Here is a 57,177-nt window from a genome sequence, read left to right on the forward strand (position 1 = left end):
GCCGAGCGTGGGGGAGTTGACAACCGACGACAACGCGGCAGATGTGCGTGCCACGCCCCGCGACGCCGGCATGATCCAAACGACAGGCCCTAGACGCGCCGGGCCAGCAACTGCCCCGGCCAGTCGTTCTCGCCGACCGTGAAGGCCTCGGTGCGGGTGAAGCCGTTGGACTCGTAGTAGCGGACGAGCTTGCCGTCGTCCCCGGCGTAGCAGTCGACGCGGAGGAGCGAGACGCCGGCCCGGCGGGTCTCCTCGGCGGCGTGCGTGAGCAGGGCGCTGCCCACGCCGTGGCCCTTGAAGCGGCGGTCGGAGGCGAGCCAGTGGATGTAGCGCTCGGGTTCGCCGGGCTGGGGGAGGTGGGACAGGTAGGCGCCCGCCGAGTCGGTGAGGGTGAGGGTGCCGGCGGGGACGCCGTCGGCGTCGGCCATGAAGACACTGCCCTCCGCCATGTACCGGCGGACCGACTCCACCGTCTTGGGGCTCTGCGACAGGGGCCGCGTCCCCCACTGCCCCGTGCGCCCCTGGGAGACCAGCCACTCCACGCAGCTGTCGAGCATGCCGAGTATCGCGGGAATGTCGTCGGGCCCGCCGTCCCGGATGGTGATCCGCATGGCCTCATGGTGCCAGGCTGGGCCCATGAGACTCTTCGCGGCCGTGCTGCCCCCGGACGAGGTGTGTCGTGAACTCGGCGCCGTGGTCGACGAATTGCGCGGACTGCCCGGCGCCGACGGCATGCGCTGGACCGGCCGTCCCGGCTGGCACTTCACCCTCGCGTTCTACGGAGAGGTCGACGACGGGCTCGTCCCCGAGCTGTCGGAGCGGCTGGAGCGGGCCGCGCGCCGTACCGAGCCGTTTTCGCTCGCCGTGCGGGGTGGGGGCCAGTTCGGGCACGGGAAAGCGTTGTGGGCCGGGGCCGAGGGTGACCTGGCGGCCCTCCGGCTGCTGGCCGAGCGGGCCGAGGCGGCTGCGCGCAAGGCGGGGGTGCCGATGGGGGAGCACCGCCGGTACAAGGCCCATCTGACCGTGGCGCGGAGCCGGGCGGCGGGGGACGTGCGGCCCTTCCTGGACGCCCTCGCGGGGTTCACGGGCCGGACCTGGACCGTGCGGGAGCTCTGCCTGGTGCGCAGCAATCTGCCGACCTCGGGCGTGCCGGGGGAGCAGCCCCGGTACGAGGCGGTCGGTCGCTGGCCGCTCGGGGGAGCCGGTTAGGCTCGGTGTCGTGGACCCGAAAACCCGCAACCGGATCATGGCCGGTGTGCTCGTGCTGATGTTCCTCGTCGTCGCCCTGGCTTCCGTGCTGGGGAGGTAGGGCGACGGGGGACTGCGGACGGCCGTTTCTCCGGCTGCGGGCCGGTGGGGGCTTGTCGCGCAGTTCCCCGCGCCCCTCAAAGGAAGGGCGTCCGCCCTCCAGGTGCTACCAGGCGAAGGCCTCCGGGCTGGGCCCCGGGCCCGGGAAGATCTCGTCCAGGCCGGTCAGGAGCTCTTCGGACAGCTCCAGCTCCGACGCGCGGACCGCGGAGGCGAGCTGCTCGGCGGTGCGCGGGCCGACGATCGGGCCGGTCACGCCGGGGCGGGTGAGCAGCCAGGCCAGGGCGGCCTCGCCGGGCTCGATGCCGTGCTTGTCGAGCAGGTCCTCGTAGGCCTGGATCTGCGCGCGGGTGGCGGGGTCGTTGAGCGCGTCGGCCGCGCGGCCGGAGGCGCGGCGCTTGCCCTCGACCTCCTTCTTGAGCACACCGCCGAGCAGACCGCCGTGCAGCGGCGACCACGGGATGACGCCGAGCCCGTACTCCTGGGCGGCCGGGACGACCTCCATCTCGGCGCGCCGCTCGGCGAGGTTGTAGAGGCACTGTTCGCTGACCAGGCCCATGCGGCCGCGCCGGGCGGCGGTCTCGTTTGCCTGGGCGATCTTGTAGCCGGGGAAGTTGGACGACCCCGCGTAGAGGATCTTGCCCTGCTGGACCAGGACGTCGATCGCCTGCCAGATCTCCTCGAACGGCGTCGACCGGTCGATGTGATGGAACTGGTAGATGTCGATGTAGTCGGTCTGCAGCCGCTTGAGGGAGGCGTCGACGGCCCGTCGGATGTTCACCGCGGAGAGCTTGTCGTGGTTGGGCCAGACGTCCCCGTCGCCCGCCATGTTCCCGTACACCTTGGTGGCGAGGACGACCTTGTCGCGCCGCCCGCCACCCTGGGCGAACCAAGTTCCGATGATCTCCTCGGTGCGGCCCTTGTTCTCACCCCACCCATAGACGTTGGCCGTATCCAGAAAGTTCAGACCCGCGTCGAGAGCGGCGTCCATGATGCCGTGGCTGGTTGATTCGTCGGTCTGCGGACCGAAGTTCATCGTGCCGAGAACGAGCCGGCTGACCTTGAGTCCCGTGCGTCCGAGCTGCGTGTACTCCATGGGGTCCAAGCCAACGTCTTGAAGTGCGCTCCAAGCAAGCACGAATATGGCTGCGCGTGCGCCTTCCCGTTCGTCCGGGGCTACTCCTCGTACGGCCCGGCCAGGTCCCAGCCCTGGTGCATGGCTTCCGCGAAAGCCGCCGCGATCTTGTGCTCGCCGCTCGCGTTGGGGTGGGTGCCGTCGTACGTGTCGGTGGCGACGTCGTACGAGGGCGGGGGTGAGGCCAGGAGGACGGGAGAGCCGGGCTCGTCGAGGTCGGCGGCCGTCTTGGCGAGCAGCTCGTTGAAGCGGGCGACCTCGCCGGCGAAGGCCGTGTCCGACTGGGCGCGCACGTTCGGGGTCACCGGCAGCCACACCATGCCCACGCGCCGGTTCGCCGCCCGTGCCTCGGCCGTGAAGGCCCGGACGTTCTCGGCGGTCTGCTCGGCGTTCGTGTAGAAGCCCAGGTCGATCAGACCCAGGGAGACCAGGAGCACGTCGGCGCGGCACGACCGCACCGCGTCGCCGATCAGCGGCGCCATGTGCTGCCAGCCCTCGCCCCAGCCGGCCAGGTGGGCACGCGGGAAGTCGGGTTCGGCGTACCCGTACGACACCGGGGCCTCGGCCTGCTTGTCGTAGAGCGTCTCGCGGGGGCCGACGAGGGTGAAGGGGCTGCCGTAGGAACGGCACAGGTGCTGCCACAGCCGGTAGCGCCACGTGTGGTCGCCCGTGCTTCCGATCGTCATGGAGTCGCCGACGGGCATGAACCTGAGCATCCGCTCATGATGAACGATCTCGACGGCCGACGGGGTGTGAACCGCTTCACATGCGCCGTCGGGCTGTGATCCGTTACGCCGGTGAACCGCCGGGCCGGATGGCAGGCTTGGGGCATGCGCAGACCCTTCGCCCTGCTCGCCGCGGCCCTCCTCACGGGCGCCCTCGCCGTGCCCGCCTCCGCCGCCGACGGCGACGAGAAGTTCACGATCAAGGACCCGCGCATCACCGAGTCCAGCGGCCTGGCCGCCTCGCGGCAGCACCCCGGCATCTACTGGACGCACAACGACAGCGACGACGGGGCGTACCTCTACGCCGTCGACAGCGCGACGGGCGAGACGGTCGCCACGATCACCATGTCCGGCGTGGGCAGCCCGCGAGACGTCGAGGCCATCTCCATCGGACCGGACGGCCAGATCTACGTCGGCGACATCGGCGACAACCTCGGTGGCACCTGGCCGTACGTCTGGATCTACCGGCTGCCCGAGCCGAAGAACCTGCGCGACCAGACGATCAAGGCCACGCAGTACGTCGTGAAGTACTCCGACGGCGCGCGGGACGCCGAGTCGCTCGTCGTACACCCGAAGACCGGCCGCGTCTACATCGTCGATAAGAACGAGAAGGGCGGGCACCTGTACGAGGGCCCGGCGCGGCTCTCCCCGTCCGGGACGAACCTCTTCCGCCCGATCGCCGCGGTCCCCGACCTCGAGGCCACCGACGCCACGCTCTCCCCGGACGGTGAACACCTCGTCGTACGCAGCTACTTCGGTGCGATCGCCTACGACTGGAACGGCGGGAAGATCAAGAAGAAGGAGCGCCTCGGCGTGCCCTTCCTGGGGCAGGGGGAGTCCGTCACCTACACCGCGGACGGCAAGAAGCTGATGTACGGCGCCGAGGGCGCGGACAGCCCGGTGGAGCCGCAGGACGCGCCGGGCGATGACGGGTCCGACGCGCCTTCCGGGAGCGGGAGTTCGGCCACGTCCGACGGTGGGGGAGGCGGGCTGAGCGGCAACCTGAAGACGGGGGCGATCGTCGCGGGTGCGGTACTGGTGGCGGTGCTGGCCCTGCGGGGGCTGAGGCGCCGGCGCTAGGCCGTCTCCGTGAAAGGCCCTGGGCGGGCGGCGCTTTGAGGTCGCGGCCTGGCTCCTCGACGCTCGTCACCGAGCGTTCCCGGGTGTGAGTGGTTGCGGTGCAGGAAGTGCCGTTGACCTGTTCAACACCAAGTACAGCGGCCCCAGCCAGGGCCTGCGCCCCTTCCGCGACCCCGACGCCAACGAAGACGACGGGGAGGAGGACTGACGTCCGGCGCGCTATGCGACCTTGGGGCCGCAGCGCATCCCGATGTACACGCACCCCGTGCCGTCCAGCAGCTCGGAGAAGATCACGGGCATGTGGCCCTCACTGAACGCCGCGCCCACCCCCGTACCGGCAAAGACCCGTTCCGTCACCGGCACCAGCTCGATCTCCAATGGTTCGGAGAAGTCCTTCATACCGTCGACGAACTCGTACACCATGCGCCCCGCACCGTCCCGCTCGGTCACGGTGATGATCACGCCCTCGCGTCGGTACGTGCCGACGAGCGGCGCGAAGTCGACCACCGGGGGCTCGGCCGGTGGGGTGAAGGCGTCCGGCATCGTCACCCCGGCCAGTTCGGCGAGGAGTTCTCGGTAGAGCTCGGCGTACAGCTCACGCGCGCCGCCGCCGTTGGTGAGCAGGGCAATCGCGACGCCCGCCGAAGGGACGACACGCAGATAGCCGTACTGCCCGATGGAGGCGCCGTCATGGCCGTAGCCCTGGATGCCGTTCCAGTCGTAGAGGGTCCACCCCAGGCCCCAACCATCCGCGCTCACCGACCACTTGTCGGGAGAATCCACGACCCGGCGTTGCATCAGCGCGACGGTCTCCTCGGAGAGTATCCGGGCACCGTCCCGCGCCACTCCGCCCGCGAGGTGCATCCGCGCGAGCCGCGCGAGGTCCCCGGCCGTGGCCATGACCCGGCCGTACGGGCCCGCCGAGCGCGGCATCAGGTCCCAGGACGGCGCCGGGTCCGGGTCCTGGCCCGGCTCGCCCAGGTGACCCATCGCTGCGCGGAACCGCAGAGCCTCCTCGGGCAGCGTCATCGTGTGGTCGAGGCCCAGCGGTGTGAGGAGCAGGTCCTTCAGTGCCTCGTCCCAGACCTTGCCGGTCAGCACCTCGATGATGCGGCCGAGCACGTTGTACCCGATGCTGCTGTACGAGAGCGCCTCGCCGGGCGGGCAGTCGAGTGCCACGCCCTTCGCGGCCTCGACGTACTTGGCGAGGCAGTCGTCGCCGCGCCCGCTGTCATAGGTGAAGTCGCAGGTGAGGCCGCTTGTGTGGCTGAGCAGTTGGCGTGTGGTGATCGCCCTGGTCAACTCGGGGTCGGCGACCGAGAACTCCGGCAGTACGTCCACGACCGGTGCGTCCAGGTCCAGTTGGCCCGAATCGGCGAGCTGCATGATCAGGGTGGCGGTGTAGACCTTGGCGATCGAGCCCATCTGGAAGACCGAGTCGGTCGTCGCCTCCACGCCCGTTCCGCGGTGGAGCACACCGCTGGCCAGCTCGTGCACGGCCCCGTCGATGAGTATCGCCAGCGACGCAGCCGGGACGTGGTGCCTGGCGCGCAGTTCGTCGAGCCGGGCCTGCCAGTGGGCGAGGTCCAGCTTCCGGCCCGTCGATCCCCGGGTCCCCCACTGGCCCGTGGCGTTCCAGTTGCCCTGCTCGTTCCAGCTCACGTTTGTCGACATGCTCGCCCCTGTCCGATGCGTACGGTGTTCTCGCGACGCGAACACTGTACGCATGCTTAAACGCCGTGCGCAAGATGCGTACAGCGTGCGCCGCGGTGGATGAGTAGTCGAGGGCCGAGCAGGGACGAAGGAGGTATGCCGACCTACGGAAAGCCGATCGCATCGGTGTGGACCCGTACGCGCCGTCCGCAGGTAAACAGCTGATCCGCGAGCAGATCGTGGCCGCTGCGACCGAACCGCTGGATCTGGAGGGAACCGCAGCGCTCAGCATGCGCAAGCTCGGCACGCGGCTGAACGCTGCGGCCAACTCCCTCTACCGGCGCGTGGCCAACAAGGACGAACTGATCGAGCTGGTCGTGGACGACGTCAGTTCGAGGCGGCGGGCTTCGCCACGGACGGGAAAGACCGGGCCCGGCCGTCTGCTGTTCGCGTTTCGGCACTTTCTGTGCCGCAACCACTCACACCCGGTTCCCGCGGCCCTCCACCAGCACCTCCAGCCCGTCCAGGATCCGCTGCAGACCGAACTCGAAGTGGTCGAAGTCCGTGCCGAAGGCGTCCTCGGAGAGCGACGCCATGACCGGGTAGCGGCCCGAGGCCATCACCTTCTCCAGGACCGGTACCTGCGCCTGCCAGAACTCGGCGTCCGTCAGGCCCGTCCGCCGCTCCGCCTCCCGCTCGTACAGCTGCGTGCGCGCGGCCCCTACGACATACCCGTCGATCATGATGATCGCGGAGACCAGCTCGGGATCGCTCAGTCCCATCGGACGGATCAGGGTCATCACCTTCTCCATGCCGTCCAGGGCGCTCGGGCCGAGGATCGGGCGGGACTGGTTGACCTGGAGCAGCCAGGGGTGGCGTCGGTAGAGGGCGAGCGTGGCACGGGCCAGTGCCTCCAGGGCGGCCCGCCAGCCGCCGTCGCCGAGGCCGGCCGGGTTCTCGGCGGGGCGCTGCACCCGGTCCAGCATGAGGTCGAGCAGCTCGCCCTTGCCGGGCACGTACCGGTACAGCGACATGGTGCCGGTGCCGAGTTCGGCGGCGACGCGGCGCATGGAGAGGCCCTCCAGCCCCTCGGTGTCCGCCACTTGGATGGCCGCTTCCACGATCCGGTCCAGCGTCAGGGTCGGTTTGGGGCCCCGGCTGGGGCGGCGGCCGGTGTCCCACAGCAGTTCGAGGGTGCGGGCGATGTCGCCGCTGCCGCTGGTTTCCGTACCGCTCGTGCCACTCGTGCCGCTCGTCATGGAGTCCAGCTTAGGTCCCCGCGAAAAAATTGGGTACGGCGTACGCGTAATCAGGTACGCTGTACTCAGTTTGGGCCGACGGGGCGCGAACGCACGGGAGGGGGCGGCATGGACGGATACGCGGTGCGGGCCGAGGCGCTGGAGAAGAGGTACGGCGAGAAACGGGCTCTCGACGGCTTCGACCTGGAGGTGCGCGAGGGAACGGTGCACGGTCTGCTCGGGCCGAACGGAGCGGGCAAGACCACCGCCGTCCGTATCCTGTCCACGCTGATCCGCCTGGACGGGGGCAGCGCGAAGGTCGCCGGGCTGGACGTCGTCCGGCAGTCGCGCGAGGTCCGGGCCCGGATCGGGCTCACCGGCCAGTACGCGGCGGTGGACGAGGTGCTCACCGGCCGGCAGAACCTGGAGATGTTCGGCCGCCTGTTCCACCTGGGCGGCAGGCGGGCCCGGCTCCGGGCGGCCGAGCTGCTGGAGCAGTTCGACCTGACCGATGCCGCCGACAAGGGCGTGGGCAAGTACAGCGGCGGCATGCGGCGCCGCCTCGACCTCGCCGCGTCCATGATCCTCGCCCCGGCCGTCCTCTTCCTCGACGAGCCGACGACCGGTCTCGATCCGCGCAGCCGGGGTGAAGTCTGGGACTCCGTGCGGGCGCTGGTGGCGGGCGGCACGACCGTGCTGCTGACCACGCAGTACCTGGAGGAGGCCGACAGACTGGCCTCCCGCATCACCGTCATCGACCAGGGGCGGTCCATCGCCGACGACACCCCGGACGGACTGAAGAACCTGGTCGGCGGCGACCGTATCGAAGTCGTGGTCGCCGAGCGGTCCGAGATCCAGCGCGTGGTGAAGGTCGTCGCCCGGGTCACGGACGGCGAACCCGAGGCTGACGAGACGGAGTTGCGCGTGCACGCCCCGGTCACCGACCGGGTTACCGCGCTCACCGAGGTCGCACGGACCCTCCAGGACGAGGGCGTCCGCGTCGAGGACATCGGGCTGCGCAGGCCGAGCCTCGACGACGTGTTCCTGCGCCTGACCGGACACCGCACCGAGAAGGAGGCCACGGCGTGAGTGCCACCGACCTGAGCACCCCGAGCACTCGGAGCGGCACGTACTGGCTGCTCGCCGACTGCTGGAACATCGTCCGCCGCGGTCTGACCCACTACCAGCGCCAGCCGGTCAACATCGCCTGGCAGCTGGGCTTCCCGATCCTCTCCGTGCTGCTCTACGGCTATGTCTTCGGCAGCGCGATGACGGTGCCGGGCGGCGGGGACTACAAGGACTTCCTGATGCCGGGCATGTTCGTGATGACCATGGCGTTCGGCTTCATCAACACGGCGACCGTCGTGGTCTACGACTCCACCAAGGGCGTCATCGACCGCTTCCGCTCGATGCCGATGGCCTCGTCGGCCGTGGTGGCCGGGCGGGGGATCACCGATCTGATCATGGCCTGCGCCGAGTTGGCGATCATGATGCTGACGGCCCTCGCGATGGGCTGGCGCCCGGACGGCGGCTTCGGCTTCCTCGCCGCGTTCGGACTCCTGCTCTGGCTGCGGTTCGCGCTGATCTGGATCGGTGTGTGGCTCGGCCTGCTGGTGCCCAACCCGGAGGCGGCGGGCGGCCTGTTCGCGGTCGCCTTCCCGCTGACGATGATCTCCAGCATCTTCGTCGCCCCGCAGCTGATGCCCGACTGGCTGGGCTGGGTGGCGGCCTGGAACCCCATCTCCTCCACGGCGGCGGCGAGCCGGGAGCTGTTCGGGACGCCGGTCGGGGGCGGTGACTCCTGGGTGGAGGAGCACGCCCTGCTGATGGCCGCGGTGTGGCCGGTGATCCTGACGGCGGTCTTCCTGCCCCTGGCCGTACGGCGGTTCAGGAAGCTGAGCCGATAGCGGCCGGAGCGGACGCGCACCTCCCAGAGTCTTGACGTGCTCATGTTCCGTCAGTTCTCTGGGAGGTGCGCGGTGCCATGGGAGCGCTCCCAATCGTTCCGGGTGCCGTGCCTCCCCCTCATCCCGAGGAACCCGAGAGGAAGCAGCCACATGGTCCGCAGTCTGCGCAGAGCGCTGTGTGTTGCCGCGGCGCTCCTGTTACCGCTCGCCGGCGTGCAGTCGGCACGAGCCGATGTCACCGCCGAGGCCGCCGGTGCCGGTTACTGGCACACCAGCGGCCGGCAGATCCTGGACGCGGCCGGGCAGCCGGTCCGTATCGCCGGCATCAACTGGTTCGGCTTCGAGACCGCCAACCGCGTCGCCCACGGCCTGTGGACGCGCGACTACAAGAGCATGATCGACCAGATCAGGTCGCTGGGCTACAACACCCTTCGCGTGCCCTACAGCGACGACATCCTCAAGCCCGGCGCCGTGCCGGAGGGCATCAATCACGACGGCAAGAACGCGGACCTGCGCGGGCTGACCTCGCTCCAGGTCCTGGACAGGATCGTGGGTTACGCGGGCCAGTCCGGCCTCAAGGTCGTCCTGGACCGTCACCGCCCGGACGCGGCGGGGCAGTCGGCCCTCTGGTACACGGCGTCGGTCCCCGAGTCGACGTGGATCACCAACCTCAAGGCCCTCGCGACGCGTTACAAGGGCAACTCCACCGTGGTCGGCATCGACCTGCACAACGAGCCCCACGACCCGGCCTGCTGGGGCTGCGGCGACACCTCCCGGGACTGGCGCCTGGCCGCCCAGCGTGCGGGCAACGCTGTGCTGTCGGTCAACCCCGAGCTGCTGATCATGGTCGAGGGCGTGCAGTCGTTCAACGGCAACAACATCTGGTGGGGCGGCAACCTCATGGGCGTGGCCCAGTACCCGGTCCAGCTGGACGTTTCGAACCGGCTGGTGTACTCGGCGCACGACTACGCGACGTCGGTGGCCCAGCAGTCCTGGTTCACGGACCCGTCCTTCCCCGCCAACATGCCGGGGATCTGGGACAAGTACTGGGGCTACATCTTCAAGCAGAACATCGCCCCGGTGTGGCTCGGTGAGTTCGGTACGACACTGAACCCCTCGGTGGACCAGAAGTGGCTGTCCGAGCTGGTGAAGTACCTGCGCTCGACGTCGACGTACGGCACCGACAGCTTCCACTGGACGTTCTGGTCCTGGAACCCCAACTCCGGTGACACGGGCGGCATCCTGAAGGACGACTGGCAGACCGTGGACACGGTGAAGGACGCGTACCTGGCGCCGATCAAGGCCCCGGGCTTCGGAGGCGGCGGCACGGGACCCGGCCCGGGCGGGCCGGGTGACCCCACGCCCACCTGCACCGCCGCCTACACCGTGAGCAGCGACTGGGGCGGCGGCTTCAACGCCGAGGTGAAGGTGACCAACACGGGCACCGTGCCGCTGAAGTCCTGGCAGGTGACCTGGACTTGGAGCGGCTCCCAGAAAGTCACGAGCATGTGGAACGCGTCGCACACCCAGAGCGGGGTGACCGTCACGGCGGTCAACGCCGCGCACAACGGGAGTGTGCCGGCGGCGGGTTCCGCGAGCTTCGGGCTGGGCGGCGCGCCCGGGGGCGGGAGCGTGCCGAGCCTTCGGTGCACGGCGACGTGATCGCGGCCTGAGGTGGTACGCCCGGTGCTCGCCGGGCGTACCCGGGGCAGCGCGGCCTGTCCGGAATGGTCAGAACTCACCCTTTCAGAGGGGTGTCTGAGAACTGGCTATGACTCGATTCGGTCAAGTCTTGGTCGAATGCGTACGTGTGAGGCGTGCTCTTCCGAAACGATGCGGCACGGCCCGTGTCACTCACGGGCCCGACCCCCCTCACCGTTGCGAGAGAACTCCATGAGAAGAAGCGCAGCCGTACTGTGCGGCGCCACGGTCGTCCTGGCCGGGACACTCACCGCCGTCCCCGCCAACGCCAGCGCGTCACACTCCGCGAACACCGCCCTGACGACCGCCGCCGCGAAGATCACCTGGAAGAAGTGCGGGACGGACGACACCCCGACGCTCCAGTGCGGCTCGGTCAAGGTGCCGCTCGACTACGCGAAGCCGCGGGGGAAGCAGATCACGCTGGCTCTCTCCCGCGTGCCGCACACCGCGTCGAAGTCCCAGGGCCCGCTGCTCGTCAACCCCGGCGGTCCCGGCGGCAGCGGCCTGTCGCTGGCCGAGTTCGTCGCGTCCTCCCTGCCCAAGGCCGTCGCCGCCCAGTACGACGTCATCGGCTTCGACCCGCGCGGAGTCGGCAAGAGCCAGCCCGCCCTGGACTGCAAGCCGGGCTACTTCGACCCGGTCCGCCCGGACTCCGTACCCAGCACCCCGGCGCTCGAGAAGGCCAACCTCGCGCGCGCCAAGTCCTTCGCCCAGGCCTGCGGCACGAAGTACAAGGACGTCCTGCCGTACATCGACACGGTCAGCGCCGTGAAGGACATGGACTCGATCCGCAAGGCCCTCGGCGCATCGAAGATCAACTACTTCGGCTACTCGTACGGCACCTACCTGGGCGCGGTCTACGCCAAGCTGTTCCCCGAGCGGGTGCGGCGCCTGGTGCTGGACTCGATCGTCGACCCGACCGGCGTCTGGTACGACGACAACATCCAGCAGGACTACGCCTTCGACAAGCGTCACAAGGCGCTCATGGCGTGGATAGCCAAGTACGACTCCACGTACAAGCTCGGCACGGACCCGAAGAAGATCGAGGCCAAGTGGTACGCCATGCGGGCGGCCCTGGCCAAGAAGCCCGCGGGCGGCAAGGTGGGCGCCTCCGAGCTGGAGGACATCTTCATACCCGGCGGGTACAACAACGGCTACTGGCCCACGCTCGCCCAGACGTTCGCGGCCTACGTCAACAACCACGACACCGCCGCGCTGGTCGAGGCCTACGACAACATCGCGGCGATCGACGCCTCCGGCGACAACGGCTACAGCGTCTACACCTCCGTGCAGTGCCGTGACGCGTCCTGGCCGCGCGACTGGAAGCAGTGGCGCAAGGACAACTGGGCCGTGTATGAGAAGGCCCCGTTCATGGCCTGGAACAACGCCTGGTACAACGCGCCGTGCGCGTTCTGGCCGACCAAGTCGCTGAAGCCGGTGAACGTCTCCAACAGCAAGCTCCCGCCGGTGCTGCTGTTCCAGGCGACGGACGACGCGGCCACCCCCTACCAGGGCGGTGTCACCATGCACCGGCTGCTGAAGGGCTCCAGCCTGGTGGTGGAGCAGGGCGGCGGCAACCACGGCATCACGCTGAGCGGCAACGCCTGCCTCGACAAGCACCTCGCCACGTACCTGACCAACGGCAAGGTCCCGCACGGCAACGGCGTGGCCGACGCGGTCTGCAAGAAGACCGCCGACCCGAAGCCGCAGCCGGCGGCGCAGAAGTCGCCGAGCACGCTGCGGCCCGCCGTCGCGGCGGTGGGTGAGGGCCTGCGGGGGATTCTGGGGTCCGGGCGCTGAGCGCCTCGCTGACCCAGGCCTGACAGGACGACACAGGGGGCGCCCGGCGATACTCGCCGGGCGCCCCTAAGGTGTCCGGTCATGGGGGAGTGCATGAACAGCGACATGGTGACCGTGCCGGCGGGGTCCGTCACGTTGTCCGACCGGCGGACCGAGCGCAGTTGGTCGGTCGAGGTCGCGTCGTTCCGGATGTCGGCGGTGCCGGTCACACAGGCCTGGTACGCCGAGATCACCGGCGAGCGCCCGAGCGCGGCCCGGGGGGACCGGTTGCCCGTCGAGGGCGTGTCCTGGTGGGACGCCGTACGGTTCTGCAACGCCCTGTCCGTACGCGAGGGCCTGACCCCCGCGTACGAGGTGCGGCCCGGGGGCGGGGAGGCCGGCTGGGACACCGCCGCCGACGGCTACCGGCTGCCGACCGAGGCCGAGTGGGAACACGCCTGTCGCGCCGGCGGCACCGGCCCCCGCTACGGCGAGCTCGACGAGATCGCCTGGTACCGCGGCAACGCGTACGACCGCATCCACCCCGTGGGCGGCAAGCAGCCCAACGCCTGGGGCCTGTACGACATGCTGGGCAACAGCTGGGACTGGTGCTGGGACCTCTACGACGCCGAGGTCTACGGGACCTACCGGGTGCTGCGGGGCGGCGGCTGGTCCGACGAGCACTGGAGCTGCCGCGCCTCGGTGCGCCGCCGGAGCCATCCGACGTTCCGGATCGACGACGTGGGGTTCCGGGTGGCGCACTCGACGCCGGACACCCCGGGCGCACGACCGGCCTGAGCACGAGCGAGGGGCGCCCCGCATGTGCGGGGCGCCCCTCGGTCACGTATGCGAGAAGGTCAGAGCTTCTCGATCACGTAGTCGACGCACTTGGTGAGCGCCTCGATGTCCGCCGGGTCGATAGCCGGGAACATCGCGACACGCAGCTGGTTGCGGCCGAGCTTGCGGTAGGGCTCGGTGTCGACGATGCCGTTGGCGCGCAGCACCTTGGCGACGGCGGCCGCGTCGACCTCGTCCGTGAAGTCGATCGTGCCGATGACCTGCGAGCGCTTGGCCGGGTCGGTGACGAACGGGTTGGCGTACTTGATGTCCTCGGCCCAGCCGTAGAGCGTGCGGGCGGAGGTCGCCGTGCGCCTGACCGACCAGTCCAGGCCGCCCTGGCCGTTGATCCACTCCAGCTGCTGGTTCAGCAGGAAGAGGGTCGCGAGGGCCGGCGTGTTGTACGTCTGGTTCTTGCGGGAGTTGTCGATCGCCGTCGGCAGCGAGAAGAACTCCGGGACGTGACGGCCGGACGCGTGGATGCGCTCGGCGCGCTCGATCGCGGCCGGGGAGAAGACGCCGATCCACAGGCCGCCGTCGGAGGCGAAGGACTTCTGCGGGGCGAAGTAGTAGACGTCCGTCTCGGCGATGTCGACGGGCAGGCCGCCCGCGCCGGAGGTGGCGTCCACCAGGACCAGGGAGCCCTCGTCGGCACCGGCCACGCGCTTGATCGGCATGGCGACACCGGTCGAGGTCTCGTTGTGGGTGAACGCGTAGACGTCCACGCCCGCCTCGGCGACCGCCTCCGGGTGGGTGCCCGGGTCGGCGGAGATGACGTCCGGCTCGGCCAGCCACGGGGCGAGCTTCGCGGCCTTGGCGAACTTGGAGGAGAACTCGCCGAAGCTGAGGTGCTGCGACTTGTTCTCGATCAGGCCGTGGGTCGCCACGTCCCAGAACGCGGTGGAGCCGCCGTTGCCGAGGATCACCTCGTAGCCGTCGGGGAGCTGGAACAGCTCGCTGATGCCCTCGCGCACCTGGCCGACCAGGTTCTTGACGGGGGCCTGACGGTGGGAGGTGCCGAGCAGGGACGTGCCGGTGGCGGCCAGGGCGTCCAGCGCCTCCACCCGCACCTTGGAGGGGCCAGCGCCGAATCGACCGTCGGCGGGCTTGATGTCAGCAGGAATCTGGATCTCAGCCACGAAGGGGAGCGTAGCCGTTTCCAGAAACGTGGGCGAAACGTCGTCCGTCGGGTGAGACGGGATGTGGACAGGTCAGTGCGCCGGCGGGCCGGGCCAGACGGCCGAGGCGTCGTCGCGGTGCGGGTCCGGCAGCCGCAGCGGGTGGACGGCGACGGGGCGGGTCCCGCCCTCGGTGGTGGCCGTCCAGGGAGCGGGGCGGCCGGAGTAGCACAGGGTGGTGAGGACGAAGACGCCGTCGGCGTAGACCTCGACGTACTCACCGACGGTGAGGATGCGCAGCGAGGCGGCGGGTTCCGGCAGGCGGGTCTCGCCGAGCGGGGTGCCGTCGGGGCCGGTGACCCAGAGGTCCTTGCCGTCACAGCCGACCGTGAGCGCGGGCCGGTCCCCGTCGGAGACATGCGTGCGCAGGGTGATCTCTGTGCGGCCGGAGAGGGCGACGTCACCGACCGCGTGCAGCGGGGCGTCGTACGTCTCCTCGCCGAGGCAGGGGTCCAGGCCCGGCCACCACTCCAGGCGGGGTGCCGAATCCGCTGGTACGACAAGGGACTTGGGCTGGGCGAGCATGCCGCGGCAGCGCTCGCCGGTGTCGCTGAGGCCGACGCGGCGCGGGGTGGTGTGCAGCACGACGCGCGAGCCGTCGGGGGCGGCGACGACGCGCGGGGCGTACGCGCCCGTCGGGCCGAGCGGGCCCCGGCGGGTCCAGGGGCCGCGCAGGCGCGGAGCGGTCCACGCCTCGAAGCCCCAGGTGGCGCCGATGGAGCCGAGCAGCAGCCAGCCGCCGTCGTCGAGGCGTTCGAGGACCGGGCACTCGAACTCGTCGACGTCGCCCGGGGAGACCAGCGGCGGGTGGACGGTCCAGTGCTCCAGGTCGTCGGAGGTCGCCCAGGCGACGCACCCGCTGACCTCGACGGGCAGGGAGGCGTCGGCGGCGCAGACCAGCATGACCCAGCCGTCGGACTCGTCGTCCCGTACGACGAAGGGGTCGCGCCAGCCCATGCGTTCGCCGGTGCGGTACCAGCGGCCGTCCGCCTCGACGACCGGCCCCGTGCCGTGGCGGCGCCAGCCGGTGCCGTCGGTGCGCTCGGAGCGGGCGAGGCCGATCGACTGGAGGGGCCAGCCGCCCGGGGTGAGTCCGGAGACGGCGGTGTAGAGCATCGCCATGCCGGGGTCGTGGGGGAAGGCGTGCATGGTCCACACCGCCTGCTGGTCGAAGCGGCCCGGCAGGCCGTTGCCGAAGGCCGTGCCCTGCGGTTCCCAGTGGACCAGGTCGGCGGAGGTGGCCCTGCCGTACGAGGTCTCCATGCGCAGGTGGTCGAACTCGGCCGTCCACGGGCCCTGAAGGTGCAGCACGGTGTAGGTGCCGTCCGCGTGGCGCAGGAGGTCGAAGTCGTTCACGCAGAGACCGGGCGGCGCGTATCGCATGGACAGGTCCTGTCTGCCGGGCAGCGGCACTCAAACGTGTGCGCTGTGATCTTGCTGGGGGGAGTTCCTCTGAGAGTCAGCCGAAGTAAATCTGAACGCAAACGCTTGCGCAACCAGGTGTGCGGGTTTACGGTCTCGTCACTCCCCCTCCCGCCGACGTGCTCCGGACCCCCGGCCACGCGGCGCGCACCCGATCAAGGAGCGTCCCGTGACGGTCAGCATCACCGATGTCGCCGAGGCCACCGGGGTCTCGGCGTCCACCGTGTCCCGCGCCCTGCGCGGCCGTCCGGGAGTGTCGGAGGAGATGCGGGCCCGGATCGTCGAGGCCGCCGCCGAACTGGGCTACACCGCCTCGCGCTCGGCCTCCAGCCTGGCCAGCGGACGCACCTACACCATCGGCGTCGTCGTCCCGTACGTCGGCCGCTGGTTCTTCGGCACGGTGCTGGACGCTGCCGAGAAGGTCTTCAGCGCCGCCGGCTACGACGTCCTGCTGTACAACCTCGGCTCACCGGAGGCACGCAAGCGCTTCTTCACCAAGCTGCCGATCCGCAAGCGGGTCGACGCCGTGCTGTCCCTGCTGATCCCGGACCCGGAGGAGGCCGCCGCCCTGTGCTCCCTCGGTGTGCCGCTGGCGACCACGGTCGGCGGCGCCCGGCCCGGTTTCACGGTGGTCGGCATCGACGACCGGGGCGGCGCGGAGAGCGCCGTACGGCACCTGGTGAACCTGGGCCACCGGCGGATCGGCATGATCTCCGGCGCCAGCGAGCCGCTGCACTGGACCACCCCCCTCGACCGTCGGCAGGGCTACCTGGACGTGCTCGCCGACGCCGGGATCGAGCCCGACACCGCCCTGGAGGCCGACGGCGGTTACACGGTCGAGGGCGGTGAGCGGGCCATGACCGAGCTGCTGGCGCTGCGCCACCCGCCGACCGCCGTGTTCGCCCAGTCCGACGAGATGGCGATGGGCGCGCTGCGCGCCCTGCGCCGGCACCGGCTGAGGGTCCCCGAGGACGTCTCCGTGGTCGGCTTCGACGATCACGAGCTGTCCGAGGTGGTCGGGCTGACCACCGTGGCCCAGCCGGTCGCGGCCCAGGGCCGGGAAGCGGCCCGGCTGCTGCTGGTGCGCCTGGACGGACGCGACGCCGTGTCGCCGCGCCCCGTCGAGATGCCCATCCGCTTCATCCTCCGCGAGACCACCGCCCCGCCGCACGGCAACCGGCGGTAGCCCCACCCGCCCCCTCGAACGTCCGCCCCGGAGGGCCGGTCCCGCCCCCGGCCCCACCGTCCGCGCACCGGCCCCTCCGGTTTCGCACCCACCGAGAACCCACCGCACACCCGCCCTCGGAGGCACCACCATGATCACCGGCCACGGAAAACACCGCCGTACAGGCCTGACGGCCCTCGCCCTGCTGCCCCTGGCCGCACTGGCCGCCTGCGGCGGCGGGGGCGGCGGCAGCGACACCTCCGCCGAGGAGGGCAGCGGCAAGGGCACCATCAGCGTCTGGGCCCACCAGGGCCAGGCGAGCGAGGCGACCGCGCTGCAGAACGCGGTGAAGTCCTTCAACTCCTCGCAGAACGCCGTCAAGGCCGAGCTGAAGCTGATCCCCGAGAACGACTACACCAAGACCATCACCGCCACCGACGCCTCCGAACTGCCGGACGTGCTGGAGTTCGACGGCCCGACGATGGCGAACTTCGTCTACAACAGCAAGCTCGCCCCGGTCGACGGCCACGTCTCCGCCAAGACCCTCGGCAACGCCACCGACGCGATCAAGGCGCAGGGCGAGATCGACGGCAAGCACTACGGCCTGGGCATGTTCGACGCCGGGCTCGGCATGTACGCCAACAAGAAGCTGCTGGACGCGGCCGGCGTGAAGTACCCGACGAGCGTGGACGACGCCTGGACCGCCGAGGAGTTCGGCAAGGCCCTCAAGGCGCTGAAGGGCGAGGACTCCGACGGCAAGGTCCTCGACATATCCGAGCAGTACGGCCTGGCCTCCGAGTGGGGCACCTTCGGCTTCTCCCCGGTCGTCTTCTCGGCCGGCGGCGGGCTGCTGAAGGACGGCAAGGCGGAGGGCGCCCTCGACAGTCCGAAGGTCGTCTCCGCGATGAAGACCTTCCAGTCCTGGAAGACCTACGTCGACCCCAACACCGACGGCAACGCCTTCGCCCAGGGCAAGGTGGCGCTGAGCTGGGTCGGCCACTGGAACTACCCCGCCTACAGCAAGGCCCTCGGTGACGACCTCGTCGTCCTGCCGCTGCCGGACTTCGGCGACGGCCCCAAGACCGGCCAGGGTTCGTGGGCCTGGGGCATCGGCGCCGACAGCAAGAACGGCAAGGCCGCCGGCACCTTCCTGGACTACCTGCTGAACGACGCCAACGTCGGCGCGATGACGAAGGCCAACGGCGCGGTGCCCGCCACCAAGACCGCCCTGGCCAAGAGCGAGCTGTACAAGAAGGGCGGCCCGCTCCAGCTCTTCGCCGACCAGCTGGCCAAGCCCTGCGGCGACAGCGACATCAGCGCCTCCTGCGTCGCCGTCACCCGCCCGGTGACCGCCGGATACCCCACCGTCACCGCCAAGTTCAGCACGGCCCTGAACTCGATCTACGGCGGCGCCGACCCCGGGGAAGCCCTGCGGAAGGCCGCCCGCGCCATCGACCGGGACTTCACCGACAACGCCGGCTACGAGATCCCGTAACCCGCAGGACGTATCGGCCCGGGCGGGCCGCCGTCGACGTGGTGACACAACCATGGACCGACCGCGCCCGCCCCGCCGGGAAGAGGACCCCTGTCGTGAAAACCGTGGAACCCGCGCACGCCGCGGCCCGAGGCCGGGCGCAGGCCGTCTCGTCCGCGTCCCCCGCCAAGCCCCCGCGTCCCGCGCGCGGCAACCGTGACCGGCTGCACGGGCTGCTGATGGCCGCCCCGGCCGTCGGCGGGCTGATCGCCTTCGTCGGCATCCCGTTCGGCTACGCCGTGGTGCTCTCCTTCTACAACGTCCGCCTCGGCTCACCGCTGGAGCCCGCCTTCTTCGGCGTGGAGCACTACCGGCGGCTGTTCACCGACCCCGATCTGTCCGGCCCGTTCCTGCGGGCGCTGCTGAACAACCTGACCTTCGCCGTCGTCGTCGTACCGCTCCAGACGGGCCTCGCGCTGGCGCTGGCGATCCTGCTCAACCGCAAGCTGAAGGCCATCGGCGTGTTCCGGTCCTTCTTCTTCATGCCGGTGGTCTTCCCGATGGCGCTGGTGGCCGTGATCTGGCGGCTGATCCTCGCCCGCAGCGAGCAGGGCATGCTCAACTCCGCGCTGGACGTGGTGACGTTCGGCAACTGGGGTGCCTTCGACTGGCTCGGCGACGGCCTCACCGCGATGGGCTCGATCATCGTGCTGTCGGTGTGGCAGGGCGTCGGCTTCCAGATGGTCATCCTGCTGGCCGGCCTCCAGCAGATCCCGGGCGAGCTCTACGAGGCCTCCGAGCTGGACCGGGCCTCCCGTTGGCAGCAGTTCCGGCACGTCACCCTGCCCGGCATCCGCGGCACCCTCGTCTTCGTCGCGATGCTGACCTCGGTGCTGTCCTTCCGGGTCTTCGACCAGGTGTACATCCTCATCCGCGGCGGCGGCCTGGACGAGGACGCCACCCGCACGGTGATGTACCAGGCCGTGACCACGGCCTTCGACCAGAACAACATCGGCCAGGCCTCGGCCGTCACGGTGGTGTTCTTCCTGATCGTCGTCGCCCTGACCATCGTCCAGCGCCGCGTCGTCCGGCCCGACAACGAGGACTGACCACCCATGGCCATGACCCGTACGCCCGTACGCCGCGTCCTCGACTACACCGTCCTGAGCGTCCTGGCGTTCGTCTTCGCCCTCCCCGCGCTCTACCTCTTCCTCGGCAGCCTCAAGCCGTCCGACGAGGTCCTCAACGGCCTGTCCGGCTTCCTGCCCACCCACCTCTCCTTCGACAACTACGCGGCCGTCCTCGACAGCCTGAACTCCGACAGCACCGGCTACTTCTGGCAGTTCATGGGCGTGTCGGTGCTGCTGTCGTTCGTGGTGGTGACGGGCGGGCTGATCGTCAACTCGATGGCGGCCTACGGGCTGACGCGGCTGAAGTGGCGGGGGCAGAACGCGGTGTTCACCCTCGTCCTGCTGCTGATGCTGATCCCGTTCGAGTCGGTGGCGGTGCCGCTGTTCTACATGTTCAACGGCCAGCGCAACACCCTGTTCGTCCAGGCGCTGCCGTTCGTCGCCAACGCCTTCGCGATCTACCAGTTCCACACGTTCTTCAAGAAGATCCCGCCGAGCATCGAGGAGGCGGCCCGGCTGGACGGGGCGGGCCCCTGGCGCACCTTCTTCGCGATCATCGTGCCGATGTCCCGGCCGGTGTTCGCCTCGGTCGCGATCCTCACCTTCCTGATCCAGTGGGGCTCCTTCCTGTGGCCGGTGCTGATGGTGTCCGACCCGTCCGTGCGCCCCCTGCCGCTGGAGATGAGCGTCTTCCAGGGCCAGCAGCCCCCGGACTGGGGCCAGATCCTCGCCTTCGGAGTGCTGCTGGTGCTGCCCGTGCTGATCGTCTTCGCGTTCTTCCAGCGCTGGTTCGTGGAGGGTGTGGCCAGCTCCGCGGTCAAGGGCTGAGCCGACCCGTCACCGTCGGTGGCCGGATGCATCCTGGACGCATGACGGATCTCGAAGCACAGCTGCGTGCCGTCGTCCGGGGTGAGGTCGGGTTCGACGTCACGTCCCGGGCGCTGACGACCATGGACGCGTCCAACTACCGGCGGGTCCCGGTGGGCGTGGTCGCTCCGCGTGACGGCGACGACGTGGCGGCGGTGCTCGCGGTGTGCCGGGAGCGCGGGGTGCCCGTGGTCGCCCGGGGCGGAGGCACCTCCATCGCCGGGCAGGCCACCGGCACCGGTGTCGTCCTGGACTTCACCCGGCACATGAACCGGCTGGTCGCCCTGGATCCCGAGGCGCGGACGGCCGTGGTGCAGCCGGGGCTGGTGCTGGACCGGCTCCAGGAGGCCGCCGCCCCGCACGGCCTGCGGTTCGGCCCCGACCCCTCCACCCACAGCCGCTGCACGCTCGGCGGCATGATCGGCAACAACTCGTGCGGCTCGCACTCGGTGGCGTGGGGCACGACCGCGGACAGTGTGCGGGAACTGGACGTCGTCACCGCGCGGGGCGAGCGGCTGCGGCTCGGGCGGGACTGGGCCGGGGCGCCGGACGGGCTGCGCGCCCTGGCCGAGGGGGAACTGGCGCGCCTGCGCACCGGTTTCCCCGACCTGCCCCGCCGCATCTCCGGCTACGCCCTGGACGCCCTGCTGCCCGAGCGCGGCGCCGACGTGGCCCGCTCCTTCTGCGGTTCGGAGGGCACCCTCGGCGTGCTGACCGAGGCGGTCGTACGTCTCGTCGAAGCGCCGCGCGCGCGGGCGCTGGCCGTGCTGGCCTACGCCGACGAGAGCGCGGCCGCGGAGGCCGCGGCGGGGCTCCTGCCCCTCGGTCCGCTGACCGTGGAGGGCATGGCGGCGGACTTGGTGCCGTCCCGGGTGGCGCTGCCGCGGGGCGGGGCCTGGCTGTTCGTGGAGACCGGCGGGGAGTCGGCGGCCGAGGCACACGCGCGTGCGGAGGCGATCGTGCGGGCCGCCGACGTCGTGGACGCGCTCGTGGTCACCGACCCGGCGGGGCAGCGCGCGCTGTGGCGGATCCGGGAGGACGCGAGCGGTACCGCGACCCGGATGCCCGACGGGACCGAGGCCTGGCCGGGCTGGGAGGACTGCGCGGTGCCGCCCGCCCGGCTGGGGGCGTACCTGCGGGACTTCCGGGCGCTGATGGCGGCGCACGGGCTGCGCGGCACGCCGTACGGGCACTTCGGGGACGGCTGCATCCACGTCCGGATCGACTTCGACCTGCTCACCGGGGCGGGAGTCGCCCGTTTCCGCCGCTTCTCGGAGGAGCTCGCCGAGCTGGTGGTGGCGCACGGCGGCTCACTGTCCGGGGAGCACGGGGACGGGCAGGCGCGGGCGGAGCTGCTGCCGAAGATGTACGGGGCCGAGATGGTCGGCCTCTTCGAGCGGGTCAAGGGGGTGTGGGATCCGGACGACCTGCTCAACCCCGGGATGCTCGTCCGCCCCGCGCCCCTCGACTCCGGCCTGCGCTTCTCGGTCCTGCCCCGCGAACCGGTCGACGTCGCCTTCGGTTATCCCACCGACGGCGGCGACTTCTCGGCGGCGGTGCGGCGCTGCGTGGGCGTCGCCAAGTGCCGTACGACGTCGGTGTCCGGCCCGGGCGTCATGTGCCCGTCCTTCCGGGCGACGGGTGCGGAGGAGCACTCCACGCGCGGGCGGGCCCGGCTCCTGCACGAGATGCTCGCCGGTGAGGTGGTGACGGACGGCTGGCGCTCGACCGAGGTCCGGGACGCGCTGGACCTGTGCCTGTCCTGCAAGGGCTGCCGGTCGGACTGCCCGGTCGGGGTCGACATGGCCACGTACAAGGCGGAGTTCCTGCACCACCACTACGCCGGGCGGCGCCGGCCCGCCGCGCACCACTCCATGGGCCGGCTGCCCGTGTGGCTCCGGGCGGTGGCCCGCACGCACACGGCGTGTCTGGTCAACGCCCTGGCAGCGGTACGGCCCGTGGCGTGGGCGGCGAAGCGGCTGGGCGGCATCGCGCCCGAGCGGGAGCTCCCGCGGGTGGCCCGGCGGACGTTCAGCCGGTGGTGGGAGCGGCGGCGGGCGCACCGCCCGGCCACGCAGGGCGACGTGGTCGTCCTGTGGCCCGACACCTTCACCGAGCACCTCTCCCCGGCCGTGGGTCAGGCGGCCGTACGGGTCCTGGAGGCGGCCGGGCTGCGGGTGGCGCTGCCGCCGACCGTGCACCTGGCGAAACCGCCCGTGGGGGACGGCAGGACCGTCGCGCTCGACCCGCTGACCCTGCTGCGAGGCCGGGGGCGGGTCTGCTGCGGGCTGACGTACGTGTCGACGGGCCAGCTGGACCGGGCCCGGGCCGTCATGCGCCGCACCCTGGACCTGATGGAGCCGGTGCTGGAGACCGACGCGCCGGTCGTGGTCCTGGAGCCGAGCTGCGCGGCCGCCCTGCGCACGGACGTCCCCGAGCTGCTGCACGACGATCCGCGCGCGGCGCGTCTCGCGGCGAAGGTCCTCACCTTCGCGGAGACGCTGGAGCGCCACGCCCCCGGCTGGAGGCCGCCGCGTGTGTCCCGCCCGGTGGCCGGGCAGACCCACTGCCACCAGCACGCGGTGCTCGGCGACGCCGCCGAGCGCCGGCTGCGGGAAGCGGCCCTGCTCACCGGCGAACTGAGCGGCGGCTGCTGCGGCCTCGCGGGGAACTTCGGCTTCGAGAAGGGCCACTACGAGGTGTCCGCCGCCTGCGCGGAGGAACAACTCCTGCCCTCGGTGCGGGACGCCCCGGACGGCACGGTGGTCCTGGCGGACGGCTTCTCCTGCCGCACCCAGCTGGAGCAGCTGGCGGGCGTACGGGGCAGGCACCTGGCGGAGGTGCTGGCCGAGGCGCTGGACGAGAACCCGGGGCGCGACGGCAGGTGAGGCGTTCGGGCCACGGGAGGGCGGACCCGAGTGTCTGAGCAGGGGGAGGGACGGGGCCGCTCCTAGGCTCGCGGGACCAGCCACCGCCCGTCGAGGGCCGCTGCTCGAAGGAGCCCGCGCATGAGCGTCCGCGTCCAGCCGATCACCCGTGACGAGCACCTCGCGTTCGTCACGGCCCGCCCCTCCGCCAGCCACACCCAGGTCCCCTCCTGGGGCGAGGTGAAGCCCGACTGGAAGGCGGAGAGCCTCGGCTGGTTCGACGACGGCGGGCAGCTCGTCGGCGCGGGACTGGTGCTGCTGCGCCCCCTGCCCGGGCCGCGGCTGCCCGGGCTGCCGCGCTACCTCGCGTATCTGCCCGAGGGCCCGCTCCTCGACTGGCACGAGCCCGGCCTGGACCGCCTGCTGGAGCCGATGCTCGCGCACCTGAGACGACGGGGCGCCTTCGCGGTACGCATGGGCCCTCCGGTCGTGGTGCGCCGCTGGAGCGCCGACGCGGTCAAGGCGGCGATCGCGGACCCGGCCGCCCGGCGGCTGCGCGACGTGCGGGCGACGTCGTACGAACCGCGGGCCGGCCAGGTCGCGGACTCTCTGCGCCGCATGGGCTGGCGGCAGTCCGAGGCCTCCGGGGAGAACGGCTTCGCCGCGGGGCAGCCCCGCTACGTCTTCCAGGTGCCCTTCGCCGGCCGGTCGCTGGAGGACATCCACAGCGGCCTGAACCAGCAGTGGCGCCGCAACATCAAGAAGGCGGAGAAGGCCGGGGTGAAGGTCGTGCGCGGCGACCTGGAGGACCTGCCGGCCTTCCACGAGCTGTACTGCGAGACCGCCGAGCGGGACCGCTTCGTCCCGCGCCCACTGCCGTACTTCCAGCGCATGTGGAGCGCGCTCACCGCCGAACACCCGGACCGGATGCGGCTCTACCTCGCCCACCACGACGGCGAGGTGCTCGCCGCGGCCACGATGCTGACCGTCGGCGACCACGTCTGGTACTCCTACGGCGCCTCCACGAGCCGCCGCCGCGAGGTCCAGCCGAGCAGCGCCGTGCAGTGGCGCATGATGACCGACGCGCACGCACTCGGCGCCGCCGTTTACGACCTGCGCGGCATCACCGACACCCTGGAGGAGTCCAGCCATCTGCTGGGCCTGCTCCGCTTCAAGGTGGGCACCGGCGGCGAGGCCGTGGAATACCTCGGTGAATGGGACTACCCGCTCAACCGGCTGCTCCACAAGGCGTTCGATCTCTACCTCTCCCGGCGGTGACGTCTCACGGCCCCCTCCCGGCGATGACGTCTCACGCACTTTCCGGGCGGTGACGTCTCACGCCACGAGACAGAGGCAAAAAGGGTTCACGCACCTGACGGAGTCCATTACCCTGGACTGTGCAGTGCATCGGGATGTACGTTGCGTGTGTCCTGGTGTACGCACCGCACACCCCGCACGACCCCGGACACCGACCCGCCGAGCCCAGGACCCGCCCGTGACCACGCCGGAGACCACCGCCACACCCCAGTCCACGACCGGCGCCGCCGCACCCGCGGCCGGCCCGGGCCGCCTCGGCTCGCTCGGGCCCGTGAGCCTGGTGCTCGCCGGAGGCGTCTCCGTGCAGTTCGGCGGCGCGCTGGCGGTGACGCTGATGCCCAGGGCGGGAGCCCTCGGGGTCGTGGCGCTGCGCCTGCTGGTCGCGGCCGTCGTACTGCTCCTGGTCTGCCGGCCACGGCTGCGCGGCCATTCGCGCACCGACTGGGGCACGGTGGTCGTCTTCGGCATCACCATGGCCGCGATGAACGGCCTCTTCTACCAGGCCGTCGCGCGCATTCCGCTGGGCCCCGCGGTCACGCTGGAGGTCCTCGGCCCGCTCGCCCTCTCGGTCCTCGCCTCCCGCCGCGCGGTCAACGTCGTCTGGGCGGCCCTCGCCCTCGCCGGTGTCTTCCTCCTCGGCGGCGGAGGCTTCAGCGGTCTCGACCCCACGGGTGCGGCCTTCGCCCTGGGGGCCGGCGCCATGTGGGCGGCCTACATCGTCTTCAGCGCCCGTACGGGCCGCCGCTTCCCGCAGGCGGACGGGCTGGCCCTGGCGATGGCGGTGGGGGCGGTGCTGTTCCTGCCGCTGGGCATCGCCGAGTCCGGGACGAAGCTGCTCGACCCGGTGACGCTGGGCCTGGGCGCGGCGGTCGCGCTGCTCTCCTCGGTCCTGCCCTACACCCTCGAACTCCTCGCCCTGCGCCGCCTGCCCGCCTCCACCTTCGCGATCCTGATGAGCCTCGAACCGGCCATCGCCGCGACGGCCGGCTTCCTCATCCTCGACCAGGCCCTCAGCGCCGCCGAGGCCGCAGCGATCGCCCTCGTCGTCGCGGCGAGCATGGGGGCGGTGCGCACCCAGGTGGGGGCGGGGCGGAGGAAGAAGGCGGCGTTGGAGAGCACGGGCCTGGAGGGCTGACCGCCCGACGGACGCCCGCCCGTCGGACGCCCGGTCGTCGGACGCCCGGTCGTCGGGCGCCCGGTCGTCGGACGCCCGGTCGTCGGGCGCCCGACCGTCGGACGCCCGGCTGTCGGTCCGGCCCCGGTTGTCGGCCCCCGCCCGTTTGTCGAGCCGGTCAGGCCGTCGGCCCGGCCCGGTTGTCGGTGCCGGGTGCCACACTGCCCGCATGACCGCACCCGACCCGAAGGCGGAGCTGCTCCGCTATCTCCAGGACGCGCGTGACGCCCTGCTCTGGAAGCTCGACGGACTCTCGGAGTACGACGTCCGCCGCCCCCTGACCCCGACCGGCACCAACCTGCTGGGGCTGGTCAAGCATGCCGCCGGCGTGGAACTGGGCTACTTCGGGGACACGTTCGGAAGGCCGTTCTTCGCCGAGGACCCACCGCCCTGGTGGTACACGCAGGACGCCGAACCCAACGCCGACATGTGGGCCACCCCGGACGAGTCCCGCGAGGACATCGCCGGGCTGTACCGCCGGGCGTGGGAGCACGCGGACGGCACGATCGGGGCGCTGCCGCTGGACGCGACCGGTCACGTCCCTTGGTGGCCCGAGGAACGGCGGGAGGCCACACTGCACCACATCCTGGTGCGCGTGATCGCCGACACCAGCCGTCACGCCGGCCACGCCGACATCGTGCGCGAACTCATCGACGGGTCGGTCGGCCTGACGCCGGGCAAGGACAGCATGCCGCCGGGCGACCGGGCCCTGCGGGAGGCCCATCGGCACCGGCTGGAGGCGGCGGCGAGAGCGGCGGCGAGAGCGGCGGACGAGGCCGTCGGCGACGGCTAGCGCACCAGCAGCCCGCGCACCGAGATGCCGTAGTGCGCCCGTAGACGCCGCAGCTCCCACAGCCCCACCGCCGTCACCGACAGCGGCGCCCCGAGCATGAACACCACCCGCACCGGCACCGGCACACCCGCGTACGCCCCGGTGAACAGGTCGATCAGCGTTACATGCAAGCACGCTTGATTGTTTCTCGCGCCGCTGCCATGCTCCTCAGCACGCCGCACCACCCCGCACACCGCCGTACCCCGAGGGGAGCGCCCGTGTCCGATCCGATGTCCGTGATCGACGATCTGCGCGAGGAGAGCGAGGAACTCGACCGCCTCGTGGCCGGGTTGCCCCGGCAGCGCTGGTCGCTCGCGACCCCCGCGCCCGGCTGGACCGTGGCCCACCAGATCGCCCATCTCGCCTGGACGGACCGCTCGGCCCTGCTCGCCGTCACGGACGCCGACGGCTTCCGCACCCTGGTCGAGAAGGCGCTCGCCGCGCCGGACTCGTTCGTCGACGAGGGTGCCGAGGAGGGCGCCGGACTCCCGCCCGGCGAACTGCTCGCCCGGTGGCGTGACGGCCGTACGGCACTGGAGGAGGCACTGCGGGCCGCCCCGCCGAAGGCGCGCTTCCCCTGGTACGGCCCGCCCATGTCGGCCGCCTCCATGGCGACGGCCCGTCTGATGGAGACCTGGGCCCACGGACAGGACGTGGCCGACGCACTGGGTGTGGTGCGCCCACCCACCGACCGGCTGCGGCATGTGGCCCGGCTCGGGGTACGGACCCGGGACTTCGCGTACGGCGTGCACGGTCTGACCCCGCCCGCCGACCCGTTCCGCGTCGAACTGCGCGCCCCCTCCGGTGACCTGTGGACCTACGGCCCCGGGGACGCCGCACAGCGCGTCACCGGACCCGCCCTCGACTTCTGCCTCCTGATCACCCAGCGCGCCCACCGCACCGACCTGGCCCTGCGCGCCGACGGTCCCGACGCCGACCGCTGGCTGGACATCGCCCAGGCGTTCGCGGGGCCGCCGGGCAGCGGACGCCCGCCGAAGGAGGCCGGTTCGTGACCCCCGAGCTGATGCGCATAGGCAACGCCTCCGGCTTCTACGGCGACCGCTTCGACGCGATGCGCGAGATGCTCACCGGCGGCGAACTCGACGTCCTCACCGGCGACTACCTCGCCGAACTGACCATGCTCATCCTCGGCCGGGACCGCCTGAAGGATCCCGCAGCCGGATACGCCCGGACGTTCCTGCGGCAGTTGGAGGACTGCCTGGGCCTCGCGCACGAGCGGGGCGTCAGGATCGTCACCAACGCGGGCGGACTCAACCCGGCCGGACTCGCCGACTCCGTGCGGCGGTTGGCCGACCGCCTGGGCATCCCCGTGCGGGTCGCGCATGTCGCGGGTGACGACCTCACCGCCGCACACCCCGGCAGCCTCGCCGCCCACGCCTACCTCGGCGGCTTCGGCATCACGGAGTGCCTGCGGGCGGGCGCCGACGTCGTCGTCACGGGCCGGGTGACGGACGCGGCCCTGGTCACCGGGCCCGCCGCCGCCCACTTCGGCTGGACCCCGCAGGACCACGACCGGCTGGCGGGCGCGGTGGTCGCCGGACATGTCCTGGAGTGCGGGACGCAGGCCACCGGCGGCAACTACGCCTTCTTCCGGGACGGCGACGTCCGCCGCCCCGGCTCCCCGCTCGCGGAGCTGCACGAGGACGGCAGCTGCGTCATCACCAAACACCCCGGCACCGGCGGTTTCGTCGACGTCGGCACGGTCACCGCGCAGCTGCTGTACGAGACGGCCGGGGCCCGGTACGCGGGGCCGGACGTCACCGCCCGGCTGGACACCGTGCGGCTGAGCCAGGACGGGCCCGACCGGGTGCGGATCGAGGGCGTGCGCGGGGAGGCGCCGCCGCCCACCCTCAAGGTCGGCCGCAACCGGCTCGGCGGTTTCCGCAACGAGGTCGTCTTCGTGCTCACCGGCCTCGACATCGAGGTCAAGGCCGCCCTGGTGCGGGACCAGATGGAACCGGCCCTCGGCAAGGTCGCCGACGTGCGCTGGGAGCTGGTCCGCACCGACCGCTCCGACGCCCCGAGCGAGGAGACGGCGAGCGCGTTGCTGCGGCTCGTCGTGCGGGACCCCGAGCAGGAGGCCGTCGGACGGGCGCTGAGCGGGGCGGCCGTGGAGCTGGCACTCGCCAGCTACCCCGGCTTCCATGTGCTGGCCCCACCCGGAAAGGGCTCGCCCTATGGGGTCTTCGAGGATCTGTACGTCCCCCATGGTGAAGTCGGCCATGTGGCGGTCCTCCACGACGGGCAGCGGGTTCCGGTGCCGCCGCCCCACGACACTCTCGTACTCGACGACGTTCCGCAGCCGCCGCTCCCCGAGCCGCTCCCGCCCGGGCCGGTCACCAGGGCTCCCCTCGGCCTCGTCGCGGGCGCCCGCAGCGGGGACAAGGGCGGCGACGCCAACGTCGGGGTGTGGGCCCGCACGGACGACGCATGGCGGTGGCTCGCCCACGAGCTGACCGCCGACCGGTTCCGGGAGCTGATCCCCGAGAGCCGCGAGCTGACCGTCCTACGGCAGGTGCTGCCGAACCTGCGCGCCCTCAACTTCGTCGTCGAGGGCATCCTCGGCGCCGGCGTCGCCGCGCGGCACCGCTTCGACCCGCAGGCCAAGGCCCTCGGCGAATGGCTGCGCTCCCGCCACCTCGACCTGCCGGAGGCACTCCTGTGACCGTCCTGACCTCCGGGCTCGACACCGCCAGCCCCGACCACGCGGCCAACCGCGAGACGATGCTCGCCAAGCTCGCCGCACTCGACGCCGAACACGCCAAGGCCCTCGCGGGCGGCGGCGAGAAGTACGTCGCACGGCACCGGAAGCGCGGCAAGCTCCTCGCCCGCGAGCGCATCGAGCTGCTCCTCGACCCCGACACACCGTTCCTGGAGCTGTCCCCGCTGGCCGCCTGGGGCAGCGACCACACCGTCGGCGCGTCCCTCGTGACCGGCATCGGAGTCGTCGAGGGCGTGGAGTGCCTGATCACCGCCAACGACCCGACCGTGCGCGGCGGCGCGAGCAACCCCTGGTCGCTGAAGAAGGCCCTGCGCGCCAACGACATCGCCCTCGCCAACCGGCTGCCCTGCATCAGCCTGGTGGAGTCCGGCGGTGCCGATCTGCCGTCCCAGAAGGAGATCTTCATCCCCGGCGGCGCCATCTTCCGGGACCTCACCCGGCTGTCCGCCGCCGGGATCCCCACCGTCGCGGTCGTCTTCGGCAACTCCACCGCCGGCGGCGCCTACCTCCCCGGTATGTCCGACCACGTGATCATGGTCAAGGAGCGGGCGAAGGTGTTCCTCGGCGGTCCGCCGCTGGTGAAGATGGCTACGGGGGAGGAGAGCGACGACGAGTCCCTGGGCGGCGCCGAGATGCACGCGCGCGTGTCGGGCCTCGCCGACTACTTCGCCGTCGACGAGCCGGACGCGCTCCGGCAGGCCCGGCGCGTGGTCGCCCGCCTCAACCACCGCAAGGCATACGGCGATCCGGACCCGGCCGAGCCGCCCAAGTACGACGCGGAGGAGCTGCTCGGCATCGTCCCCGGCGACCTCAAGAGCCCCTTCGACCCGCGCGAGGTCATCGCCCGGATCGTCGACGCCTCCGACTTCGACGAGTTCAAACCGCTGTACGGGACGAGCCTGACCACCGGCTGGGCCGCCCTGCACGGCTACCCCGTCGGCATCCTCGCCAACGCCCGGGGCGTCCTGTTCAGCGAGGAGTCGCAGAAGGCCGCCCAGTTCATCCAGCTCGCCAACCAGCGCGACATCCCCCTGCTCTTCCTGCACAACACCACCGGCTACATGGTCGGCAAGGAGTACGAGCAGGGCGGCATCATCAAGCACGGCGCGATGATGATCAACGCGGTCGGCAACAGCCGCGTGCCCCACCTCTCCGTCCTCATGGGCGCCTCCTACGGAGCCGGCCACTACGGCATGTGCGGCCGCGCCTACGACCCGCGCTTCCTCTTCGCCTGGCCCAGCGCCAAGTCGGCCGTCATGGGACCGCAGCAGCTCGCGGGCGTGCTGTCGATCGTCGCCCGCCAGTCGGCCGCCGCCAAGGGGCAGCCCTACGACGAGGAGGCGGACGCCGCGCTGCGCGCCATGGTCGAGCAGCAGATCGAGTCCGAGTCGCTGCCGATGTTCCTGTCCGGGCGGCTGTACGACGACGGCGTCATCGACCCGCGCGACACCCGCACCGTTCTCGGCCTGTGCCTGTCCGCGATCCACACCGCCCCCTACGAGGGCGCGCGCGGCGGCTTCGGCGTCTTCCGGATGTGAGGAACCTTCAGTGATCACTTCTGTGCTGGTCGCCAACCGGGGCGAGATCGCCTGCCGCGTCTTCCGCACCTGCCACGACCTGGGCATCCGCACGGTCGCTGTGCACTCGGACGCCGACGCGACCGCCCTCCACGCGCGCGTGGCCGACACGAGCGTACGACTTCCGGGGGAGGCGCCCGCCGACACCTATCTGCGCGGCGACCTGATCGTGAAGGCCGCCCTGGCGGCCGGGGCGGACGCCGTGCACCCCGGCTACGGCTTCCTCTCCGAGAACGCAGACTTCGCCCGGGCCGTCCTGGACGCGGGCCTGCGCTGGATCGGACCGCCCCCGCAGGCCATCGAGGCCATGGCGTCCAAGACCCGCGCCAAGCAGCTCATGGGCATCCGGCCCCTCGACGACGTCACCGAGGCCGACCTGCCCGTTCTGGTGAAGGCCGCGGCCGGTGGCGGCGGCCGTGGCATGCGGGTCGTACGCCGACTCGCGGACCTGGAAGCCGAGTTGGCCACCGCGCGGGCCGAGGCCACGAGCGCCTTCGGCGACGGCGAGGTCTTCGTCGAGCCGTACGTGGAGAACGGCCGCCACGTCGAGGTGCAGATCCTCGCCGACACCCACGGCACGGTCTGGCCCCTCGGCACCCGCGACTGCTCCCTGCAGCGCCGCCACCAGAAGGTGATCGAGGAGGCTCCGGCACCCGGCCTGTCCCGGGAGCTCGACGAGGAGGTCCGCGCCCTGGCCGTACGGGCCGCCCGGGCCGTGGACTACGTGGGCGCCGGCACGGTCGAGTTCCTCGTCGCCGACGGCCGGGCGCACTTCCTGGAGATGAACACCCGCCTCCAGGTCGAACATCCCGTCACCGAGGCCGTGTTCGGCATCGACCTGGTCGCGGAGCAGCTCCGGATCGCCGAGGGCCGGCCCCTGGCCGCCGAACCGCCACGCGCGCGTGGTCACGCCATCGAGGCCCGCCTGTACGCCGAGGACCCGGCCCGCGACTGGTCCCCGCAGACCGGCACCCTGCACCGACTGGGCGTCCCCGGGCCGGTCCGCCTCGACACCGGCTACACGGACGGCGACGAGATCGGCGTCCACTACGACCCCATGCTCGCCAAGGTCGTGGCCCATGCCCCCACCCGCACGGAGGCCGTCCGCAGGCTCGCCGCCGCCCTCGAACGCGCGGTGATCCACGGCCCCGTCACCAACCGCGACCTCCTGGTCCGCTCCCTGCGCCACCCCGAGTTCACCGCGGCCCGCATGGACACCGGCTTCTACGACCGCCACCTGCCGGACCTGATTGAGCCGTCCCCCGACCCGCACGCCCCTCTGGCCGCCGCCCTCGCCGACGCCCACGGCCGCTCCCGCTTCGGCGGCTGGCGCAACGTCCCCTCACAGCCGCAGACCAAGCGGTACCTGATGGCGGGCGAGCAGTACGAGGCCCGCTACCGGCACACCCGGCAGGGCCTGGAGGCGGACGGGGTGCGGGTGGTGCACGCCGACCGCAGTCTCGTGATCCTCGACGTGGACGGCGTGGAGCGGAAGTACGAGGTCGCCCGCTACGGAGACCACGTCTACGTCAACACCACGGCCCTGACCGCCCTGCCCCGCTTCCCCGACCCCACCACCCAGCACGCCCCCGGCTCCCTCCTGGCCCCCATGCCGGGCACGGTCGTCCGCGTCGCCGACGGTCTGACGGCGGGCGTGCCCGTGAAGGCGGGCGAGCCCCTCCTCTGGCTGGAGGCGATGAAGATGCAGCACAAGATCACCGCCCCGGTGACGGGAACGCTGACCGACCTGTGCGTCGTCCCCGGACAGCAGGTGGAGCCGGGCGCACTACTGGCAGTGGTGACAGAGACCTCTTAGGGGCGCGGGGAACTGCGCGATCAGCCACGACGAAGGAGTCACATGGCCACGATCGGAACCGACGAGCACAAGTCCCTCCGGGAAGCCGCCGCCGCATTGGGCAAACGCCACGGCCGTGAAACCGACACCGGCCAACTCTGGTCAGAGGCAGGGAAACTCGGCTACCTGGGCGTCAACCTCCCCGAGGAGTACGGAGGCGGAGGCGGCGGCATCTCCGAACTGTCCATCGTCCTCGAAGAGCTCGGCGCAGCCGGCTGTCCCCTCCTCATGCTGGTCGTCTCACCGGCCATCTGCGGCACGGTGATAGCCCGCTTCGGCACCGACACCCAGAAGGAGGAGTGGCTCCCCGGCCTGTCGGACGGCACCCGCCGGATGGCCTTCGGCATCACCGAACCCGACGCGGGCTCCAACAGCCACCGCATCACCACCACGGCCCGCAAAGACGGCACCGACTGGCTCCTCACCGGCCGCAAGGTCTTCATCTCCGGCGTGGACATCGCGGACGCGACCCTCATCGTCGGCCGCACCGAAGACGCCCGCACCGGCCGCCTCAAGCCCTGCCTGTTCATCGTCCCCCGCGACGCCCCCGGCTTCACCCGCCGCCCCATCGACATGGAACTGAACGCCGCGGAGAAGCAGTTCGAACTGGCCCTGGACGACGTACGGCTGCCCGCCGACGCCCTGGTCGGCGACGAGGACGCCGGACTCCTCCAGCTCTTCGCCGGTCTCAACCCCGAACGCATCATGACCGCCGCCTTCGCGATCGGCATGGGCCGCCACGCCCTCGCCAAAGCCGTCGAGTACGCCCGCGACCGCACCGTCTGGAACACCCCCATCGGCGCCCACCAGGCCATCGCCCACCCCCTCGCCCAGGCGCACATCGACCTCGAACTGGCCCGCCTGATGATGCAGAAGGCCGCCGCCCTCTACGACGCGGGCGACGACATGGGCGCCGGAGAAGCCGCCAACATGGCCAAGTACGCGGCAGGGGAGGCCTGCGTGAAGGCCGTCGACCAGGCCGTGCACACCCTCGGCGGCAACGGCCTCACCCGGGAGTACGGCCTGGCCCGGCTGATAACGGCCGCGCGCGTGGCTCGTATCGCCCCGGTGAGCCGGGAGATGATTCTCAACTACGTCTCCCACCAGACCCTGGGCCTGCCCAAGTCGTACTGAGGACCCCCGAGACGGCCCGCGCGCGAGGAGGAACCAGCCATGTTCCGCAGCGAGTACGCAGACGTCCCACCCGTCGACCTGCCCATCCACGACGCCGTCCTGGCCCGGGCCGCCGAGTTCGGCGACATCCCGGCGCTGATCGACGGCACCGACGGCACCACCCTCACCTACGAGCAGGTCGACCGCTTCCACCGGCGCGTCGCCGCCGCCCTCGCCGAGGCCGGGGTCCGCAAGGGCGACATCCTCGCCCTGCACAGCCCCAACACCATCGCCTTCCCGACCGCCTTCTACGCGGCCACGCGCGCGGGTGCCACCGTCACCACCGTGCACCCGCTCGCCACCGCCGAGGAGTTCGCCAAACAGCTGCGGGACTCGGCGGCCCGGTGGATCGTCACCGTGTCACCGCTGCTGGACGTCGCCCGCCGGGCCGCCGAACTCGCGGGCGGCGTACGGGAGATCTTCGTGTGCGACAGCGCGAGCGGCCACCGCTCCCTGATCGACATGCTGGCCTCGGCGGCCCCCGAACCGCAGGTCGCCATCGACCCCGCCGAGGACGTCGCGGCCCTGCCGTACTCCTCCGGCACCACCGGCATCCCCAAAGGCGTGATGCTCACCCACCGGCAGATCGCCACCAACCTCGCACAGCTCCACCCGGCGATCCCCGCCGGCCCGGGCGACCGCGTCCTGGCCGTGCTGCCCTTCTTCCACATCTACGGCCTCACCGCCCTGATGAACGCCCCCCTCCGACAGGGCGCCACCGTCGTCGTCCTGCCCCGCTTCGACCTCGAGCAGTTCCTCGCGGCCATCCAGAACCACCGCATCACGGCCCTCTACGTGGCCCCGCCGATCGTCCTGGCCCTCGCCAAGCACCCGGCCGTCGCCCAGTACGACCTGTCGTCCCTGCGGTACATCATCAGCGCCGCCGCACCCCTGGACGCCCGGCTCGCCGCCGCCTGCTCCCAGCGCCTCGGCCTGCCGCCCGTCGGCCAGGCCTACGGCATGACGGAACTGTCACCCGGCACGCACGTCGTCCCCCTGGACGCCATGGACGACGCCCCGCCCGGAACCGTCGGCAAGCTCATCGCCGGCACCGAGATGCGCATCGTCTCCCTCGACGACCCCGGCAAGGACCTCCCCGCCGGCGAATCCGGCGAGATCCTCATCCGAGGCCCGCAGATCATGAAGGGCTACCTCGGCCGCCCCGACGCCACCACCGCGATGATCGACCCCGACGGCTGGCTGCACACCGGAGACGTCGGCCATGTCGACGGTGACGGCTGGCTGTTCGTCGTCGACCGCGTCAAGGAGCTCATCAAGTACAAGGGCTTCCAGGTGGCCCCCGCCGAACTGGAGGCCCTGCTCCTCACCCACCCGGGCATCGCCGACGCCGCCGTCGTCGGCCGGTACGACGACGACGGCAACGAGGCCCCGCACGCCTACGTCGTCCGCCAGCCCACCGCCGCCCACCTCACCGAGGCCGAGATCATGATGTACGTCGCCGAACGCGTCGCCCCCTACAAGCGGATACGCCACGTCACCTTCATCGTCGGCGTCCCCCGCGCCGCCTCCGGAAAGATCCTCCGCCGACAGCTCAGGGAGAGCGCATGACGCTGATCGCCCGCACCCGCGCACGAGCCGTGGAAACCCTGGCCCTCGATTCCCGGCACAACCGCAACGCCCTCTCGGCGGCCCTCGTCGGCGACCTGGCCGACGCGCTCACCGACGCAGGCAAGGACCCCGGCGTCCGCGCGATCGTCCTCACCCACACCGGCAACACCTTCAGCGCGGGCGCCGACCTCAAGGACCCTCCCCACCCCGAGGCACTGGTCGCCCTCCTGCGGCAGATCGTCGAGCTGCCCAAGCCGGTTGTCGCCCGGGTCACCGGCCACGTCCGCGCGGGCGGCCTCGGCCTCCTGGCCGCCTGCGACATCGCCGCCGCCTCCACGCAGGCCACCTTCGCCTTCACCGAGGTCCGCATCGGCGTGGCCCCCGCCGTCATCTCCCTGCCGCTCCTGCCCCGCACCGACCCGCGCGCCCTGGCCCGCTACTACCTCACCGGCGAACGCTTCGACGCGGCGGCAGCGCGGGCGACAGGCCTGCTCACCACCTGCGCGGACGACGTCGACGCGGCCCTGGCCCCCATCCTCGAAGGCCTGCGCAGATCCGCCCCCGACGCCCTGGCCGAGACGAAACGGCTGCTCACGGCTAGGGTGCTGGAAGCCTTCGACCGGGACGCCGCCGACCTGACCGCGCTCTCGGCCCGGCTGTTCTCCTCCCCGCAGGCCCGCGAGGGGATGACGGCCTTCCTCGAACGACGGGATCCGGCATGGGTGGTGTGAGCACGGTCGACCGTGCGGAGAGAGTCCCCAAGCAGGACCGCAGCCGGGCCACCCGGCAGCGGCTCCTGGAAGCCGCCGTGTCCTGCCTCGCCGAACACGGCTGGGCGGGCTCCACCGTCTCCGTGGTCGCCGAACGCGCCGGCGTCTCCCGAGGCGCCGCCCAGCACCACTTCCCGACCCGCGAGGACCTCTTCACCGCGGCCGTCGAATACGTCGCCGAGGAACGCTCCACGGCCCTGCGCGCCCTGTTCCCCGAGGGCGCGGCAGGCGACCGCCACGCCGTCGTCGCCGCCCTCGTCGACCTCTACACCGGCCCGCTCTTCCGCGCCGCCCTCCACCTCTGGGTCGCCGCCTCCAACGAGGAGCAGCTCCGGCCCCGCGTCACCGAACTCGAATCCCGCGTCGGCCGCGAGACCCACCGCATAGCCGTCGACCTCCTCGCCGCCGACGAATCCCTCCCCGGCGTCCGCGAAACCGTCCAGGGCCTCCTCGACATGGCCCGCGGCCTGGGCCTCGCCAACCTCCTCACCGACGACGCGGCCCGCCGGGAACGAGTGGTGGCCCAGTGGGCGGGACTGCTGGAGGAGACGCTGGGCTGAGGGGGCTGTCAGTGCCGGGGCTTACGGTTCCGGCATGGGTGATCACTTCCAGACGATCGTGGACCGTGACGCGGGCGCCGACGAGGCACCAAGGCTCGCCCGGCGTGTGGTCGACTGGCTCGTCGCCGAGGGCATCGTCCTCGCCGAGCGCACGGACTGCGTCCTGGGGCAGCCACTGGGGCATCCGCCAGGACCGAACTGGTCACGTGCCGTGGCGGAGGGGGACGCCCGCTGGGAGCCGTCCGACGGCCTCGCCGTCCATATCGGCCGCACCGTCTTCCACGGAGGCCAGGGCGACTGCGAAGCAGTGACCTGCCCTCACTGCTCGACGACGACACGCCTGGCCGACGAGGACTGGCAGATGATCGACGAGGCGTGGACGCCGTTCCGTGAGGCGATCGGCACCTGGCACGACACAGGACGGCACACGTGCCCTGCCCGGTCTGCGCCCAACAGGTCCCGCTGCCGGACTGGACCTGGACCGACGACTACTTCGCCTTCGCCCACCTCGGTTTCGAGTTCTGGAACTGGCCGGAGGTCACCCCCGAGTTCCGTGCTCGCGTCCGCGCCCTTCTGGACGGTCACCGCACGGCCTACGTCTGGGGAAAGCTGTGAACCTCGCGCACGGGCTGGACCGCGGGAAAACCACCGGGGAAAACTCTGAACCTCACGGACTGAGCCGCTCCACCCGCCAGCTCCCGTCCGGCTGCTCCACGTACCGCAACCGGTCGTGCAGCCGGTTCTCCCGGCCCTGCCAGAACTCCACCGTCTGCGCGGCCACCCGGAAGCCGCCCCAGTGCGGCGGCACCGGCACCTGCTCGCCCTCCGGATAGCGGGCCGCCAGCTCCGCGTACGCCGCGTCGATGTCGGCGCGGGTGGAGACCACCGAGGACTGGGCGCTGGCCCACGCCCCCAGCTGCGAGCCGTGCGGACGGGTCCGGAAGTACGCCGCCGTCTCGTCCCGGCCGGTGCGCCGGGCGACCCCGGTCACGATGACCTGCCGTGCCATCGGGTGCCAGGGGAACAGCAACGAGACGTACGGGTTCTCCGCCAGATCACGCGCCTTGCGGGAGCCGTAGTTCGTGTAGAAGACGAAACCCTGCTCGTCGAAGTGCTTCAGCAGCACCGTACGGGCGCTCGTCCGCCCCTCGGCATCGGCCGTCGACACGATCATGGCGTTCGGCTCGAACAGCCCGCCGTCCGTCGCGGCCTGCTTGAACCAGCGCGCGAACTGCTCGACGGGCGTCGCGGCCAGGTCGCTCTCGGAGAGCCCGTCGGCCCGGTACTGCTTGCGCATCGAGGCCAGGTCGAAGGGGACGTCGTCGCGGTCGGTCACCCGGTCATCTTGCCGTACGGACGGTGTCCTTCGTCACTGCATGGCACTGAGTGCCGTGAACCCTCCCCAAGCGTGGCACTCGGGGATATCGTTTCCGTGCCGTTCCGGTTGGGTGACCGCCTGTCGTACGGGGCATCACAGGGGCAACCGGCCAGGACCGCGAGTCGCCGTACCCGACCGTGGATCCACTGGACGGCGCATGCTTCGCCAGCTGAATGACACATGGTTCGGTCGCGCCACCCCACATCAACACCATCTGTCACTTACATCACGAGGAGCCGCCTGATGTCCGACTTCGTACCCGGGCTCGAGGGAATCGTCGCGTTCGAGACGGAGATCGCCGAACCCGACAAGGAGGGCGGCGCACTCCGGTACCGCGGCGTCGACATCGAGGACCTCGTCGGCCACGTCTCGTTCGGCAACGTCTGGGGCCTCCTCGTCGACGGCGCCTTCAATCCCGGCCTGCCACCCGCCGAGCCGTTCCCCATCCCCGTGCACTCCGGCGACATCCGCGTGGACGTCCAGTCCGCCCTGGCCATGCTGGCGCCCGTCTGGGGCCTCAAACCCCTGCTGGACATCGACGCCGAGCAGGCCCGCGCCGACCTGGCCCGAGCGGCCGTCATGGCACTCTCCTACGTCGCCCAGTCCGCCCGCGGCCAGGGCCTGCCGATGGTCCCGCAGCGCGAGATCGACAAGGCCCGGTCCGTCGTCGAACGCTTCATGATCCGCTGGCGCGGCGAGCCGGACCCCAAGCACGTGGCGGCGGTGGACGCGTACTGGACGAGCGCGGCGGAGCACGGCATGAACGCCTCCACGTTCACGGCCCGCGTGATCGCCTCGACCGGCGCGGACGTGGCGGCGGCGCTGTCCGGCGCGGTGGGCGCGATGTCCGGCCCGCTCCACGGCGGCGCCCCCTCCCGCGTCCTCGGCATGATCGAGGAGATCGAGCGCACGGGCGACGCCGAGTCCTACGTGAAGAACGCGCTCGACAAGGGCGAACGCCTCATGGGCTTCGGGCACCGCGTCTACCGCGCCGAGGACCCGAGGGCCCGGGTCCTGCGCCGCACGGCCCGCGAACTGGGCGCCCCCCGCTTCGAGGTCGCCGAGGCCCTGGAGAAGGCGGCCCTCGCGGAACTCCACGCCCGCCGCCCCGACCGTGTCCTCGCCACGAACGTCGAGTTCTGGGCGGCCATCGTCCTGGACTTCGCCGAGGTCCCGGCCCACATGTTCACGTCCATGTTCACCTGCGCCCGCACGGCCGGCTGGTCCGCCCACATCCTGGAGCAGAAGCGCACGGGCCGCCTGGTCCGCCCCTCGGCCCGCTACGTGGGCCCGGGCACCCGCAACCCCCACGAGATCGAGGGCTACGAGGACATCGCCCACTGACCCGCCCCCTCACGGCCTCACCCGACTCCGGGTGGGGCCGTCCGCACGCTCCCGCCCGTGAGCCGGTCCAGCTCCTCCCCGACGGCCGCCCGCAGCCGGTCGTGCGCGGGCCCGAGCGCATACCGCTCGTCACCCCACATCTCCCGCGGATACAGCCACACGGGCCTCCGCACCAGCTCTTCGGGCTCCCACTCGTACCGCGGCCACACATGCGCGTGCAGGAACGCGTCGGCGTTCCCGAGAATCTCCAGATTGACCCGCCGGAACCCCGACTCCACCCGCCGGCAGGCCCGCTCGACGGCTTCCCCCAGCCGGTCCATGTCGGCGAGGAACGCCAGCCGCGCGCTCCGCGGCAGCTCGGACAGCCGCTGCACGGCGGGATCATCGGCCAGCAGCACCGAATAGCCGGGCAGGAACTGCACGTCACCGATCACCGCGAACCCGGAGTCCAGCCTCCGCAGCACGGCCGGGTTCTCACCCCGCAGAGCGCTCCCGATCCGGTCCTCGCGCCACCCACCCACCGTCATCGCCCCCCGGGCACCACAGAAAAACGCAGACGACCCGCGAGTCTGGTTCCTCCGGAGAGGAGCCGGCCGGACGTACCGGCGACTCGCGGGTCGGGTGACTGCCTGAGATTGGGCCGGCTGCACGCTCACGCGCTGGCTCGGCACCGCACTGAGTGTGGTGACGGGCCGCTAGCCCGCAGCCACCTCACGCGTCCGGTTTCCATACATCTGCCGGATCACCTCCTCTCTCGTGTACCTGGAACCCTAAGAAAGTGTTCTGCCTCGGATCAACCGTTTTTTTGAGACCTTGACGCCAGGACGCCGCGGCCCGCGCCGCGGAAGCGCTTCAGTGAGGTGCGGTCGTTGATCGGCAGGGGGAGTCGGCCGGGCTGCCGACCTCTTCGGATGAACGTTTCTGTTGCGTTGACGTGGGCATTGCCGCCGTACAACGATTCCTTCAATGTTGTGGGAACTCGGTGTGTGCTGGGTCACGTTCGAGTTGAATGATTGCAAGGAGCGAACCGACGTGCCGTACGTGCGGACGCAGCCTGCAGGGGGTCCAGGTGAGTGCTTCCCGGCGTAGTGGGACCACCGACGAGCTGGGGCCGGACGAGCCCGAGCGGCACAGTTCGGATGGTTCGGATCTGCTTGCCGCGTTGCTGGACGGGATGGACGCGGCACTGTGCGCGTTCGACGCCGACGGTGTCGTGACGCACTGGAACCGCGAGGCCGAGCGGATTCTCGGGTGGAGTGCGGACGAAGCCGTGGGGCGGCGCGGGCTGGCCGGGTGGGCCGTGCGCAGCGCGGACGCCGAGGAGGTCGAGGGCCGGCTGCTGTCGTCGATGCACGCCCCCGGCAGGCAGGTGCACGAATTCGCCCTGCTGACGAAGGACGGCGGGCGGGTGCTCGTGCGGACGCAGTCGGCGGCGGTGCGCGGGCCCGACGGAAAGCCGGCGGGTGTGTACTGCGCGTTCAGCGAGGTGCACGCGCAGATCGATCTGGAGCGGTCGATCGCGCTGAGCGAGGCGCTGTTCGAGGACGCCGGCTGGGGTGTCGTGCTGGTGGACGTGGACCTGCGGCCGGCCGTGGTGAACGCACACGCGGCCCGGGCGTTGGGCACGGGACGCACGACGGTGCTGGGGCGGCCGCTCGGGGAGTTGCTGTCGCAGGGCGTGGAGGAGCTGGAGAGCGCGCTGCAGCACGTGCTGGCGGAGGGTGCGCCACCGGCACCCGCCGAGGTGTGGGTGAGTGTGCGGACGCCGGAGGGGGAGCGGCGGCGGTGCTGGCGCAGCGGCTTCCTGCGGCTGGCCTCACCGCTCGCGGAGGAGCCGGTTCCGCTGGGTGTGGGCTGGCTGTTCCAGGACGTGACGGAGGCCAAGCAGGCCGAGCAGGAGGCATCACTGCTGCGCTTCCGTACGCAGCAGCTGCACCGGGCGTCGCGGGCGGCGGCCGAGTGCGAGGACCCGGCCGAGGCGGCGACGGTCCACCTGGACTTCGCCCTGGCCGGTTTCGCCGACCACGCGCTGATCGACCGGGTCGCCGGCGGTGCGCTGAGCGACGCGGAGGCCGAGGGGCCCGTCCGGCTGGTCCGGATCGCCGCCACACCCTCCGGCGCGCCGGGGCCGAGCCGGCTGGCCGGGCACGCGAGCCTGCCCGTCCGCTACGCCGAGGGGCACCCGGCCCTGCAGTGCGTGGAGCGGGTGGGGGCCCTGCGCGCGAGTGCGGGCGCGGCCGGGCCGGAGGCGGCCCGGGAGTGGGCCCTGGCCCGCCAGTGGCCCGCGGACGCGGTGCACGCCCTGTGCGCGGTGCTGCGCAGCCGGGGCCGGACCCTGGGCGTCGTGACGTTCCTGCGGGGCGCGGGCCGCAGCGCCTTCGAGCGCTCCGACGCGCTGTACGCGGAGGACGTGGCGGTACGGATCGCCGCGGCGCTGGATCTGGCGGGTTTGTCGGGCGGGGAGTGAGCGGGCTGCGGGGCGGGGGATGAGAGGCGCCCGCCGCGGGGCGTGCTTGGTCGCCTACCGGTTCGGTGCCGGTTCGCTGCCGATCCGCTGCCGGTTTCAGTACCGGTAGAAGATCCGGTCGCGGTACTGCTCCATCACCCGGGTGTTCCAGTCGTGGCCGCCGTCGACGTTCCCGGAGCGCAGCAGCGGCGGTTCGATGCCGCGGTCGGCGAGGGTGGTGGCGGTCGTCGCCATGACGGCCTGGAGGAGGGCCGAGGTGACGACCGTCGAGGCCGGGGCGAAGGGCGCCGGGATGTCGTCGTGGGTGAGTTCCGCGTCGCCGACCGCGATCTTCGAGTCGAGGACGAGGTCGCAGTGGTCCTTCAGATACGTACCGGAGGCGTGCCGCGACTTCGTCTCCGAGGCGTAGGCCACCGACGTCACGCCGATGACCTTCACGCCCAGGGCGCGGGCGTTCATGGCCATCTCCACGGGCAGGGCGTTGCGCCCGGACAGGGAGATGATCAGCAGGGCGTCGCCCTCGCGGAGCGGGGAGCTGTCGAGGACGGCGCTCGCGAGGCCGTCGACGCGTTCCAGGGCGGAGCCGAGCGGTGCGGGCATGACGTCGACGCCCACGACACCGGGTACGGCGAGCAGGTTCATCAGGGCGAGGCCGCCGGCGCGGTAGACGAGGTCCTGCGCGGCGAGGGAGGAGTGCCCGGCGCCGAAGGCGAAGAGCCGGCCGCCGGCCGCGACGGTGTCGGCGAGGAGCGTCCCGGCCGCGGTGATGCTGTCGGTCTCCTCGTCCCGGAGCCGCCGCAGCAGGCCGATCGCGGCGTCGAGGAACTGGCCGGCCGGCGCGCGGTCGCTCATACGGGGTCCCTTCAAGCTGGCCTCGGCTGCTTGTGCCGCGCATCACGGTGCGGTCTGGACCAGTGCGGTGTCAATACGGCCGTGCGTGCCGTGCGCCGAGTACCGAGGCGTCCCCGGAGGAGGAGTCCGTACCCTTGCGCGCGGCCGGATAATCCCCCGCTTCGCCTCCGGCGGCACGGTTGTCGGTGGTATCCGGCAGAATTGGGTTCAGGGCCAGCGCACACGCCGGTGAGCCGTCCAGCTTCCGGCAGATCTCATTCGAGGGGCACGTATGTCCGGACTGATCGACACCACGGAGATGTATCTCCGCACCATCCTCGAGCTGGAGGAAGAGGGTGTGGTCCCCATGCGCGCCCGTATCGCCGAGCGGCTGGACCAGAGCGGGCCGACCGTCAGCCAGACCGTGGCGCGGATGGAGCGCGACGGTCTGGTGTCCGTCGCCAGCGACCGGCATCTGGAGCTGACCGACGAGGGCCGCCGGCTGGCCACGCGCGTGATGCGCAAGCACCGCCTCGCCGAGTGTCTGCTCGTCGACGTGATCGGTCTGGAGTGGGAGCAGGTCCACGCGGAGGCGTGCCGCTGGGAGCACGTGATGAGCGAGGCCGTGGAGCGGCGCGTCCTGGAGCTGCTCCGGCACCCGACGGAGTCGCCGTACGGCAACCCGATCCCGGGTCTGGAGGAGCTGGGCGAGAAGGACGGTGCCGACCCGTTCCTGGACGAGGGCATGGTGTCGCTGGCCAGCCTCGACCCGGGCGCCGAGGGCAAGACGGTCGTGGTGCGCCGGATCGGCGAGCCGATCCAGACGGACGCGCAGCTGATGTACACGCTGCGGCGGGCGGGCGTGCAGCCCGGCTCGGTGGTGAGTGTGACCGAGTCGGCGGGCGGGGTGCTGGTGGGCAGCGGCGGCGAGGCGGCCGAACTGGAGTCGGACATCGCCTCCCACGTGTTCGTCGCCAAGCCCTGAGCGGCCCGGCCTGCGTGGGCCTGCGCTGAGCGGACCGGTCCTGTGTGGGCCTGCGCCGAGCGGCCCGGTCCTGAGCGGCCCGGTCCTGTGTGGGCCTGCGCTGAGCAGCCCGGTCCTGAGCGGCCCTGCGCTGAGCGGACCGGCCCTGCGTGGGCCTGCCCTGAGCGGCCCTGCGCTGAGCGGTCCGGTCCTGTGTGGGCCTGCTCTGAGCGGACCGGTCCTGCGCGGGCCTGCCCTGAGCGGCCCGGCCCTGAGCGGACGGGCTCTGAGTCGTCCAGCCCGGCGTCCACCAGCCAGGCGAGCACCCTCCGCCGTCCGCCGTCCTCCGTCCGGGTGTCGGTCAACTCCCCATCCCCATGCCGCTCTTGCGGCGTGGCGTGATCCGGACCGAATCCGGCATCCAGTCCGCCGAATCGCAGCGCTCGTCCGCTTCCCGTGCGACGCTGTCGCGTGAGGCATATGACCTGAGGGGCTCTTGGCCGCGGCTCGACAGCGATGCCGCCCGGCCGGGGAGGGGGCAGGAGGATGTGCCGTGAAGACGCGGAGGGCCCCGGCGCCATGTGGCGCCGGGGCCTGTCCTCCCCTGTGCTGACCCGGAGCCCCGAGCTCTCAGGGTCATTCCCCTCGGACCGGTTTCCCCGAGCGGTCCGCCTCCCGCTGAAGATCTCCCCTCGACAGCGGCGATCAATCCCCGCGGGTGGTCACTCGAACGAGGGGTGTTGCCCGCGAGAACCTCATCCTCGAATGCGCATTCGATAGTCTGCGGGCGGCGCACGGCACAATTGCACCGACACGTACGGCAACGAGCACGGCAACCAGCAAGGCTGACGGCACGGCAGAAGGCACAGCAGGCAGAACACGGTTCACAGGACCGGACGGCTCGAGGGAGCCGCGGTCCGCGCGAAGCTTGGGGGGTGCCAGACATGGCGCGACGCATCGACGTGACCGGGACGGGCGGCGTACGCCTGGCGGCCTGGGAGTTCGGCGACCCGCCCAAGACCGACCCGGCGCAGGACGGACAGGGGGCGCACGACGGGCACACCGCGCCGGATGGCTCGCCCGGCGTGCTGTTACTGCACGGCCTCATGGGCCGCGCCTCGCACTGGGCGTCCACCGCCCGCTGGCTGTCCGCGCGCTACCGCGCGGTCGCCCTCGACCAGCGCGGCCACGGCCGCAGTGACAAACCCCCGCAGGGCGCCTTCACGCGTGACGCCTACGTCGACGACGCCGAGGCCGCCCTGGAGCAGCTGGGCCTCGCCCGGGTCGTCCTCATCGGCCACGCCATGGGCGCGCTGACCGCCTGGCAGCTCGCCGCCAAGCGTCCGGACCTGGTCCGCGGCCTGATCATCTGCGACATGCGGGCCTCCGCGCTCGGCGCCGCCTCGCAGCGCGAGTGGGACCAGTGGTTCAAGGCCTGGCCGCTGCCGTTCGCCACACTCGCCGACGTCCGCAAGTGGTTCGGCGAGGACGACCCCTGGGTGGAGCGGCCCAATCCGGCCCGTGGCGAGTTCTACGCCGAGGTGATGGCCGAGTCCCCGGACGGCTGGCGCCCGGTCTTCGAACCGGAGCAGATGCTCCGCTCCCGCGAGACGTGGGTGTACGACGCGCACTGGGAGGAGCTGGCCCAGGTCCGCTGCCCCGCCCTGGTCGTGCGCGGTCTGGACGGCGAGCTGGGCCGCGCCGAGGCCCAGGAGATGGTCCGGGTCCTGCCCCGCGGCCAGTACGCGGAGGTGGCCGACGCCGGCCACCTGGTGCACTACGACCAGCCGGAGGCCTGGCGCGCCGCCATCGAGCCGTTCCTGGACTCACTGGGCGACCACTGACAGGAGGCCTCCGGACCGGCCCGGGGCGTCTCACCCCTTGCTGACCGCCGCCAGGATCTCCGGCAGTCGCCGGGCCGTCCGCGGGGCGGCCAGTTTCAGCCCCGCCGCCGTCAGCGCCGCCCCGTACGCCGTGCCCACCGGGAGCATCAGCCACGTCCAGGCGTCGCCGTCGGCGCTCACGTTCAGCCAGATCGTGAGCGCGATGACGGGCGCGCACAGCAGGGCGGCCGACATCATCCCGCCGAAGATGGAGATCCAGGCGAGCCCGGTCTGTCCGGGGGCGACGTTCTTGTAGCCCTCCTGCGGGATGGAGTAGGGGAAGCGGGCGGAGGTCCACGCCCCGGTCGCGAGCATCGCGCCGAGCAGCGCGAAGGACAGCCCCAGCACCTCGGGCAGCCGCCGCCAGTCACCGAGCATCGCGGTCGTCACCACGGTGACCAGCGCGGCGTACGGCAGGGTGATCAGCAGCAGGGCGTACGCCCGGGCGCGCAGCTCGACGTACGCGTCCCGGGACGACGAGATCGTCATCGCGACCATCCAGAACGCGGAGGTGTCCTGCCCGAACTGGTTGTACATCTGGATGCCGAGCATCCCGGCGGCGAAGCACGCGAAGTACACCGACCCGGTGCCCTGCCAGGCGTTGAACACCGGCACGATCAGCCCGATGGCCAGCGACGTCACCCAGGCGGCCTTGGTCTTCGGGTCGCGCCACACATACCGCAGGCTGCGCTCCATGACCGTGCCCGTACGTCCTGCGGGGAGCAGCTTCCCCAGCCCGGTCGAGGAGCGCTCCCGGGCGGCCGATTCGGCGCTCGGCAGGGTGGATCCGTCGGGCGAGGTCATCAGCCGCGTCAGATGCCGCGACCAGAGCGCGAGCAGCGCCACCAGCGCACCGGCGGTCAGCGCCAGTTGTGCGAGCGCGAGACCGTAGGACCCCTCGCTCACCGCGTGTACGGCCCAGACGGCCGACGCCGGCGGCACCCACCGCAGCACCTCGGCGACCGGGTCGAGCTCGCCCAGCCCCGACGCCCCGAGCCGCTGCGCGCCGAAGTTGACGACCTGCGCCCCGATCGCGATGACGAGCCCGCTGAGCACCGCGAGGTCCCGCCCCTTGCGGCTGGTCAGCAGCCGTACGTTGGCGGCGGCGACGGCCCGCGCGAGTGCCACGCACACCAGCAGCGCCAGCACGACGGCGACCACACCCACCACGAACGCGGCCCCGCCCCGCGCCACCGCGATCACGGAACCGGCCAGCAGACACAGCGTGAACAACGGCCCGATGCCCACCAGCGAGGCCGTCAGCAGCGCCCCTACCAGCGGCCGGGGGCGCAGCGGCAGCATCACCAGCCGGGTGGGATCGAGGGTCTCGTCGCCGCTGGGGAAGAACAGCGGCATCACCGCCCACCCGAGGGCCAGCACCGCCACCGCCAGGACGACCACCGACTCGGCGTGCGCGTGCCCGCGCAGCGCGATGAGACCGATCAGCTGGAGCGCGGCGAACAGCAGGGCGAAGACGGCCGACGTGATGTAGGCGGCCTTGCGCCCGCCGGACTGCCGCAGTCCGTTGCGCAGCAGCGACAGCTTCAGCCGGACGAAGACGGGGGTGATCGCGGGGGTGCTCACCGCGACCCACCGCCCAGCCAGTCGAGGTCGGCCCCGGCGTCCCGGCTCTGCGCGCCGACGAGTTCGAGGAACGCCCGCTGCAGCGAAGGCGCGTCCCCGCGCACCTCGGCGAGGGTGCCGGTGGCGCGGATCCGCCCGGCGGCCATGACGGCGACCCAGTCGCACAGCGACTCGACGAGCTCCATGACGTGGGAGGAGAACACGACCGTGGCGCCCGAGGCCGTGTACCGCTCCAGGACGCCCCGGATGGTCTGCGCGGAGACGGGGTCGACGCCCTCGAACGGCTCGTCCAGGAACAGCACTTCGGGATTGTGGAGGAGAGCGGCGGCGAGCCCGATCTTCTTGCGCATGCCGGTCGAGTAGTCGACGACCAGTTTGTGCTGGGCCCCGGCCAGGTCGAGGACGTCGAGGAGTTGCGTGGCCCGTTTGTCGACCTCGGCGCCGGGCAGCCCGCGCAACCGCCCGGTGTACGCCAGCAGTTCCCGCCCCGACAGCCGCTCGAAGAGCCGCAGTCCCTCCGGCAGCACCCCGATCCGGGCCTTCACCTCGACGGGGTCCCGCCACACGTCGTGCCCGACGACCTCGACGGTCCCGTGGTCGGGCCGGAGCAGCCCGGTCACCATGGACAAGGTGGTGGTCTTCCCGGCCCCGTTCGGTCCGACCAGCCCGATGAACTTGCCCGCGGGCAACTCGAGATCGACCCCGGCAACAGCGACCTGCTGCCCGAACCGCTTCCAGAGCCCCTGCACACGCACAGCGCTGGATCCCACCGCGCCTCCCTCCGTCACGGAGAACCCTACGGCGGGGCAACGCCCTTCTCTCAGGGGCGCGGGCCTCTGTCGCATATGCGGCTCCGCCGCGTGGGCGCGATCAACCACCGGTCTTTCAGGGGCGCGGGGAACTGCGCGATCAACCACGGACACCCCGCAGCCGCCACACAAGGCAACCGAGCAGACGAATCAGCGCCTATCGATCCCTGCCGCACGCGTAGGCCAACGGCGAGATCAACTCCTCCGCATCCGGCAGCCACCGATTGGCAGGAGTCGGCCGGCAGGCCCACTGCACAGCCCCCCGGGACCCGAACCGCGTGGGCGGCGCAGCCACATACGCCCCCTCACCCAGCACGGTCAGATCCAGCGACGACACCGACCACCCCAGCTTCCGCACCAGATCGGGCACCTTCACACCGGCCCCCGGCAGCACGAAGAACTCCATCCGCCGATCGGGCGTGAGCGTCACCGGCCCGAGCGTCAGCTCCATCCGCTCCATCCGCGCGAGCGCGAGGAACCCGGCCGTCTCCGGCACGGAGATCGCGTCGAACGTCCGCCCCGTCGGCAGCAGGATCGACGCGGTCGGCTGCTTCTGCCACATCCGCCGCGCGACCGTCGCACTGCCCGTCGCCTGCGTCGCCCAGTCCGGACGCGCCGGGTGCGACCCCGGCGCCGGACACGCGGCGTCACCGCACGAGCAGCGCTGGCTGCCGTCGACGGCTTCCAGCCAGGTGCCGGGGAACACGTCCCAGTGGCGCTCCTCGGCGTAGCGAACAGCGGTCTCCAGCAGCGATTCCCCGCGCTGCTTCGGGATCTGAGCGGCTTCGGTGCCGACGATCGTCTCTTCCACGATGAACACAACTCTGGTCGTCACCAGGGGTTACGCCCGCCCCTGTGCGCGGGGGAGAGCATCGCCCCTGTTCCCGGGGCGCATGGATGCATGTGCGGGGGCGCGCACGAGGATCGGTGGCCGGAGCTGGGTAGCCAGGTGTGGGGCCGGCAACAGCCGTTACCCCGGCAATCCTCACATGTCTCGCATTTTCACCTGGTGAGCGGGGCATTGATCTTCACGGCCGGATCTTTTCGCTGGGACGTGAGGGGCTCGGCCGCGGAAGACACGTCAACTCGGTGCGTGGGCAGGCACCGCAGCCACAGGGGGTACGCCATGGCCGCAAGGCCGCTCGTCGCCCGGCAGCCGAACGAACGGCTCCAGGCGCTCATCCAGGAAGCCGGATGCTCCAACGCCGGCCTGGCCCGCCGGGTCAACATGTGCGGTGCCGAGCACGGCCTCGACCTGCGCTACGACAAGACGTCGGTGGCGCGCTGGCTGCGCGGACAGCAGCCACGGGGCCGGGCACCGGCGATCATCGCCGAGGCCCTGGGCCGCAAACTCGGCCGTACGGTCACGATCGACGAGATCGGCATGGCCAACGGCAAGAACCTCGCCTCGGGCGTGGGCCTGCAGTTCTCGCCGACGGTACTGGGGGCCATCGAGCAGGTCTGCGAGCTGTGGCGCAGTGACGTGGGGCGGCGGGACTTCCTGTCCGGCTCCTCCGTCGCGGCGTCCGCGCTGGTCGAGCCCAGCCGGGACTGGCTGATCTCCGCGCCCGACGCGCAGGTCTCGCGCTCGGCCGGGCCACGGGTGGGGCAGTCCGACGTGCAGGCGGTGCAGGCCATGACGCAGGCGCTGGTGGATCTCGACCACCAGTACGGCAGCGGGCATGTGCGGCCGGTCGTCGTGCACTACCTCAACAGCGTGGTCTCGGGGCTGCTGGCGGGGTCGTACCGGGAGGCGGTCGGGCGGGACCTGTTCGCCGCGGTGGCCCGGCTGACGGAGCTCGCCGGGTACATGGCCGTCGACACCGGCCAGCCCGGCCTGGCCCAGCGCTACTACATCCAGGCGCTGCGGCTGGCGCAGGCCGCCGGGGACCGCGGCTACGGCGGGTACGTTCTCGCGGCCTCCATGAGCCATCTCGCCGCGCAGCTCGGAAACCCGCGGGAGATCGCCCAGTTGGCGCGGGCGGCGCAGGAGGGGGCGCGGGGGCGCGTGTCGCCGCGGGCGGAGTCGATGTTCCTGGCGGCGGAGGCGCGCGGGCACGCCCTCATGGGCGACGTGCGCGCCGCCCAGTCCTCGGCGGGGCGCGCCGTGAGCGCCCTGGAGGCGGCCGACCCGGCCGCGGGGGACGACCCGGTGTGGATCGCGCACTTCGACGAGGCCTACCTCGCCGACGAGTTGGCCCACTGCCACCGGGACCTGGGGCAGGCCGAGGCGGCGGCCCGGTGCGCGCAGGAGTCGCTGGCCGGGCATCCCGAGACGCGGGCGCGCCGCCGGGCCATCGGATATGTGCTGTTGGCCACGGCGCAGGTGCAGCAGCGCGAGATCGAGGAGGCGTGCAACACCGGCATGAAGGCCGTGGAGTTGCTGGAGGGGCTGCGGTCCAACCGGGGCGCGGAGTACCTGGAGGACTTCCAGCAGCGGCTGGAGCCGTACCGGGACGAGGCGGTGGTGAGGGAGTTCGGGGCGCGGCTCGACCTGCAGGCGGCTGCGTGAACACAGGGTCTGCGGATGCGTGAACATGCGGGAAACGGCCGCGGTGTGCGCGGGAGGTGACATGGGCGACGCGGCGTGATCCGCCGGTGTTACCGCGCTCACAGGGCATGCGGTCAGGCCCTGTGCTGCGTGGCACGGGGCTCTGGGGACCCGGTAGCGTGACCCGACGATTCACAAGGTCCCCCATAAGTAGGAGTCCCGGTGACGCAGAGTGGACAGGGCGAGGAGCCCTCGGCGCGCCCCGCGCGCGAAGGCATCGTGCTGCCCTCCGACGGTGGCGAACCCCTGCTGCCGGGAATGACGGGCGGACCGGGTGACGCCCCGGCCCGCCGGCCCGCCCCGCCTTCGTCGGGCGGGCCGCAGACCTCGGCCCCCGCGGAGGGCCAGACCTGGGGCCGGCCGTGGGGCCCCGGCCAGGAGCAGACCCCGCCCCCGCCGCCGGGCCAGACCTGGCAGTCCCAGCCCCAGCAGTGGGGCACGCCGGAGCAGCCCGCGTGGGACGCCCAGGCCCCGGGCGCCCTCCCCCCGGAGGGCACCCGGCCCCCGGACCCGTACGCCGGCGCACCGGCGAACCCCGATCCGTACGGCACGGCCCAGCCGCCGGCCGGCACCGACGGATACGCCCCGTACGGCGCCGCAGGCGGCGGCGCCCCGCTGCCCCCGGAGGGCTCCGGCCCGCCCGGGACCGGCCGGCCGCAGGAGGGCTCCGGGTACGGATACCCGCAGGGTGCCGGCCGGCCGCAGGGCGGCTCCGCATACGGATACCCGCAGGGTTCCGGTCAGCCGCCGGCCGCCGATGCCTACGGCACTCCCGCCGCGGGTGGAGCCGGGCCGCAGAACGAGTCCGGTGCGTACGGGGCCGGTCAGCCGGCCGCCGGTGGGGCGTACGGCGCTCCGGGTGGGGGAGCCCCGCAGCAGTCGTACGGGGGTGGCCTGCCGCCCGCCTCCGGCGCGTACGGGTCGCCCCCCGGTGGCGCTCCCCTGCCCGCGCCCGCCGACGAGGGCGCCACCCAGTACATACCGCCCGTCGCGGGCGACGCCGCCGCGGCCACCCAGTACCTGCCGCCCGTCACGCCGGCCGCCGACGAGGGGGCGACTCAGTACATACCCCCGGTGTCCCCGGGGGCGCTGCCGCCCGAGAGGCCTGCCGGGGAGGACCCGGAGGCGACGCGGTACCTCGGGACCGGGCCCCGGGCGGGGGCGGGAGCCGGGCCGCTGCCGTCGGCCTCGCACCCGGACGCCGAGGCGACGCAGTACATCCCGCCGGTGCCCGGCGGGAACAAGCAGCCGCCCGCCGAGTTCGACAACCTCTTCCGCAGCGACCAGGGCGCAGACAGCCCGGCCGGCGCCACCCAGCAGATGCCCCGCATCGAGCAGCCGCAGCCCGCGTACGGCGGCGTTCCTCAGCCCTCCCACGCCCCGCCCGCCGCAGGCCGCTCGCGCGGTGGCCGTTCCGGATCGCGCGTCCCCGTCATCGCCGCCGTAGGCATCGGCATCGCCGTGCTCGGCGTCGGCGCGGGCGCACTGCTCGCCGGTGGCGGTGGCGGTGACGACGACGGCAGCGACAAGAAGACCGTGTCCGCCTCGGCTCCCGCGACGGACGGCTCCGCCTCGCCGTCGGCCGACCCGGCCCGGGCCCAGGCGGTGGAGCTGGACAAGCTGCTCGCCGACAGCGGCAACAGCCGCAGCACCGTGATCAAGGCGGTCGCCGACGTCAAGGGCTGCGACAACCTCCCCCAGGCGGCGAAGAACCTGCGGGACGCGGCCAAGCAGCGCAGCGGGCTGGTCACCCGGCTCTCCGGCATCGAGGTCGACAAGCTGCCCGGCCACGCCGCGCTGACCACCGCCCTCACCAAGGCCTGGCAGGCCTCCGCCTCGGCCGACAACCACTACGCGGCCTGGGCCGACCAGACCGCCGGCAAGAAGGGCTGCAAGAAGGGCCAGGCCCGCGTCACGGGCCAGACCCAGGCCGGCAACCGGGCCAGCGGCGTCGCCAGCGCGGAGAAGGCCAAGGCGGCCGGGCTGTGGAACGGCATCGCCAAGAAGTACGGCCTGACCGAGCGCCAGCCGACGCAGCTGTGACGGGAACGTCCCGGCCGGCGTGAACCACCGGGCGGGGACGCTCAGTAGTTCACGTCGGCGTTCTCCAGCGTCCGCGTCGTGTCGACGAAGCCCTTGCGGGCCGAGACCAGCCGTCCGTCCCGCACCACCTGAAGGGTCACGTCGGCGTTGACCAGGCGTGGGAAGCCCACGGCGGCGAGCTTGTCCTGGAACCGCCACCGCAGCGTCGGTGTGAGCCCGCCCGTGCTGACCTGCAGGCCGTCGTCCAGGGCCTCCGCCACCGTGTCGGCACTCACCTCGCCGTCGCCGAGCGACTCGACGATCTGCCGGAACACCGTGTAGGCGATCCACGTGGTCTGCACTCCGGCGTCCGCGGGGTCGATGCGGTTGTCGCCGAAGGCCTCCTCCCGGATCACCTGCTTCATCCCGTCCCAGCGCGGATCGGTCGCCACCGGGTACCAGCCGGTGATGTACGCGCCCTCGTACGGGCCCGACGCCCCGCCGGTCGCGTCGATCACCGTCTGGTCGACGCTGCCCAGCACGGTCGCCGTCCGCACCTCGGGGAAGTCCTCACGGGCCCGCCGGAAGGAGTCCATGAAGGTGCCGTTGCGGTCCCCCAGCGCGGGCACCACGCACCCGTCGTCCGCGGTGCCGCCGGCCGTCGTGCGCAGCGCCCGCTCGGCCTGGTCGTCGTACTCGGTGGCGTCCTCCGCCGCCCGCTGGTCGTTCGAGGCCCGGTGCCCGCCCGCCTTCAGACCGGAGTCGAGCAGTGGGGGCAGCTGGTCGCCCGCGATGGTGTCGGGCCGGATCAGCGCGACGGGCCCGCAGCCGGCGAGAGCGCTGCCGAGACCGGCGAGCAGCGCGGGCTGCCCGCCGTTGACGGGGTAGGACAGGGGGCTGGTGAACTCGGCGTTGGTGATGCCGTAGCCGCCTATGTAGGGGATGCCCGCTCCCTCCAGCGACGGGAAGAAGGAGTCGGCGTACTGGCTGTAGGATCCGACGACCGCGACGACGTTCTCCTTGGCGGCCCGCCGGGCGCACTTCGCGGCGGCCACACTGTCGTTGTGGTCGTTGCAGGTCAGCACGTTGAGCTTGCGGCCGTTGATCCCGCCCTTGGCGTTGATCCAGCGGGCGTAGGCGTGGGCGAATGCGGGCATGCCGGGTTTGTTGGTGGCCTTGGTGTCCTGGGGGGCCCAGGTCATGACGGTGATGGTGTCGTCCCCGGCTCCCCCCGTGGTGCCGGGGACCACACCGCAGCCGGCGAGGAGCGACGCGCACGCGACCGCCGTACCCGCGGTGAAGAGGCCTTGTCTGGCGTGACGGGTGAAGAGGCCGGGGAGGAATGTGCTGCGGGTGCGTCGCCTGCCGGTCATGGTTCCGCACGATTCCGTCACATGGCTAACCCGTGCGTGATGTCGGATCAACAATTGGTGACGCGCAGGTGAATTGCAGGGGCCGGTGTGACCGATGTGGAGGGGAACGTACGATCGATGACCGTGCAAGCTTCGGAGAACTCTTCCCGTCGTGGCCGTCGCTCATCCACCATGGGCGGCATGCCTGTCAATGACATGCCGTGGTGGCGCTGGCGCAGCAACGTGCGCTCGGCGCTGCACATGCTCTCCGACCCCGGGTTCCAGCGGGACGTCTGGCTGGCCGGTGTGGACGGCTACGGCGACGTGACCGACGCGGTGTACCGGCTCGTCGAGGACACCTGGCTGGATCACTGGTCCGCCGAGAAGTACATCGGCACGATCTTCCGCGACTCGCAGGAGGCGGCCCTGGTCGACACCGCCGTGCTGCGGGTGCTGCGGATCATGCACCAGGTCGGACCGGACGCGCCGGTCGCTGCGTACCTCCAGCACGAGGCGTGGCCGGAGGCGGTCCAGGCGGCCCGGGACGCGCATGTGCGGCTCGCCGCGAGTGACGGCGAGGAGCCGGACGCGGCGCCGCGCAGCCTGGATGTGCTGCGGATCATGACCAGGTCCGCGTAGCGGTCTCTCGCCCCGGGCGGCCCGGCGGTTCCGCGGGGGTCCGCCCTGCGGGACGATTGCCGGTGGTGTCGTTCCTTGTGGGAACCTGTCCTGCATGAACGAGCAGTCCACCAGCGCCGCGGTCCCGGCCGACCAGTACGTCCTCACCCTTTCCTGCCCGGACAGGAAGGGCATCGTGCACGCCGTGTCGAGCTACCTGTTCATGACCGGCTGCAACATCGAGGACAGTCAGCAGTTCGGCGACCACGACACGGGACTGTTCTTCATGCGGGTCCACTTCTCGGCGGACGCCCCGGTGACCGTGGAGAAGCTGCGGGCCAGCTTCGCGGCGATCGGCGACTCGTTCCAGATGGACTGGCAGATCAACCGGGCCGACCAGAAGATGCGCATCCTGCTGATGGTCAGCAAGTTCGGGCACTGCCTGAACGACCTGCTGTTCCGGGCTCGGACCGGGGCGCTGCCGGTGGAGATCGCCGGAGTGGTGTCGAACCATACGGACTTCGCCGAGCTGGTGGGGTCGTACAACATCCCCTTCCACCACATTCCGGTGACGAAGGACACGAAGGCGGAGGCCGAGGGGCGGCTGCTCGACATCGTGCGTGAGGAGGGTGTCGAGCTGGTGGTGCTCGCCCGGTACATGCAGGTGCTGTCGGACGACCTGTGCAAGGCGCTCTCCGGGCGGATCATCAACATCCACCACTCGTTCCTGCCGAGCTTCAAGGGGGCGAAGCCGTATCACCAGGCTCATGCCCGGGGTGTGAAGCTGATCGGTGCGACCGCTCATTACGTGACGGCTGATCTTGATGAAGGGCCGATCATCGAGCAGGAGGTCGAGCGGGTCGGGCATGACGTGACGCCGGAGGGGCTTGTCGCGATCGGGCGTGACGTGGAGTGCCAGGCGCTGGCGCGGGGTGTGAAGTGGCATGCCGAGCGCAGGATTCTGCTCAATGGGCGGCGGACCGTGATTTTCGCCTAGGAGCCCGGGGCGTCCCGTTCGGTGGCGGGTGCGGGGCGTCTGTGGTTGTTCGCGCGGTTCCCCGCGCCCCCAGGGGGCGTGTCCCTGCGGTCGGGGTCTACATCCTGCTCAGTGAAGCGGCGGCGAACAGGACGTCTCTGATCGCCTCCCTGTCTCCGACCTGGCCTGCCGCCGCCTCCTGTGGAGGGACGTGGCCGGCTGCCAGGCGGCAGAACTCGACGCCGTCCAGGGCCACGTGCGCCACCTCGTGCTCGGCGGAGCCCTTCGCCGCGGGGGAGTCGAGGGGGATCAGCCACTCGCCGCCGCCCGAGCCCTCGATCTCCAGCCGCAGGCTGCGGCCGGGTTCGCCCGCCGCGACCAGATGGCGGTGGTGGGCGGGGGAGGCGAGACCGGCCTGGCGGCGGTGGGCCAGCGCGGTCGGCAGCATGCGGGCGGCCAGGTCGATCATGCGGTGCAGATGGCGTGGCGAGGGCGGGTCGTAGGGGTAGTCGACCGCGTCGGCGATGTCCTCCGCGTGCACCCAGCACTCGAAGGCGCGATCCAGCATCGCGTCGCGCAGGGGAAGTTCGAAGTCTCCGTACGACACCGGCATCTTCCCGGCGCCGCCGCCCGTGAACGACACCGTGCGCACCAGGCTGTGGCTCTGCTCCCGCCAGGGCGCCCGGACGGACCGGGTGGGCGGGAAGTGGGAGGCGCGCCAGAACGCCTCGGTGCGGGCCGCCGGCGTGGGACGCCGGGACGGGACGTCGCCCAGCGGGTCGTCCAGGCCGAGCGCGACCCCCACCAGACCGTCGACGCTGAGCAGATGCGCGATGACCCCGGCGACGGTGGTGCGGCGGCTCGTCGACTGGTCCGAGCGGAACCAGCGCAGCCGTACCGGCGCGTGCCACTCGGCGTCGCCGAAGTCCTGCAGCAGGGCGTCCAGACGCGCGGTCTCGGCGTCGTACGCGGCGGCCCACTCCGGTACCGGGATGCGCGGCGGGCGCCGCTCCAGGCAGGTGTCCAGGACGCGGGTGCGCAGCCCCGGGTCCAGGTCGAGGCTCTCGGGGCGTTGCAGCAGCCCGACCGCCTCGCGCAGCCGCCGGGCCTCGTCGGCGCAGGAGCCGCACTCGCCGAGGTGCTCCTCGACGGCCGTGGCCTCCTCGGCCGAGCACGCGGCCAGCGCCCAGGCGCCGAGCAGGGTTTTCAGCACGGGGTGCTCGAAGACGGGCGGGGCGGGCGGCGCCGGCATGTCACCGGGGTCCGCCGACGCGGGCAGCGGCAGCCCGCTGTCCTCGACGGAGACCCGGGGCATGGGGATCCGCGGCGGCCGCCCCTGCTCAGGAGCGCCACCGGCCTCGG

General features: G+C 71.9%; 48 protein-coding genes. 32 read left to right on the forward strand and 16 right to left on the reverse strand.

The features are described 5' to 3' along the window. Positions 1-89: 89 nt before the first annotated feature. Complete coding sequence (locus tag ACFY5B_RS32130) at positions 90-611, reverse strand: GNAT family N-acetyltransferase (protein WP_389976297.1); 522 nt, start codon at positions 609-611, stop codon at positions 90-92. Positions 612-636: 25 nt separating this feature from the next. Here ACFY5B_RS32130 and thpR point away from each other — a divergent pair, with 25 nt between their 5' ends. After that, positions 637-1,209 carry an RNA 2',3'-cyclic phosphodiesterase gene (gene thpR / locus ACFY5B_RS32135; protein ID WP_389976300.1) on the forward strand — a complete coding sequence of 191 codons (573 nt, stop codon included), beginning with the start codon at positions 637-639 and terminating at the stop codon, positions 1,207-1,209. 205 nt (positions 1,210-1,414) lie between these two features. Here thpR and ACFY5B_RS32140 read toward each other — a convergent pair whose 3' ends face one another. Both ACFY5B_RS32140 and ACFY5B_RS32145 read right to left on the reverse strand, forming a co-directional pair. After that, the gene (locus ACFY5B_RS32140) at positions 1,415-2,404 is read right to left on the reverse strand and encodes an aldo/keto reductase (RefSeq protein WP_389976303.1); all 990 of its coding nucleotides are present in this window, start codon (positions 2,402-2,404) and stop codon (positions 1,415-1,417) included. Positions 2,405-2,484: 80 nt separating this feature from the next. Beyond that, positions 2,485-3,159 (reverse strand): SGNH/GDSL hydrolase family protein, encoded by a 675-nt coding sequence (locus ACFY5B_RS32145; protein ID WP_389976306.1) that lies wholly within the window; start codon positions 3,157-3,159, stop codon positions 2,485-2,487. Between the two features lie 114 nt (positions 3,160-3,273). On the opposite strand from ACFY5B_RS32145, the gene ACFY5B_RS32150 reads away from it, so the two are divergent. Then, positions 3,274-4,248 carry a WD40 repeat domain-containing protein gene (locus ACFY5B_RS32150; protein ID WP_389976309.1) on the forward strand — a complete coding sequence of 325 codons (975 nt, stop codon included), beginning with the start codon at positions 3,274-3,276 and terminating at the stop codon, positions 4,246-4,248. A 219-nt stretch (positions 4,249-4,467) separates the two neighbouring features. Here the strand turns inward: ACFY5B_RS32150 and ACFY5B_RS32155 are convergent, their stop codons facing one another. Both ACFY5B_RS32155 and ACFY5B_RS32160 read right to left on the reverse strand, forming a co-directional pair. After that, the gene (locus ACFY5B_RS32155) at positions 4,468-5,922 is read right to left on the reverse strand and encodes a serine hydrolase domain-containing protein (protein WP_389976312.1); all 1,455 of its coding nucleotides are present in this window, start codon (positions 5,920-5,922) and stop codon (positions 4,468-4,470) included. Positions 5,923-6,380: 458 nt separating this feature from the next. Further along, positions 6,381-7,160 (reverse strand): TetR/AcrR family transcriptional regulator, encoded by a 780-nt coding sequence (locus ACFY5B_RS32160; protein WP_389976315.1) that lies wholly within the window; start codon positions 7,158-7,160, stop codon positions 6,381-6,383. A gap of 108 nt (positions 7,161-7,268) precedes the next feature. Between ACFY5B_RS32160 and ACFY5B_RS32165 the strand changes: the two genes are divergently transcribed. The 5 genes from ACFY5B_RS32165 to ACFY5B_RS32185 all read left to right on the forward strand — a co-directional run bounded on the left by ACFY5B_RS32165 (position 7,269) and on the right by ACFY5B_RS32185 (position 13,324). Further along, a complete protein-coding gene (locus tag ACFY5B_RS32165; protein WP_389976318.1) occupies positions 7,269-8,228 on the forward strand; it encodes an ATP-binding cassette domain-containing protein in 960 nt (319 codons plus the stop codon). Further along, positions 8,225-9,046 carry an ABC transporter permease gene (locus ACFY5B_RS32170; RefSeq protein WP_389976321.1) on the forward strand — a complete coding sequence of 274 codons (822 nt, stop codon included), beginning with the start codon at positions 8,225-8,227 and terminating at the stop codon, positions 9,044-9,046. The genes ACFY5B_RS32165 and ACFY5B_RS32170 overlap by 4 nt, the downstream gene beginning before the upstream one ends. 150 nt (positions 9,047-9,196) lie before the next feature. Continuing rightward, the gene (locus tag ACFY5B_RS32175) at positions 9,197-10,708 is read left to right on the forward strand and encodes a cellulase family glycosylhydrolase (protein ID WP_389976324.1); all 1,512 of its coding nucleotides are present in this window, start codon (positions 9,197-9,199) and stop codon (positions 10,706-10,708) included. Between the two features lie 231 nt (positions 10,709-10,939). After that, complete coding sequence (locus tag ACFY5B_RS32180) at positions 10,940-12,547, forward strand: alpha/beta hydrolase (protein WP_389976327.1); 1,608 nt, start codon at positions 10,940-10,942, stop codon at positions 12,545-12,547. A gap of 105 nt (positions 12,548-12,652) precedes the next feature. Further along, positions 12,653-13,324, forward strand: coding sequence for a formylglycine-generating enzyme family protein (locus ACFY5B_RS32185; protein ID WP_389976740.1), 672 nt, complete (start codon positions 12,653-12,655; stop codon positions 13,322-13,324). Positions 13,325-13,383: 59 nt separating this feature from the next. Here ACFY5B_RS32185 and serC read toward each other — a convergent pair whose 3' ends face one another. Together serC and ACFY5B_RS32195 are read right to left on the reverse strand one after the other, a co-directional pair. Next, positions 13,384-14,502: a phosphoserine transaminase gene (gene serC / locus ACFY5B_RS32190; protein ID WP_389976330.1), complete on the reverse strand. Its 1,119-nt coding sequence runs from the start codon at positions 14,500-14,502 to the stop codon at positions 13,384-13,386. A 72-nt stretch (positions 14,503-14,574) separates the two neighbouring features. After that, positions 14,575-15,924: a mucin-1 gene (locus ACFY5B_RS32195; protein WP_389976333.1), complete on the reverse strand. Its 1,350-nt coding sequence runs from the start codon at positions 15,922-15,924 to the stop codon at positions 14,575-14,577. A 208-nt stretch (positions 15,925-16,132) separates the two neighbouring features. Between ACFY5B_RS32195 and ACFY5B_RS32200 the strand changes: the two genes are divergently transcribed. The 8 genes from ACFY5B_RS32200 (at position 16,133) to ACFY5B_RS32235 (ending at position 26,750) form a co-directional block, all read left to right on the forward strand. Next, complete coding sequence (locus ACFY5B_RS32200) at positions 16,133-17,149, forward strand: LacI family DNA-binding transcriptional regulator (protein WP_389976336.1); 1,017 nt, start codon at positions 16,133-16,135, stop codon at positions 17,147-17,149. A 130-nt stretch (positions 17,150-17,279) separates the two neighbouring features. Continuing rightward, complete coding sequence (locus ACFY5B_RS32205; RefSeq protein ID WP_389976339.1) at positions 17,280-18,623, forward strand: ABC transporter substrate-binding protein; 1,344 nt, start codon at positions 17,280-17,282, stop codon at positions 18,621-18,623. A 95-nt stretch (positions 18,624-18,718) separates the two neighbouring features. Further along, complete coding sequence (locus ACFY5B_RS32210) at positions 18,719-19,711, forward strand: carbohydrate ABC transporter permease (RefSeq protein ID WP_389976342.1); 993 nt, start codon at positions 18,719-18,721, stop codon at positions 19,709-19,711. 6 nt (positions 19,712-19,717) lie between these two features. Next, the gene (locus ACFY5B_RS32215) at positions 19,718-20,560 is read left to right on the forward strand and encodes a carbohydrate ABC transporter permease (RefSeq protein WP_361302851.1); all 843 of its coding nucleotides are present in this window, start codon (positions 19,718-19,720) and stop codon (positions 20,558-20,560) included. A 41-nt stretch (positions 20,561-20,601) separates the two neighbouring features. Next, positions 20,602-23,487 carry an FAD-binding and (Fe-S)-binding domain-containing protein gene (locus ACFY5B_RS32220; protein WP_389976346.1) on the forward strand — a complete coding sequence of 962 codons (2,886 nt, stop codon included), beginning with the start codon at positions 20,602-20,604 and terminating at the stop codon, positions 23,485-23,487. A gap of 120 nt (positions 23,488-23,607) precedes the next feature. After that, positions 23,608-24,744, forward strand: coding sequence for a lipid II:glycine glycyltransferase FemX (locus ACFY5B_RS32225; protein WP_389976349.1), 1,137 nt, complete (start codon positions 23,608-23,610; stop codon positions 24,742-24,744). A gap of 217 nt (positions 24,745-24,961) precedes the next feature. Beyond that, positions 24,962-25,918: a DMT family transporter gene (locus tag ACFY5B_RS32230; protein ID WP_389976352.1), complete on the forward strand. Its 957-nt coding sequence runs from the start codon at positions 24,962-24,964 to the stop codon at positions 25,916-25,918. Positions 25,919-26,126: 208 nt separating this feature from the next. Continuing rightward, positions 26,127-26,750, forward strand: a complete 624-nt coding sequence (locus ACFY5B_RS32235; RefSeq protein WP_389976355.1) for a DinB family protein — start codon at positions 26,127-26,129, stop codon at positions 26,748-26,750. Here ACFY5B_RS32235 and ACFY5B_RS32240 read toward each other — a convergent pair. Next, a complete protein-coding gene (locus ACFY5B_RS32240) occupies positions 26,747-26,920 on the reverse strand; it encodes a hypothetical protein (protein ID WP_389976357.1) in 174 nt (57 codons plus the stop codon). The genes ACFY5B_RS32235 and ACFY5B_RS32240 overlap by 4 nt on opposite strands. Positions 26,921-27,007: 87 nt before the next feature. On the opposite strand from ACFY5B_RS32240, the gene ACFY5B_RS32245 reads away from it, so the two are divergent. The 9 genes from ACFY5B_RS32245 (at position 27,008) to ACFY5B_RS32285 (ending at position 37,651) form a co-directional block, all read left to right on the forward strand. Continuing rightward, positions 27,008-27,802: a TIGR03084 family metal-binding protein gene (locus ACFY5B_RS32245; protein WP_389976359.1), complete on the forward strand. Its 795-nt coding sequence runs from the start codon at positions 27,008-27,010 to the stop codon at positions 27,800-27,802. An 11-nt stretch (positions 27,803-27,813) separates the two neighbouring features. After that, positions 27,814-29,475, forward strand: a complete 1,662-nt coding sequence (locus tag ACFY5B_RS32250) for an acyclic terpene utilization AtuA family protein (protein ID WP_389976743.1) — start codon at positions 27,814-27,816, stop codon at positions 29,473-29,475. Then, positions 29,472-31,070, forward strand: a complete 1,599-nt coding sequence (locus tag ACFY5B_RS32255) for an acyl-CoA carboxylase subunit beta (protein ID WP_389976361.1) — start codon at positions 29,472-29,474, stop codon at positions 31,068-31,070. The genes ACFY5B_RS32250 and ACFY5B_RS32255 overlap by 4 nt, the downstream gene beginning before the upstream one ends. Before the next feature lie 10 nt (positions 31,071-31,080). Further along, on the forward strand, positions 31,081-32,925 hold the full coding sequence (locus tag ACFY5B_RS32260) for an acetyl/propionyl/methylcrotonyl-CoA carboxylase subunit alpha (protein ID WP_389976364.1): 1,845 nt from the start codon (positions 31,081-31,083) through the stop codon (positions 32,923-32,925). Positions 32,926-32,967: 42 nt separating this feature from the next. Next, positions 32,968-34,098: an acyl-CoA dehydrogenase family protein gene (locus ACFY5B_RS32265; protein ID WP_389976367.1), complete on the forward strand. Its 1,131-nt coding sequence runs from the start codon at positions 32,968-32,970 to the stop codon at positions 34,096-34,098. Positions 34,099-34,137: 39 nt separating this feature from the next. Further along, positions 34,138-35,706 (forward strand): 4-coumarate--CoA ligase family protein, encoded by a 1,569-nt coding sequence (locus ACFY5B_RS32270; protein ID WP_389976370.1) that lies wholly within the window; start codon positions 34,138-34,140, stop codon positions 35,704-35,706. Continuing rightward, positions 35,703-36,437 carry an enoyl-CoA hydratase family protein gene (locus tag ACFY5B_RS32275; RefSeq protein WP_389976373.1) on the forward strand — a complete coding sequence of 245 codons (735 nt, stop codon included), beginning with the start codon at positions 35,703-35,705 and terminating at the stop codon, positions 36,435-36,437. The genes ACFY5B_RS32270 and ACFY5B_RS32275 overlap by 4 nt, the downstream gene beginning before the upstream one ends. Next, on the forward strand, positions 36,425-37,036 hold the full coding sequence (locus tag ACFY5B_RS32280) for a TetR/AcrR family transcriptional regulator (RefSeq protein ID WP_351631164.1): 612 nt from the start codon (positions 36,425-36,427) through the stop codon (positions 37,034-37,036). The genes ACFY5B_RS32275 and ACFY5B_RS32280 overlap by 13 nt, the downstream gene beginning before the upstream one ends. A 429-nt stretch (positions 37,037-37,465) precedes the next feature. Then, on the forward strand, positions 37,466-37,651 hold the full coding sequence (locus ACFY5B_RS32285) for a hypothetical protein (protein ID WP_389976376.1): 186 nt from the start codon (positions 37,466-37,468) through the stop codon (positions 37,649-37,651). Positions 37,652-37,703: 52 nt separating this feature from the next. Here ACFY5B_RS32285 and pdxH read toward each other — a convergent pair whose 3' ends face one another. Further along, positions 37,704-38,372: a pyridoxamine 5'-phosphate oxidase gene (gene pdxH, locus ACFY5B_RS32290; protein WP_389976379.1), complete on the reverse strand. Its 669-nt coding sequence runs from the start codon at positions 38,370-38,372 to the stop codon at positions 37,704-37,706. 285 nt (positions 38,373-38,657) lie between these two features. On the opposite strand from pdxH, the gene ACFY5B_RS32295 reads away from it, so the two are divergent. After that, positions 38,658-39,758: a citrate synthase 2 gene (locus ACFY5B_RS32295; RefSeq protein WP_389976381.1), complete on the forward strand. Its 1,101-nt coding sequence runs from the start codon at positions 38,658-38,660 to the stop codon at positions 39,756-39,758. A gap of 17 nt (positions 39,759-39,775) precedes the next feature. On the opposite strand, the gene ACFY5B_RS32300 is transcribed toward ACFY5B_RS32295, so the two are convergent. After that, a complete protein-coding gene (locus ACFY5B_RS32300) occupies positions 39,776-40,285 on the reverse strand; it encodes an HIT family protein (RefSeq protein WP_389976384.1) in 510 nt (169 codons plus the stop codon). 482 nt (positions 40,286-40,767) lie between these two features. Here ACFY5B_RS32300 and ACFY5B_RS32305 point away from each other — a divergent pair, with 482 nt between their 5' ends. Next, on the forward strand, positions 40,768-42,225 hold the full coding sequence (locus ACFY5B_RS32305; RefSeq protein ID WP_389976387.1) for a PAS domain-containing protein: 1,458 nt from the start codon (positions 40,768-40,770) through the stop codon (positions 42,223-42,225). Between the two features lie 96 nt (positions 42,226-42,321). Here ACFY5B_RS32305 and ACFY5B_RS32310 read toward each other — a convergent pair whose 3' ends face one another. Continuing rightward, complete coding sequence (locus tag ACFY5B_RS32310; RefSeq protein ID WP_389976390.1) at positions 42,322-43,077, reverse strand: SIS domain-containing protein; 756 nt, start codon at positions 43,075-43,077, stop codon at positions 42,322-42,324. Between the two features lie 271 nt (positions 43,078-43,348). Here ACFY5B_RS32310 and ACFY5B_RS32315 point away from each other — a divergent pair, with 271 nt between their 5' ends. Then, positions 43,349-44,041 carry a metal-dependent transcriptional regulator gene (locus ACFY5B_RS32315; RefSeq protein ID WP_053671441.1) on the forward strand — a complete coding sequence of 231 codons (693 nt, stop codon included), beginning with the start codon at positions 43,349-43,351 and terminating at the stop codon, positions 44,039-44,041. 923 nt (positions 44,042-44,964) lie between these two features. Then, on the forward strand, positions 44,965-45,864 hold the full coding sequence (locus ACFY5B_RS32320; RefSeq protein ID WP_389976393.1) for an alpha/beta fold hydrolase: 900 nt from the start codon (positions 44,965-44,967) through the stop codon (positions 45,862-45,864). A 30-nt stretch (positions 45,865-45,894) separates the two neighbouring features. Here ACFY5B_RS32320 and ACFY5B_RS32325 read toward each other — a convergent pair whose 3' ends face one another. From ACFY5B_RS32325 to ACFY5B_RS32335, 3 genes are all read right to left on the reverse strand, one after another. After that, positions 45,895-47,487 carry a transporter gene (locus tag ACFY5B_RS32325; protein WP_389976396.1) on the reverse strand — a complete coding sequence of 531 codons (1,593 nt, stop codon included), beginning with the start codon at positions 47,485-47,487 and terminating at the stop codon, positions 45,895-45,897. Continuing rightward, positions 47,484-48,275 carry an ABC transporter ATP-binding protein gene (locus tag ACFY5B_RS32330; RefSeq protein ID WP_389976399.1) on the reverse strand — a complete coding sequence of 264 codons (792 nt, stop codon included), beginning with the start codon at positions 48,273-48,275 and terminating at the stop codon, positions 47,484-47,486. Before ACFY5B_RS32330 ends, ACFY5B_RS32325 begins: the two co-directional genes overlap by 4 nt. Positions 48,276-48,453: 178 nt before the next feature. After that, the gene (locus ACFY5B_RS32335) at positions 48,454-49,116 is read right to left on the reverse strand and encodes a bifunctional DNA primase/polymerase (protein ID WP_107051703.1); all 663 of its coding nucleotides are present in this window, start codon (positions 49,114-49,116) and stop codon (positions 48,454-48,456) included. Positions 49,117-49,422: 306 nt separating this feature from the next. Between ACFY5B_RS32335 and ACFY5B_RS32340 the strand changes: the two genes are divergently transcribed. Continuing rightward, positions 49,423-50,808, forward strand: coding sequence for a transcriptional regulator (locus tag ACFY5B_RS32340; RefSeq protein ID WP_386636364.1), 1,386 nt, complete (start codon positions 49,423-49,425; stop codon positions 50,806-50,808). Between the two features lie 201 nt (positions 50,809-51,009). After that, positions 51,010-52,890: a hypothetical protein gene (locus tag ACFY5B_RS32345; RefSeq protein WP_389976403.1), complete on the forward strand. Its 1,881-nt coding sequence runs from the start codon at positions 51,010-51,012 to the stop codon at positions 52,888-52,890. A gap of 41 nt (positions 52,891-52,931) precedes the next feature. Here ACFY5B_RS32345 and ACFY5B_RS32350 read toward each other — a convergent pair whose 3' ends face one another. Continuing rightward, on the reverse strand, positions 52,932-54,242 hold the full coding sequence (locus ACFY5B_RS32350) for an ABC transporter substrate-binding protein (RefSeq protein ID WP_389976406.1): 1,311 nt from the start codon (positions 54,240-54,242) through the stop codon (positions 52,932-52,934). A gap of 117 nt (positions 54,243-54,359) precedes the next feature. Here ACFY5B_RS32350 and ACFY5B_RS32355 point away from each other — a divergent pair, with 117 nt between their 5' ends. Further along, entirely contained in the window at positions 54,360-54,860 is a 501-nt protein-coding gene (locus ACFY5B_RS32355; protein ID WP_389976409.1) for a hypothetical protein, read from the forward strand. A gap of 94 nt (positions 54,861-54,954) precedes the next feature. After that, complete coding sequence (gene purU / locus ACFY5B_RS32360; protein ID WP_175433174.1) at positions 54,955-55,836, forward strand: formyltetrahydrofolate deformylase; 882 nt, start codon at positions 54,955-54,957, stop codon at positions 55,834-55,836. A 97-nt stretch (positions 55,837-55,933) separates the two neighbouring features. On the opposite strand, the gene ACFY5B_RS32365 is transcribed toward purU, so the two are convergent. After that, positions 55,934-57,130 (reverse strand): maleylpyruvate isomerase N-terminal domain-containing protein, encoded by a 1,197-nt coding sequence (locus tag ACFY5B_RS32365; protein ID WP_389976412.1) that lies wholly within the window; start codon positions 57,128-57,130, stop codon positions 55,934-55,936. Between the last annotated feature and the right edge of the window lie 47 nt (positions 57,131-57,177).

It is taken from the genome of Streptomyces sp. NPDC013187, from assembly GCF_042899705.1.
Classification (GTDB): domain Bacteria; phylum Actinomycetota; class Actinomycetes; order Streptomycetales; family Streptomycetaceae; genus Streptomyces; species Streptomyces hawaiiensis_A.

Bases quoted from the DNA above. Each gene is read 5' to 3' on its own strand.
- ACFY5B_RS32180 (WP_389976327.1), top strand. From the start codon at position 10,940: ATGAGAAGAAGCGCAGCCGTACTGTGCGGCGCCACGGTCGTCCTGGCC.
- ACFY5B_RS32295 (WP_389976381.1), top strand. From the start codon at position 38,658: ATGTCCGACTTCGTACCCGGGCTCGAGGGAATCGTCGCGTTCGAGACG.
- ACFY5B_RS32150 (WP_389976309.1), top strand. From the start codon at position 3,274: ATGCGCAGACCCTTCGCCCTGCTCGCCGCGGCCCTCCTCACGGGCGCC.
- ACFY5B_RS32160 (WP_389976315.1), bottom strand. From the start codon at position 7,160: ATGACGAGCGGCACGAGTGGCACGAGCGGTACGGAAACCAGCGGCAGC.
- ACFY5B_RS32195 (WP_389976333.1), bottom strand. From the start codon at position 15,924: ATGCGATACGCGCCGCCCGGTCTCTGCGTGAACGACTTCGACCTCCTG.
- ACFY5B_RS32350 (WP_389976406.1), bottom strand. From the start codon at position 54,242: ATGACCGGCAGGCGACGCACCCGCAGCACATTCCTCCCCGGCCTCTTC.
- thpR (WP_389976300.1), top strand. From the start codon at position 637: ATGAGACTCTTCGCGGCCGTGCTGCCCCCGGACGAGGTGTGTCGTGAA.
- ACFY5B_RS32165 (WP_389976318.1), top strand. From the start codon at position 7,269: ATGGACGGATACGCGGTGCGGGCCGAGGCGCTGGAGAAGAGGTACGGC.
- ACFY5B_RS32145 (WP_389976306.1), bottom strand. From the start codon at position 3,159: ATGCTCAGGTTCATGCCCGTCGGCGACTCCATGACGATCGGAAGCACG.
- ACFY5B_RS32140 (WP_389976303.1), bottom strand. From the start codon at position 2,404: ATGGAGTACACGCAGCTCGGACGCACGGGACTCAAGGTCAGCCGGCTC.
- ACFY5B_RS32185 (WP_389976740.1), top strand. From the start codon at position 12,653: ATGGTGACCGTGCCGGCGGGGTCCGTCACGTTGTCCGACCGGCGGACC.
- ACFY5B_RS32315 (WP_053671441.1), top strand. From the start codon at position 43,349: ATGTCCGGACTGATCGACACCACGGAGATGTATCTCCGCACCATCCTC.
- ACFY5B_RS32205 (WP_389976339.1), top strand. From the start codon at position 17,280: ATGATCACCGGCCACGGAAAACACCGCCGTACAGGCCTGACGGCCCTC.
- ACFY5B_RS32235 (WP_389976355.1), top strand. From the start codon at position 26,127: ATGACCGCACCCGACCCGAAGGCGGAGCTGCTCCGCTATCTCCAGGAC.
- ACFY5B_RS32175 (WP_389976324.1), top strand. From the start codon at position 9,197: ATGGTCCGCAGTCTGCGCAGAGCGCTGTGTGTTGCCGCGGCGCTCCTG.
- ACFY5B_RS32310 (WP_389976390.1), bottom strand. From the start codon at position 43,077: ATGAGCGACCGCGCGCCGGCCGGCCAGTTCCTCGACGCCGCGATCGGC.
- ACFY5B_RS32130 (WP_389976297.1), bottom strand. From the start codon at position 611: ATGCGGATCACCATCCGGGACGGCGGGCCCGACGACATTCCCGCGATA.
- ACFY5B_RS32220 (WP_389976346.1), top strand. From the start codon at position 20,602: ATGACGGATCTCGAAGCACAGCTGCGTGCCGTCGTCCGGGGTGAGGTC.
- ACFY5B_RS32270 (WP_389976370.1), top strand. From the start codon at position 34,138: ATGTTCCGCAGCGAGTACGCAGACGTCCCACCCGTCGACCTGCCCATC.
- ACFY5B_RS32300 (WP_389976384.1), bottom strand. From the start codon at position 40,285: ATGACGGTGGGTGGGTGGCGCGAGGACCGGATCGGGAGCGCTCTGCGG.
- ACFY5B_RS32340 (WP_386636364.1), top strand. From the start codon at position 49,423: ATGGCCGCAAGGCCGCTCGTCGCCCGGCAGCCGAACGAACGGCTCCAG.
- ACFY5B_RS32275 (WP_389976373.1), top strand. From the start codon at position 35,703: ATGACGCTGATCGCCCGCACCCGCGCACGAGCCGTGGAAACCCTGGCC.
- ACFY5B_RS32225 (WP_389976349.1), top strand. From the start codon at position 23,608: ATGAGCGTCCGCGTCCAGCCGATCACCCGTGACGAGCACCTCGCGTTC.
- ACFY5B_RS32215 (WP_361302851.1), top strand. From the start codon at position 19,718: ATGGCCATGACCCGTACGCCCGTACGCCGCGTCCTCGACTACACCGTC.
- ACFY5B_RS32305 (WP_389976387.1), top strand. From the start codon at position 40,768: ATGATTGCAAGGAGCGAACCGACGTGCCGTACGTGCGGACGCAGCCTG.
- ACFY5B_RS32320 (WP_389976393.1), top strand. From the start codon at position 44,965: ATGGCGCGACGCATCGACGTGACCGGGACGGGCGGCGTACGCCTGGCG.
- ACFY5B_RS32155 (WP_389976312.1), bottom strand. From the start codon at position 5,922: ATGTCGACAAACGTGAGCTGGAACGAGCAGGGCAACTGGAACGCCACG.
- purU (WP_175433174.1), top strand. From the start codon at position 54,955: ATGAACGAGCAGTCCACCAGCGCCGCGGTCCCGGCCGACCAGTACGTC.
- ACFY5B_RS32365 (WP_389976412.1), bottom strand. From the start codon at position 57,130: ATGCCCCGGGTCTCCGTCGAGGACAGCGGGCTGCCGCTGCCCGCGTCG.
- ACFY5B_RS32265 (WP_389976367.1), top strand. From the start codon at position 32,968: ATGGCCACGATCGGAACCGACGAGCACAAGTCCCTCCGGGAAGCCGCC.
- ACFY5B_RS32355 (WP_389976409.1), top strand. From the start codon at position 54,360: ATGACCGTGCAAGCTTCGGAGAACTCTTCCCGTCGTGGCCGTCGCTCA.
- ACFY5B_RS32250 (WP_389976743.1), top strand. From the start codon at position 27,814: ATGCGCATAGGCAACGCCTCCGGCTTCTACGGCGACCGCTTCGACGCG.
- ACFY5B_RS32280 (WP_351631164.1), top strand. From the start codon at position 36,425: ATGGGTGGTGTGAGCACGGTCGACCGTGCGGAGAGAGTCCCCAAGCAG.